General features: G+C 49.5%; 52 protein-coding genes (2 of these 52 running past the window's edge). 38 read left to right on the forward strand and 14 right to left on the reverse strand.

Annotated features, from left to right (window positions below; genetic code table 11):
* A protein-coding gene (locus ACJJIR_RS03900) for a 6-phosphofructokinase (RefSeq protein ID WP_282931458.1) crosses the window boundary here: on the reverse strand, positions 1-215 show its start. 1,048 nt of this gene lie to the left of the window's left edge; the window shows 215 of its 1,263 coding nt (coding positions 1-215); it begins with the start codon at positions 213-215; the stop codon falls past the left edge of the window.
* A 287-nt stretch (positions 216-502) separates the two neighbouring features.
* Here ACJJIR_RS03900 and mpl point away from each other — a divergent pair, with 287 nt between their 5' ends.
* The 4 genes from mpl (at position 503) to ACJJIR_RS03920 (ending at position 5,557) form a co-directional block, all read left to right on the forward strand.
* A complete protein-coding gene (gene mpl / locus ACJJIR_RS03905) occupies positions 503-1,885 on the forward strand; it encodes a UDP-N-acetylmuramate:L-alanyl-gamma-D-glutamyl-meso-diaminopimelate ligase (protein WP_444907407.1) in 1,383 nt (460 codons plus the stop codon).
* 31 nt (positions 1,886-1,916) lie between these two features.
* Positions 1,917-2,579, forward strand: coding sequence for a flavin prenyltransferase UbiX (locus ACJJIR_RS03910; protein ID WP_444891899.1), 663 nt, complete (start codon positions 1,917-1,919; stop codon positions 2,577-2,579).
* Complete coding sequence (locus ACJJIR_RS03915) at positions 2,569-2,856, forward strand: Rdx family protein (RefSeq protein ID WP_282931461.1); 288 nt, start codon at positions 2,569-2,571, stop codon at positions 2,854-2,856. The genes ACJJIR_RS03910 and ACJJIR_RS03915 overlap by 11 nt, the downstream gene beginning before the upstream one ends.
* A gap of 118 nt (positions 2,857-2,974) precedes the next feature.
* Positions 2,975-5,557: an efflux RND transporter permease subunit gene (locus ACJJIR_RS03920; protein WP_444907408.1), complete on the forward strand. Its 2,583-nt coding sequence runs from the start codon at positions 2,975-2,977 to the stop codon at positions 5,555-5,557.
* 72 nt (positions 5,558-5,629) lie between these two features.
* Here the strand turns inward: ACJJIR_RS03920 and ACJJIR_RS03925 are convergent, their stop codons facing one another.
* On the reverse strand, positions 5,630-5,911 hold the full coding sequence (locus ACJJIR_RS03925; protein ID WP_282931463.1) for a peptidylprolyl isomerase: 282 nt from the start codon (positions 5,909-5,911) through the stop codon (positions 5,630-5,632).
* A gap of 188 nt (positions 5,912-6,099) precedes the next feature.
* On the opposite strand from ACJJIR_RS03925, the gene ACJJIR_RS03930 reads away from it, so the two are divergent.
* The 14 genes from ACJJIR_RS03930 (at position 6,100) to ACJJIR_RS03995 (ending at position 21,005) form a co-directional block, all read left to right on the forward strand.
* The gene (locus ACJJIR_RS03930; protein WP_282931464.1) at positions 6,100-6,681 is read left to right on the forward strand and encodes an LON peptidase substrate-binding domain-containing protein; all 582 of its coding nucleotides are present in this window, start codon (positions 6,100-6,102) and stop codon (positions 6,679-6,681) included.
* A gap of 150 nt (positions 6,682-6,831) precedes the next feature.
* On the forward strand, positions 6,832-8,061 hold the full coding sequence (locus tag ACJJIR_RS03935) for a glutamate-5-semialdehyde dehydrogenase (protein WP_444908401.1): 1,230 nt from the start codon (positions 6,832-6,834) through the stop codon (positions 8,059-8,061).
* Between the two features lie 48 nt (positions 8,062-8,109).
* Positions 8,110-8,793, forward strand: coding sequence for a nicotinate-nucleotide adenylyltransferase (nadD, locus tag ACJJIR_RS03940; protein ID WP_444907409.1), 684 nt, complete (start codon positions 8,110-8,112; stop codon positions 8,791-8,793).
* Positions 8,790-9,167, forward strand: coding sequence for a ribosome silencing factor (gene rsfS / locus ACJJIR_RS03945; RefSeq protein ID WP_238152049.1), 378 nt, complete (start codon positions 8,790-8,792; stop codon positions 9,165-9,167). The genes nadD and rsfS overlap by 4 nt, the downstream gene beginning before the upstream one ends.
* A 5-nt stretch (positions 9,168-9,172) precedes the next feature.
* A complete protein-coding gene (gene rlmH / locus ACJJIR_RS03950) occupies positions 9,173-9,649 on the forward strand; it encodes a 23S rRNA (pseudouridine(1915)-N(3))-methyltransferase RlmH (RefSeq protein ID WP_444896240.1) in 477 nt (158 codons plus the stop codon).
* 120 nt (positions 9,650-9,769) lie between these two features.
* Positions 9,770-11,665: a penicillin-binding protein 2 gene (gene mrdA / locus ACJJIR_RS03955; RefSeq protein WP_444907410.1), complete on the forward strand. Its 1,896-nt coding sequence runs from the start codon at positions 9,770-9,772 to the stop codon at positions 11,663-11,665.
* A complete protein-coding gene (gene rodA, locus ACJJIR_RS03960; RefSeq protein ID WP_444907411.1) occupies positions 11,658-12,803 on the forward strand; it encodes a rod shape-determining protein RodA in 1,146 nt (381 codons plus the stop codon). The genes mrdA and rodA overlap by 8 nt, the downstream gene beginning before the upstream one ends.
* Positions 12,804-12,845: 42 nt before the next feature.
* On the forward strand, positions 12,846-13,856 hold the full coding sequence (gene mltB, locus ACJJIR_RS03965; protein ID WP_413663142.1) for a lytic murein transglycosylase B: 1,011 nt from the start codon (positions 12,846-12,848) through the stop codon (positions 13,854-13,856).
* Between the two features lie 147 nt (positions 13,857-14,003).
* The gene (locus ACJJIR_RS03970; protein WP_282931471.1) at positions 14,004-14,879 is read left to right on the forward strand and encodes a septal ring lytic transglycosylase RlpA family protein; all 876 of its coding nucleotides are present in this window, start codon (positions 14,004-14,006) and stop codon (positions 14,877-14,879) included.
* A 249-nt stretch (positions 14,880-15,128) separates the two neighbouring features.
* Positions 15,129-16,274, forward strand: a complete 1,146-nt coding sequence (locus tag ACJJIR_RS03975; RefSeq protein ID WP_282931472.1) for a D-alanyl-D-alanine carboxypeptidase family protein — start codon at positions 15,129-15,131, stop codon at positions 16,272-16,274.
* Positions 16,275-16,441: 167 nt separating this feature from the next.
* Positions 16,442-16,723, forward strand: a complete 282-nt coding sequence (locus ACJJIR_RS03980; RefSeq protein WP_282931473.1) for an HP0495 family protein — start codon at positions 16,442-16,444, stop codon at positions 16,721-16,723.
* Entirely contained in the window at positions 16,723-17,424 is a 702-nt protein-coding gene (gene lipB / locus ACJJIR_RS03985) for a lipoyl(octanoyl) transferase LipB (protein ID WP_282931474.1), read from the forward strand. Before ACJJIR_RS03980 ends, lipB begins: the two co-directional genes overlap by 1 nt.
* Entirely contained in the window at positions 17,417-18,400 is a 984-nt protein-coding gene (gene lipA / locus ACJJIR_RS03990; protein WP_108734311.1) for a lipoyl synthase, read from the forward strand. The genes lipB and lipA overlap by 8 nt, the downstream gene beginning before the upstream one ends.
* A gap of 889 nt (positions 18,401-19,289) precedes the next feature.
* Positions 19,290-21,005 carry an AMP-binding protein gene (locus tag ACJJIR_RS03995; protein WP_444907412.1) on the forward strand — a complete coding sequence of 572 codons (1,716 nt, stop codon included), beginning with the start codon at positions 19,290-19,292 and terminating at the stop codon, positions 21,003-21,005.
* Positions 21,006-21,076: 71 nt separating this feature from the next.
* Here the strand turns inward: ACJJIR_RS03995 and ACJJIR_RS04000 are convergent, their stop codons facing one another.
* The 3 genes from ACJJIR_RS04000 to ACJJIR_RS04010 all read right to left on the reverse strand — a co-directional run bounded on the left by ACJJIR_RS04000 (position 21,077) and on the right by ACJJIR_RS04010 (position 24,543).
* Complete coding sequence (locus ACJJIR_RS04000; protein ID WP_413663139.1) at positions 21,077-21,367, reverse strand: DUF1540 domain-containing protein; 291 nt, start codon at positions 21,365-21,367, stop codon at positions 21,077-21,079.
* A gap of 147 nt (positions 21,368-21,514) precedes the next feature.
* Positions 21,515-22,045, reverse strand: coding sequence for a GNAT family N-acetyltransferase (locus tag ACJJIR_RS04005; RefSeq protein ID WP_444907413.1), 531 nt, complete (start codon positions 22,043-22,045; stop codon positions 21,515-21,517).
* A 119-nt stretch (positions 22,046-22,164) separates the two neighbouring features.
* Positions 22,165-24,543 carry an autotransporter domain-containing protein gene (locus ACJJIR_RS04010; RefSeq protein WP_413663137.1) on the reverse strand — a complete coding sequence of 793 codons (2,379 nt, stop codon included), beginning with the start codon at positions 24,541-24,543 and terminating at the stop codon, positions 22,165-22,167.
* Positions 24,544-25,018: 475 nt separating this feature from the next.
* On the opposite strand from ACJJIR_RS04010, the gene arfB reads away from it, so the two are divergent.
* Positions 25,019-25,390, forward strand: coding sequence for an alternative ribosome rescue aminoacyl-tRNA hydrolase ArfB (gene arfB, locus ACJJIR_RS04015; protein WP_444907414.1), 372 nt, complete (start codon positions 25,019-25,021; stop codon positions 25,388-25,390).
* Between the two features lie 288 nt (positions 25,391-25,678).
* Here the strand turns inward: arfB and ACJJIR_RS04020 are convergent, their stop codons facing one another.
* Positions 25,679-26,239, reverse strand: a complete 561-nt coding sequence (locus tag ACJJIR_RS04020) for a DUF2799 domain-containing protein (protein ID WP_444907415.1) — start codon at positions 26,237-26,239, stop codon at positions 25,679-25,681.
* 248 nt (positions 26,240-26,487) lie between these two features.
* On the opposite strand from ACJJIR_RS04020, the gene ACJJIR_RS04025 reads away from it, so the two are divergent.
* The 3 genes from ACJJIR_RS04025 to ACJJIR_RS04035 all read left to right on the forward strand — a co-directional run bounded on the left by ACJJIR_RS04025 (position 26,488) and on the right by ACJJIR_RS04035 (position 32,932).
* Complete coding sequence (locus ACJJIR_RS04025; RefSeq protein WP_444907416.1) at positions 26,488-27,909, forward strand: amidase; 1,422 nt, start codon at positions 26,488-26,490, stop codon at positions 27,907-27,909.
* A gap of 472 nt (positions 27,910-28,381) precedes the next feature.
* The gene (locus tag ACJJIR_RS04030) at positions 28,382-29,947 is read left to right on the forward strand and encodes a M28 family peptidase (RefSeq protein ID WP_444907417.1); all 1,566 of its coding nucleotides are present in this window, start codon (positions 28,382-28,384) and stop codon (positions 29,945-29,947) included.
* A 357-nt stretch (positions 29,948-30,304) separates the two neighbouring features.
* Positions 30,305-32,932, forward strand: coding sequence for a TonB-dependent receptor plug domain-containing protein (locus tag ACJJIR_RS04035; RefSeq protein WP_444907418.1), 2,628 nt, complete (start codon positions 30,305-30,307; stop codon positions 32,930-32,932).
* A gap of 126 nt (positions 32,933-33,058) precedes the next feature.
* Here the strand turns inward: ACJJIR_RS04035 and ACJJIR_RS04040 are convergent, their stop codons facing one another.
* From ACJJIR_RS04040 to can, 4 genes are all read right to left on the reverse strand, one after another.
* On the reverse strand, positions 33,059-33,790 hold the full coding sequence (locus tag ACJJIR_RS04040) for a glycerophosphodiester phosphodiesterase (protein ID WP_413663131.1): 732 nt from the start codon (positions 33,788-33,790) through the stop codon (positions 33,059-33,061).
* 159 nt (positions 33,791-33,949) lie between these two features.
* On the reverse strand, positions 33,950-34,462 hold the full coding sequence (locus tag ACJJIR_RS04045) for a flavin reductase family protein (RefSeq protein ID WP_413663130.1): 513 nt from the start codon (positions 34,460-34,462) through the stop codon (positions 33,950-33,952).
* Between the two features lie 103 nt (positions 34,463-34,565).
* Positions 34,566-36,182: an FAD-dependent oxidoreductase gene (locus ACJJIR_RS04050; RefSeq protein WP_444907419.1), complete on the reverse strand. Its 1,617-nt coding sequence runs from the start codon at positions 36,180-36,182 to the stop codon at positions 34,566-34,568.
* A 94-nt stretch (positions 36,183-36,276) separates the two neighbouring features.
* Positions 36,277-36,933: a carbonate dehydratase gene (gene can, locus ACJJIR_RS04055; RefSeq protein ID WP_413663129.1), complete on the reverse strand. Its 657-nt coding sequence runs from the start codon at positions 36,931-36,933 to the stop codon at positions 36,277-36,279.
* Positions 36,934-37,069: 136 nt separating this feature from the next.
* Here can and ACJJIR_RS04060 point away from each other — a divergent pair, with 136 nt between their 5' ends.
* From ACJJIR_RS04060 to ACJJIR_RS04090, 7 genes are all read left to right on the forward strand, one after another.
* The gene (locus ACJJIR_RS04060) at positions 37,070-37,273 is read left to right on the forward strand and encodes a hypothetical protein (protein WP_413663128.1); all 204 of its coding nucleotides are present in this window, start codon (positions 37,070-37,072) and stop codon (positions 37,271-37,273) included.
* 136 nt (positions 37,274-37,409) lie between these two features.
* The gene (locus tag ACJJIR_RS04065) at positions 37,410-37,919 is read left to right on the forward strand and encodes a GNAT family N-acetyltransferase (RefSeq protein ID WP_444907420.1); all 510 of its coding nucleotides are present in this window, start codon (positions 37,410-37,412) and stop codon (positions 37,917-37,919) included.
* Between the two features lie 1,189 nt (positions 37,920-39,108).
* Positions 39,109-39,828: a hypothetical protein gene (locus tag ACJJIR_RS04070; RefSeq protein ID WP_444907421.1), complete on the forward strand. Its 720-nt coding sequence runs from the start codon at positions 39,109-39,111 to the stop codon at positions 39,826-39,828.
* A 236-nt stretch (positions 39,829-40,064) separates the two neighbouring features.
* A complete protein-coding gene (locus ACJJIR_RS04075) occupies positions 40,065-41,177 on the forward strand; it encodes a phospholipase A (protein WP_413663125.1) in 1,113 nt (370 codons plus the stop codon).
* Positions 41,178-41,257: 80 nt separating this feature from the next.
* Complete coding sequence (locus ACJJIR_RS04080) at positions 41,258-41,662, forward strand: NUDIX hydrolase (RefSeq protein WP_444907422.1); 405 nt, start codon at positions 41,258-41,260, stop codon at positions 41,660-41,662.
* 247 nt (positions 41,663-41,909) lie between these two features.
* Complete coding sequence (locus ACJJIR_RS04085) at positions 41,910-43,958, forward strand: aminotransferase class I/II-fold pyridoxal phosphate-dependent enzyme (RefSeq protein ID WP_444907423.1); 2,049 nt, start codon at positions 41,910-41,912, stop codon at positions 43,956-43,958.
* 31 nt (positions 43,959-43,989) lie between these two features.
* The gene (locus ACJJIR_RS04090) at positions 43,990-44,730 is read left to right on the forward strand and encodes an SDR family NAD(P)-dependent oxidoreductase (RefSeq protein ID WP_444907424.1); all 741 of its coding nucleotides are present in this window, start codon (positions 43,990-43,992) and stop codon (positions 44,728-44,730) included.
* Between the two features lie 42 nt (positions 44,731-44,772).
* On the opposite strand, the gene ACJJIR_RS04095 is transcribed toward ACJJIR_RS04090, so the two are convergent.
* Positions 44,773-46,431 carry an acyl-CoA dehydrogenase family protein gene (locus tag ACJJIR_RS04095; protein WP_444907425.1) on the reverse strand — a complete coding sequence of 553 codons (1,659 nt, stop codon included), beginning with the start codon at positions 46,429-46,431 and terminating at the stop codon, positions 44,773-44,775.
* Positions 46,432-47,122: 691 nt separating this feature from the next.
* Here ACJJIR_RS04095 and ACJJIR_RS04100 point away from each other — a divergent pair.
* The 6 genes from ACJJIR_RS04100 (at position 47,123) to ACJJIR_RS04125 (ending at position 51,551) form a co-directional block, all read left to right on the forward strand.
* On the forward strand, positions 47,123-47,806 hold the full coding sequence (locus tag ACJJIR_RS04100) for a helix-turn-helix transcriptional regulator (RefSeq protein ID WP_444907426.1): 684 nt from the start codon (positions 47,123-47,125) through the stop codon (positions 47,804-47,806).
* Between the two features lie 4 nt (positions 47,807-47,810).
* Positions 47,811-48,239: a CsgE family curli-type amyloid fiber assembly protein gene (locus tag ACJJIR_RS04105; RefSeq protein WP_444907427.1), complete on the forward strand. Its 429-nt coding sequence runs from the start codon at positions 47,811-47,813 to the stop codon at positions 48,237-48,239.
* Entirely contained in the window at positions 48,239-48,640 is a 402-nt protein-coding gene (locus ACJJIR_RS04110; protein ID WP_444907428.1) for a curli assembly protein CsgF, read from the forward strand. The genes ACJJIR_RS04105 and ACJJIR_RS04110 overlap by 1 nt, the downstream gene beginning before the upstream one ends.
* A 41-nt stretch (positions 48,641-48,681) precedes the next feature.
* Positions 48,682-49,527 (forward strand): CsgG/HfaB family protein, encoded by an 846-nt coding sequence (locus ACJJIR_RS04115; RefSeq protein ID WP_413663117.1) that lies wholly within the window; start codon positions 48,682-48,684, stop codon positions 49,525-49,527.
* Positions 49,528-49,832: 305 nt separating this feature from the next.
* Positions 49,833-50,318 (forward strand): hypothetical protein, encoded by a 486-nt coding sequence (locus ACJJIR_RS04120; protein ID WP_413665886.1) that lies wholly within the window; start codon positions 49,833-49,835, stop codon positions 50,316-50,318.
* A gap of 54 nt (positions 50,319-50,372) precedes the next feature.
* On the forward strand, positions 50,373-51,551 hold the full coding sequence (locus tag ACJJIR_RS04125; protein ID WP_444907429.1) for a hypothetical protein: 1,179 nt from the start codon (positions 50,373-50,375) through the stop codon (positions 51,549-51,551).
* A gap of 91 nt (positions 51,552-51,642) precedes the next feature.
* On the opposite strand, the gene holA is transcribed toward ACJJIR_RS04125, so the two are convergent.
* From holA to leuS, 3 genes are all read right to left on the reverse strand, one after another.
* Complete coding sequence (gene holA, locus ACJJIR_RS04130) at positions 51,643-52,647, reverse strand: DNA polymerase III subunit delta (protein ID WP_444907430.1); 1,005 nt, start codon at positions 52,645-52,647, stop codon at positions 51,643-51,645.
* Between the two features lie 13 nt (positions 52,648-52,660).
* Positions 52,661-53,185: an LPS-assembly lipoprotein LptE gene (locus tag ACJJIR_RS04135; RefSeq protein WP_444907431.1), complete on the reverse strand. Its 525-nt coding sequence runs from the start codon at positions 53,183-53,185 to the stop codon at positions 52,661-52,663.
* A gap of 85 nt (positions 53,186-53,270) precedes the next feature.
* On the reverse strand, positions 53,271-55,868 hold the full coding sequence (leuS, locus tag ACJJIR_RS04140) for a leucine--tRNA ligase (protein WP_444907432.1): 2,598 nt from the start codon (positions 55,866-55,868) through the stop codon (positions 53,271-53,273).
* 161 nt (positions 55,869-56,029) lie between these two features.
* On the opposite strand from leuS, the gene ACJJIR_RS04145 reads away from it, so the two are divergent.
* From ACJJIR_RS04145 to ACJJIR_RS04155, 3 genes are all read left to right on the forward strand, one after another.
* Positions 56,030-56,479: a zinc ribbon-containing protein gene (locus ACJJIR_RS04145; protein WP_444907433.1), complete on the forward strand. Its 450-nt coding sequence runs from the start codon at positions 56,030-56,032 to the stop codon at positions 56,477-56,479.
* A gap of 197 nt (positions 56,480-56,676) precedes the next feature.
* On the forward strand, positions 56,677-57,258 hold the full coding sequence (locus ACJJIR_RS04150; RefSeq protein WP_282931508.1) for a YdcF family protein: 582 nt from the start codon (positions 56,677-56,679) through the stop codon (positions 57,256-57,258).
* 172 nt (positions 57,259-57,430) lie between these two features.
* Positions 57,431-57,671, forward strand: the 5' portion of a protein-coding gene (locus ACJJIR_RS04155; RefSeq protein ID WP_413663111.1) for a hypothetical protein. 173 nt of this gene lie beyond the right edge of the window; only the first 241 of its 414 coding nucleotides appear in the window; it begins with the start codon at positions 57,431-57,433; the stop codon falls past the right edge of the window.

Genomic DNA, 57,671 nt, shown 5'->3' on the forward strand with positions numbered 1-57,671 from the left:
GGGGTGTGGCGCAGTGCAGCAATATCCTCTGCGCTCTCTTGGCTCACGTCGATCAGCTCCTCGCGCAGCGCGCCGAGAATACCGTTTAGCCCTGCGTAGACATTGCCAATCTGGTCCGGGTTTTCACGCGCAGCTTCAATTACGCCGCAGGCGGATGCGTTGATCACGGCGGTAACGCCACCGGACTGCGCATAAAAGGCGTTCTTTTTCGACATGGTTATCCTGTGCTTATAGAGATATAGAGAAGTATCCCGATCCGGTAGTCCGCCTCGCATCTAGTTTTAAACATTTGTGCCAGTGGGGATAACCGGGAGCTCGTATCGGGTGTCGACCCTTTCGGGAAAATTCCTACCACCGTACCAGGGATGAGGCCGACCAATGCGGGGGCGGAGTCTAATGGAATAGCGAGTAAATTGCATGGTAACTGGGGTATTTGGCAATTACTGGCCCGAATTGCCGTGTTAAGCTTGCGCCGCAACCCGTAGGAGTACATTTTTCCGCTATGCATATTCATATTCTAGGTATTTGCGGCACATTTATGGGCAGTTTGGCCCAACTGGCGGTGGCGGAAGGGCACCGCGTAACCGGCAGTGACGCCAATGTTTATCCACCTATGAGCACCCAGTTGCAACAGGCGGGTATCCAAATTACCGAGGGCTATGATCCCGCACAGCTGGAGCCCGTCCCGGACCTGGTGATTATTGGTAATGCCATGTCCCGGGGAAATCCGGCGGTAGAGGCGGTGTTGGAAAAAGGGTTGGCTTACACCTCTGGCGCCCAGTGGTTGTGCGATCATTTCCTGGGTGGCCGCTGGGTATTGGCGGTTTCCGGAACCCACGGTAAAACCACCACCGCCAGTATGCTGGCCTGGATTTTGGAAGCGGCAGATATGCAGCCCGGCTTCCTGATTGGTGGAGTTCCGGCTAATTTTGGTGTCTCTGCTCGTTTGGGAGAGTCTCCCTTCTTTATTGTCGAGGCGGATGAGTATGACACTGCCTTTTTCGACAAGCGTTCCAAGTTTGTGCACTACCGCCCGCGCACGGTGATTATCAACAATCTCGAATTTGACCACGCAGATATCTTTGAGGACCTGGCGGCAATCCAGAAACAATTCCATCACCTGGTACGAACTGTGCCTGCTAGCGGCCTGATAGTGGCCTCTGCCGAAGAGAATGTAGAGCAGGTGCTTGATAAAGGCTGCTGGAGTGAAGTGCAGCGGGTTGGCAGCGAGTCTGCCGAAGGTGTGCGAGTGGGTGATTGGTGCGCAGTGGATATTGCCGCCGATGGCAGCAGTTTTACGGTTCAGTTCAAAGGCGAAGCTGTGGCGCGGGTCGAGTGGGACCTGACCGGGCAGCACAATGTGCAAAATGGCCTCGCGGCTATGGCTGCGGCGCGGCATGTGGGTGTCACCCCAGATTTGAGTGCGGCAGCTCTGGCACGCTTCCAGGGGGTTAAACGCCGTATGGAGTGCCTGGGAGAAGTGGCCGGCATCCGTGTTTACGATGATTTTGCCCATCACCCTACCGCGATTGAATCCACCCTCAATGGTCTGCGGGCGAAGGTAGGGGAGGATAAAATCATTGCCCTGATTGAACCGCGTTCCAATACCATGCGTATGGGAGTGCACCAGGGCAAGCTGGCCGACTCCTGCTCCGGAGCCGATATGGTGCTCTGGTATCAGCCTGAGGGAGTTAACTGGTCCCTGGAAGACGTCGCCCACCACTCATCGGTGCCGGCCAAAACTTTTGATTCGATTGAAGATGGTGTGGAATCTGTGTTGCAGCTAGCCGATTCCGGTAGCCATATCGTAGTGATGAGCAACGGCGGCTTTGGCGGTATCCACCAGCGCCTTATCGGTGCCCTGGAACAGAAATACGATCTCTAAGTCAGAAGACTAATGTTTCCTGCGCAGTCCTATGCTCGCAGGGCTTAATAAGGTATCGACTTTGCATCAATCCTCTTTCGAAAAGACCGTGACCCTGGCTATGACCGGGGCCTCCGGCGCTCAGTATGGTTTGCGCCTGTTGCAATGCCTGCTGGCATCGAATGTGCGCGTGTGGTTGCTGTTGTCTGAGGCGGCTCAGGTGGTCATCAACACCGAAACTGATATGCAGTTGCCGGAGGGCGATGAGCGCGAGTTGCAGAATTTCCTCGCCGATCGTTTTGCCGCGCAGGAAGGCCAGCTGACCCTTTTCAGCAAGCGCGATTGGTTTTCCCCGGTGGCTTCTGGAACCGGGGCGCCAGCCAGTATGGTGATCTGCCCGGCAAGTGGTGGCACCTTGTCTGCGGTGGCCTGTGGAGCATCGAACAACCTGATTGAGCGGGCTGCGGATGTAGCCCTGAAAGAGCGCCGCCAGCTCATTCTGGTTCCCCGCGAGGCGCCTTACTCCGAGATTCACCTGGAAAATATGCTGAAACTCACCCGCATGGGGGCCATGATCCTGCCGGCTAGCCCTGGCTTTTACCAGAGGCCCAGTTCGGTGGAAGATATTGTGGACTTCGTGGTGGCGCGGTTGCTCGACCAGTTGGGCATCGAGCAGAAGCTGTTGCCCAGCTGGGGAGAGCAGGATGGGCAATGAGATAAAACCGAGTATTACGATTCACTACTGTGTGCAGTGCAACTGGATGTTGCGAGCCACCTGGATGGCCCAGGAATTGCTGCACACTTTCGCCGATGACCTCAATCAGGTTGCATTGCAACCGGGTACTGGGGGAGTATTCGAGATTCGGATTGGCGAAATTTTGATCTGGGAGCGCAAGCGTGACGGCGGCTTTCCCGGTGCTAAGGAGCTCAAACGTCGCGTCAGGGATACCCTGTTTCCCGAACGCGACCTGGGGCATATCGACAATCCCTGAAAAAAGTTCCAATAAAACGGTGCGGTGGCAAATTTTAGGTTTGCTAATTCATCGCATAGGCGAACAATATGCGCGCCGCAATGCGGCCAGTTTTTAGTTTGGAAAGAAGCGGAAATTTATGCTGTCAGCTTTACAGAAGTCTTATGAATACTTGGTGACCAAGCGGCCCGCTGTGGTGTTGGTGGTTATCGGCCTGTTAACCCTGCTGGCAGCCCTCGGATTGTCCCGCCTGAAGATCGACGCCTCTGCCGATTCCCTCACTCTGGAAGCTGATAAATCCCTGGATTATTTCCGCGAGATTTCCGAGCGCTATGCCAGTGGCGACTTCCTGGTTGTCACTTACCGCTCCAAGACTGGGGACCTGTTCAGTGATGAGTCCCTGGAAACCCTGGGCAAGTTGCGGGATGAATTGGCCAAGGTAGATGGTGTGTCCAGTGTGCAGAGCATTCTCGATGTCCCACTGCTGTACAGCCCCAAGCTGGTTCTCACCGATATCAGCGATGAGGTGCGCACGCTCGCCAGGCCCGATGTCGATCGGGATATGGCCCGGCAAGAGTTCCTCTCAAGCCCGATTTATCGGGAGTTGATCCTGAGCCCGGACGGGCAGACGACCGCCATTCTGGCGAACCTGAAACTGGATAGCCGCGGCATCGAGATGGTGCGCGAGCGGGATGCTTTGCGCAGCAAGCGCAATACAGAGGGACTGACTCCAGAAGAGGCCGTTCGCCTGGAGGAGATCAGCGCGGTCTATCTGGCCCATCGTACTGAGCAAGAGAAAATTGCCCACCAGCGAGTCGATACCGTGCGTGCAATTCTGGCTGGCTACAACGGCGAAGCGGAGCTGTTCCTCGGTGGTGTCACCATGATTACCGCCGATATGATCTCGTTTATTAAAAGCGACCTGCTGGTATTCGGTGTGGGGATCCTCGCTTTTATCGTGATTACCCTGTTGCTGATTTTCCGCCAGCCGCGCTGGGTGCTGTTGCCGCTGATGACTTGTGTTACCACTGCGGTGGTGATGCTGGGGCTACTCGGCTGGCTGGATTGGCGACTGACAGTGATCTCGGCCAACTTTGTCGCACTGCTGTTAATTATTACCTTGGCAATTACCATCCACCTGGCGGTGCGCTACCGGGAATATATTGCCCAGAACCCGGATTGGAATCTTGAAAAGCTGGTATTGCAGACAGTGCGCTTTATGGCCAAGCCCTGCCTGTATACCGCACTGACCACCATCGTGGCTTTTGTGTCCCTGGTGGTGAGCGGCATTCGCCCGGTTATCGATTTTGGCTGGATGATGACGATGGGTGTGACTGTGGCTCTGCTGCTGTCGTTCCTTATTATTCCCAGTTTCCTGATGGTGCTGCCGAAGCGTGTGGGCAGTGTGAGTGCAGATAACTCCCACGCATTTACCCTGCAGTTTTCCCACTTTGCTGAGCGCCACAAGTTTGTGGTGCTAGGTATTTCACTGCTGGCAGCCGTCGTGAGTGTGGTGGGTATATCCCAGCTGAAAGTGGAAAACCGCTTTATCGATTACTTCGATGATTCCACGGAAATTTATCAGGGCATGCTGGTGATTGACCGCCGCTTGGGTGGCACTGTGACCTTGGATATTATTCTGGATCAGCCCGAGGAGCAGGAGGCAGCTTTCGAGGGAGAAGAAGATCCGTTTGCGATGGAAGCAGAGGAAGATCCCTTCGCTGTAGAAGAGGACCCCTTTGCCTCCGATGATCCATTTGGCGGTGAAGAGGAGTCAGTGGAGCAGAGCTACTGGTTTACGGTTGCCGGTTTGGCAAAGCTGGAGCAGCTGCATGATTACCTGGAGGAGCAGCCGGAGATAGGCAAGGTTCAATCTCTGGCGACCCTGTATAAAGTTGCCGTGGATCTGAATGGCGGTCCCCTCAATGACTTTGAGCTGGCGGTGGCCAATACCAGCCTGCCGGCCGAAATTCGCTCTGTTCTGGTAGACCCCTATTTATCTGTGGAGAACAACCAGGCTCGTATCACCCTGCGGGTGATGGAGACAGACCCCACCCTGCGTCGCGATGAGCTGATCCAGCGTATCTACAACTACGCTCACAATGAGATGGGCATAGCTCCAGAGAATGTTCATCAGACCGGCCTGTTGGTTCTGTACAACAATATGTTACAGAGCCTGTTTAAATCCCAGATCCTGACCCTGGGTGCCGTCTTTGTCGGAATCCTGCTGATGTTCCTGGTGCTATTCCGCTCTCTGTGGATTGCTCTGATTGCACTGGTGCCAAATATGCTGGCGGCCTGTGTGGTACTTGGTGGTATGGGGCTCGCGGGTATTCCGCTGGATATGATGACCATCACTATCGCCGCGATTACCGTGGGTATCGGGGTGGATCACGCGATTCACTACCTGTATCGCTTCCGCGCGGAGTTTGCCAAAGATGGCAATTACCTGGCGACCATGCACCGTAGCCATGCAACGATTGGCCGTGCCATGTTCTACACGGCGATCACGATTATTGTCGGTTTCTCAATTTTGGCGCTGTCGAAGTTTGTTCCGTCGATCTATTTCGGCCTCCTAACCGCGCTGGCGATGTCCGCCGCACTGTTGGGTTCCCTGACACTTCTGCCCCTGTTGCTGGTGATGTTCAAGCCGCTCGGTCGTCAAAGGCAAGCTGATAAAGTTGAGCCCGAGGCACCGATGCAGGAGGCGCCCAGCGCCTGAATCGAAGAAATTTGAAATATAAAAAAGCCGGGATAACCCCGGCTTTTTTTATGTCTGCTCAACAGTCGGGACTCAGTCCTGGCGGCTGGTAATTTCCAGCAGGTGGTAGCCAAACTGGGTTTTGACTGGGCCATGCACCTTGTGCAGCTCTTCGGAAAATACGACCTTGTCAAATTCGGGAACCATCATTCCCTTGCTGAAAGAGCCCAGGTCACCGCCGGAACGGCTAGAGGGGCACTGGGAGTACTGCTCGGCAATTTTACCGAAGTCAGCGCCGTTCTCGATTTGCTGTTTCAGGTCCTGGCACTGCTGTTCATTTTCAACCAGGATATGGCGAGCGGTTGCTGTAGGCATGAAAAATCTCCGTTTGGTCAATTTACCGCAGCAGCTTAAAGGCTGGGTGTTGGGCTTGCCAGCGACAATTACCGCAAAGTGGAAAAACTTGCTCCCAATCCAACCGGTTGGCGGTAAAAAGTCTCTTAACCTGCCGCAGAGTTCCCTAGGGCGATGTTATCTTTAGGGTACACAAAAAATAATGAGTGATGACTTTGCAACAGATACCCCTTTTTCCCCTGAGTGTCCCTCTATACCCCGGCGTGACTTTGCCCCTGCGGATTTTTGAGCAGCGCTATATTCACCTTGTCAGTGAGTCCATGAAAACCAATAGCGGCTTCGGCATTGTTTTGATTCGCTCCGGGGGCGAAGTGGGGCGCGCTTCAGTATGGCCTCTCGGTGTTTATGTCGACATCGTGGATTGGGGGCAGGGTGAGGGAGGGCTGCTAAATGTGGAGGTTAAAGGTCGGCGTCGCTTTCGCATTGTCCACACCCGTCGCGCAGAAGATGACCTGCTTCTGGGGGACGTGGAATGGATACCAGATGAAGATGAAAAGCCGATTCCGGCGGATTGCGATGGTCTTCTGTCGGTATTGGAGGAGTTGAAGGAGCGGGCACAGACGCTATCACTTAAATTTGAGCCGGTGGAGTCTGCGGACTCACTTTCCTGGCAATTGGCTCAGCTTCTGCCATTGGAGGATAAGGTTCGCACCGATCTGCTGGCGGTAGAAGATCCTCTTATGCGACTTGCTACTATCGCCGAGAACCTGGACCGTTGGACGCGGGAATAGCTAGATACAAAGCTGTGCGGCCCGGTAATCGGCACTTTAAACCGGGTCTCGCTGGGTTATACTGCGCGGCCGACCGGATTTTGCACGGAGAGCCAAGTGACCGCCACAGACACCGCTGATCAGCAATCCACTCGCGCCAAGCTCGAACAAATGGGGCGCGCCGCCCGTACCGCCGCCAAACAGATAGCTGCCGCGGATACCTCCACCAAGAATAATGCTCTCAAAGCCATCGCTGCCCAACTGGAGACTCAGCGGGTGTCTTTGCTGAAGGCCAATGCATTGGATATGCAGGCGGGTCGCGAGCGCGGCCTGGATGCGGCTCTTCTGGATCGTCTGGAGCTTAACGATGCCCGCATCGATGGCATGATCGAGGGCTTGGTGCAGGTGGCAGAGCTGCCCGACCCGGTGGGAGAAGTTGAAGATTTACGCTATCGCCCCAGCGGTATTCAAGTGGGCAAAATGCGTGTGCCCCTAGGGGTGGTGGGCATTATTTATGAGTCCAGGCCCAATGTGACCATTGATGCAGCGAGCCTGTGCTTAAAATCCGGCAATGCCACAATTTTGCGTGGAGGCAGTGAAGCACTGCACTCGAACAAGGCAATTGCCACCTGTATTACCGCTGGCTTGCGAGAAGCGGGTTTACCGGAAACGGCGGTGCAGGTTGTCGATACCACCGATCGAGCAGCGGTGGGTGCCCTGATTACTATGCCGGAATATGTGGATGTGATTGTACCCAGGGGTGGAACCGGCCTGATTGAAAGGGTCAGTCGCGAAGCCCGGGTGCCGGTGATCAAACACCTACACGGTGTTTGTCATGTGTATATCGATGATCGGGCTGACCTGGACAAAGCTTTCGATATCGCCCTCAATGCCAAGACCCATCGCTATGGTGTTTGTAACGCCATGGAAACACTTTTAGTTGCCGAGATGGTTGCGGCGGATATACTGCCGCGCTTGGCTGGTGCCTACGAAGACAAAGGGGTTGAATTGCGCGGTTGTGACCGGACCCGTGAAATCATTGCTCACTGTGTAGCGGCGACAGAAGATGACTGGAGTGAGGAATACCTTGCCCCGGTTCTCGCTGTGCGTGTTGTTGCGGATATGGAAGCGGCTATGGACCATATTGCCTGTTACGGATCCGGCCACACCGAGGCAATTGTCACCCAGGATTACAGTCGCAGCCGCCGTTTTATGAGTGCTGTGGATGCCAGCTCAGTGATGATTAATGCCTCAACCCGCTTTGCTGACGGTTTCGAGTACGGCTTGGGGGCGGAAATTGGTATCAGTACTGATAAAATCCACGCCCGCGGCCCGGTTGGCCTGGAAGGGCTCACTTCGCAAAAATGGATTGTGTTCGGAGATGGCCATATCCGGCAATAAGCACTTTTCCCTTTGGGGCAGCGAGTGCGGGGGGTACGAGAAATAATTGTGGCGAGCAAAAGGCATAAGTTGGCCCTGTTTGGCGGAACCTTTGATCCGATTCATCTCGGTCATTTGCGCATGGCGCTGGAGCTGCGCCAGGTGCTCGAATTTGATGAAATGCGCCTGCTACCCAGCCACCAGCCTGCCCACCGGCAGACGCCAGGTGTATCGTCCCGCCAGCGTAGCGAAATGCTGGCTCTGGCGCTTGAGGGGTGTGATGAGCTCACCCTGGATGAGCGAGAACTCCATCGTGGCGGAGCTACTTATACGGTAGATACCCTGGAGGAGCTGCGCAGTGAACTGGGAGGTGAAACCTCCATCAGTTTCTGCATGGGATTGGACTCCCTATTGAGTCTGCACCGCTGGCACCGCTGGGAGCGCCTCTTGGAGCTGGCACATCTGGTGGTAGTAACACGGCCGGGCTGGCACCTGCCAGATCGCGATAGCGAAGAACATGGCCCTCTGGCAGAACTGCTGGGGAATCATCGGGGCACGGTTGCAGACTTGCATACACGAGCATGTGGTTGCCTGCTGTTGCGGGAGCAGACTATGTTGCCGATTTCCGCGACGCAAATTCGCGAATTAATTAAAAGTGGCCAGTCGCCACGCTATTTGCTGCCCGCAACTGTGTTGCAGTACATAGAAGATCATCGACTTTATACAGAGGTTGCTTCAGGCGACCCGCAATGAATCAAGGTGTTATGACAAATATTAAAGATATCGCTCTCAATGCGCTGGAAGATTTGAAAGGTAAGGATATTGTTTCCTTGGATGTTTCCGGGCTTTCAGATGTAATGGACAATCTGCTGATCTGTACTGGTACTTCCAGCCGCCAGGTTAAGTCCCTGGCAGAGAACGTTGTAGACGAGCTGAAAAAAGAAGGCATTCGCCCCATTGGTGTTGAAGGTGTCGAACAGGGTGAGTGGGTATTAGTCGACTACGGTGACTTGGTTGTTCACGTGATGCTCGCAGATGTTCGCGGTTTCTACGATCTGGAAAAACTCTGGTCTATGACTCCGAATACCCGTGACGATGCCGATGGCAGTGATCCGCACCAGGGTTAATTGCTGTGAAAATCCGCATTCTTGCCGCCGGTGGAAAAATGCCGGCTTGGGTGCAGGAGGGCTACGCCGAGTACGCTAAGCGCCTGCCCCGGGAAATTGCTCTGGAAATGGTGGAAATTCCACTCGGCCAACGAGGCCAAAAGAGCTCTGCAGCCCTGATTGAAAAAGCGCGAAAAAAAGAGGGCGAGGCGATGCTCGCCGCTTTGGGACCGCGGGACCACGTGGTAGCGCTCGATGTGAAAGGCAAGCCCTGGAGTACCGAGCAGTTGTCGGCGCAATTAAGTGATTGGCAAATGCTCGGGGAAAATATCAGCCTGTTAATTGGCGGGCCCGACGGTTTATCCGAAGACTGCCTCGCCCGTGCACGCCAGCGCTGGTCTCTGTCCCCACTGACCTTGCCACACCCGCTAGTGAGGGTGGTTCTGGCTGAACAAATTTATCGCGCCTGGACATTATTGGCCGGCCATCCCTACCACAAATAAAATATTTGCGATAAGTCGCGGAGAGATTTGCCGACTCGGTTCTCTCTCCTGACTCGCCCTGTGTTAATGTAGGGAATTAGATTTTTTGCACGCCAGTCAAAAACCATCGAATAAATTCTGATGCCGCACGATTACCATCTCAAGGACCCCCATACCGAGCAGCGATTGTTTCGCAATCGTATGTTGGTGGCGCTTGTGGGGGTTATCTTTTTACTGGGTGTTCTCGTAGCGCGTTTCTACAACCTCCAGGTGGTTAATTACGAAGACTACCGCACTCAATCTGATGAGAACCGCATCCAGGTGCGCCCGGTCGCGCCGACCCGCGGATTGATCTACGACCGCAACGGCATTTTGCTAGCCGATAACCGCGCCAGTTATAACTTGTCGATTGTTCGCGAGCGCGTTCGCGATATGGATGCCACGCTAGAGCTGATCGGTAACCTGGTGCGACTCGATGAAAATGATGTCACCAAATTCCAGAAACGCCTCAAGCGCCGGCGCCCCTATGAGCCAGTGCCTCTCCGGTTTCGTTTGAACGAAGATGAAATCGCACGGATCAGTGTTAATCAATTCCGTATGCCTGGGGTGTCAGTGGAGGCGGAGTTGGTGCGCTACTACTCCCTCGGGGATTTATTTGCCCACAGTGTGGGCTATGTGGGGCGAATCAGTGACCGGGACCTGAGTAACTTTACCGAGGATGATGTGCGCCGCTATCGCGGTACCCGTAGCATCGGTAAGGTTGGGTTGGAACGCTCCTACGAGGACCTCCTGCTTGGTGAGGTCGGTTATGAAAATGTTGAAATTAATGCTCGTGGCCGGGTTTTACGAGTACTGGAGCGCCAGGACCCCAAACCGGGCTCGGATCTGGTGCTCAACCTGGATACTCAACTGCAACAAGTCGCCTCTGATGCCCTGGGAGATCGTCGCGGTGCAGTAGTTGCGATCGATGTAAATAGCGGTGGCGTGTTGGCGTTTGTCAGCAAGCCGTCCTTCGACCCCAATTTGTTTGTGACCGGCATCAGCTTTGCCGACTATCGCGCCCTCAGCGATTCCCTCGATGTGCCCCTGTTTAATCGGGCGGTGCAGGGTCAGTATCCACCGGGTTCCACTTTAAAGCCGTTGATGGGGCTGGGTGGACTCCAGGCGGGCATTATTACTCGAGAGAGTACGGTCAAGGACCCCGGCTTTTACAAGCTGCCCAACGATCCGCGTATCTACCGCGACCACGTGCGCTGGGGGCACGGTGAGAAAGTGGATCTGATACAGGCCATGGCGCAGAGCTGTGACGTCTACTTTTGGGATATGGCGCACCGCTGGGATATCGATGATATGCACAGTATCGCCTCTCATTTTGGCTTGGGCAGCAAGACAGGGATTGATCTGCCCATGGAGCGCTCTGGACTATTTCCCTCCCGAGACTGGAAGCGCGGCGCCCGCGGAATGCCCTGGTTCCCCGGTGACAGTTTGAATGCGGTGCTGGGGCAGGGGTTTGTGTTGGCGACGCCACTGCAGCTTGCAGTAATGACTGCCACGATTGCCAATCGCGGTACCCACTACCGCCCGCAGATGGTCAAGTCGATCAACGGGGTGGAACAACCTCCCGAGATACTGCACAACCTCGAGGCCCGCCCTGATCACTGGGATTTGGTATTCGAGGGAATGGAGGCTGTAGTCAACCACCGTACCGGTACCGGGAAACGGGCAGGTAAAGATCTGGACTTCCGCGTGGCGGGTAAGTCCGGTACCGCTCAGGTGGTCGGTATTGCCCAGGGGGAGCGCTATGACTCAGAGGCCCTGCAAGAGCGCCACCGAGACCACGCCCTGTTTGTGGCCTTCGCGCCTGTGGATAACCCCCGTATCGCTGTTTCGGTATTAGTCGAAAATGGTGAGGGCGGCGGCAAGGTCGCTGCTCCGGTGGCAAGAGAGCTATTTGCGGAGTGGATGTCACGCCCGCAGTTGGAACCGCAGAAGACGGCGGATACCACTTATTTGAGCGAGGGGGCTGGCAATGGCTAGTCGCGATTTCTCCCACCGTTTGTCAGATGCCCACGGCAGTCTGCGCAAGCCGGTCAGTCTCTCACGCCGCCTGCATATTGATATACCGCTACTGGTACTGTTGTTGGTGTTGGCCGCTGTAGGACTTGGAGTGCTGTACAGCGCTTCTGGCGGTGATATGAACTATGTGCGGCGCCAGTCAATTTTTATGTGCGTGGCCTTTGTGGGCATGTTTATCGTTGCGCAAATCCCTCTGGATTTTTATCGGCGCTGGTCCCCCTGGGCCTATTTGGCCGGTTGTGCGCTATTGGTTGGGGTATTGTTCTTTGGCACCAAGGCGATGGGGGCACAGCGCTGGCTGGAGATAGGCGGGTTTCGCTTCCAGCCATCGGAAGTGATGAAGCTCGGTGTCCCCATGGCAGTGGCAGCTTACCTGCATCAACGCCGTTTGCCGCCATCACTGACCACAGTGATTGGAGCTTTGGCAATTGTGGCGATTCCCGCAGCTCTTATCGTACGGCAACCGGATTTGGGGACTTCGATCCTGATTGCGGCGTCCGGTCTTTTTGCCCTGTATCTAGCGGGGTTGAGTTGGAAGATGATCAGTGCGGCAGCAATGGCGCTGTTGGTTGCTGCCTATCCAATTTGGCACTGGGGGCTCCACGATTACCAGCGGCAGCGAATTTTGACCCTACTCAACCCAGATGATGACCGTTTTGGTGCTGGTTGGAATATATTTAACTCTAAAGCGGCTATCGGCTCCGGTGGTGTTTACGGCAAAGGCTACCTGCAGGGAACCCAGTCACAGCTCGATTTCCTGCCGGAGAGCCATACCGATTTTATTATCGCGGTACTGTCGGAGGAGTGGGGTATGCGCGGCGCCCTGTTGCTGCTTTTGCTATATGTACTGATTATTTCCCGCGGCATTTACATCAGCTTTATGGCCCAGCACGTATTTGGCCGACTGTTGGCGGGGAGTATTACCCTCACTTTTTTTGTCTATGTATTTGTAAACATTGGTATGGTTACAGGATTGTTGCCGGTGGTGGGGGTGCCTTTGCCAGTGATTAGTTACGGCGGGACATCCTTGATTACATTGATGGCCGGATTTGGCTTGTTGATGGCTGTTGGCACTGAGCGGCGCAGAGTTCACTTTTGAGGAGCACTGCATAGGGACAATTACCGGATTTAGAGACGCGAGATGAAGACAGGAGCGGTCGTTTTGAAGTGGACCTCGGGATTATTAATCGGGATGGGACTGGCCCTCGCCGCCTGTGCGCAGGAACCGGGTCATGGAAATAATAAACAAGCGCAAGAATTCGTAGATTATATGGTGGAAGAGCACGATTTTAATCGCGAAGAAATGCAGACTCTGATGCGTGAGGCCAAGCGCAAAGACTCCATCCTAAAGGCGATCAAACGGCCAGCCGAGAAAGCCAAGCCCTGGCATGAATATCGCAAAATGTTTCTCACCCCGCAGAGCATTGCCGGTGGGGTAGACTTTTGGGATCAAAATGCCGAGGCCCTGGCTGAGGCTGAAAAGAAATACGGTGTGCCCGCTGAAATGATCGTTGCCATTATCGGTATCGAAACCCGATACGGCGGTAATATGGGCGGCTACCGGGTTCTGGATGCACTTTCCACGCTGGCATTTAACTACCCCCGTCGCTCTGCGTTTTTTACCAAAGAGTTAGAAAACTACCTTCTGCTGACTCGTGAGCAGGATATGGACCCCTTGGCTCTCAAGGGCTCTTATGCCGGGGCTATGGGCTACGGTCAATTCATGCCTTCAAGCTACCGCTCTTATGCGGTGGACTTCAGCGACGATGGCAAGGCGGATATATGGAACAACCCTACCGATGCGATCGGCAGTGTGGCTAACTATTTCGTTAAACATGGATGGAAGCCCGGTGAACCGGTCGCGGTACTGGCCAGCCCCCGCCCGAATGCGGACATGACAATCGTCAACGATACTCTGCAGCCGCAGTGGACCGTTGGAGAATTGGCGGACAAAGGCTTTAACGCTACTAGCCAGGTGGCTCCGGAAATGCCGGCCAACGTATTCTCCCTGCAAACTGAGCAGGGTAAACAGTATTGGCTCGGTTTGAATAATTTCGCGACTATCACCCGCTATAACCGCAGTCGTCTCTACGCTATGGCCGTCAATGACCTGGCCCAAGAGATCGTTAAAGCGAGAGGCGGCAAGTCTTAAGGCGGCTTCAGTCCCGCAGCTAAATTTAACCCAAATGGAGGGAACCATTTGGGTTTTTAGCGTTCATATTTTTCTATTTTATTTAGCAGTTCCAGATAATAGCGGCTTGGAGACGGCAGCAATAAGTTGTCGCGCGCCGGGGGGATTATGTTTCAGTGCAAAGCGCGTTGGGGAGTGGCCCTGGCGGTCCTGATATTAGCGGCCTGTAGTGGCCCGCAGCCAAAACCACAGAAAACCGAAAATACCAAGCAGCCGGACTTTAATAGCATCAAGGATAGTGGCCCTGCTGCTCCGGTAAATATGCAAGCAGCCCCTGAGCCGATCCCTGTCCGCGAGCCGATCGGCGACGCCGGCAATAAATCCCCCTATAAGGTCAACGGTGTCACGTATCGTGTACGCAATGACGTCAAGGGCTATAAAGAGGTGGGGCAGGCTTCCTGGTATGGAACAAAGTTCCACGGCCGACGCACTGCAAATGGCGAGGTCTACAATATGTATGCCATGTCTGCTGCCCATAAAACGCTACCACTGCCCAGCTATGCCAAGGTCACCAATCTCGACAATGGCCGCAGTATTATCGTGCGGGTAAACGATCGGGGGCCCTTTGTGCATGGGCGCATCATCGACCTCAGTTATACTGCTGCGCAAAAGCTCGGATACATTGATAAAGGCATTGCTCGGGTTGAGGTAGAGGCTCTGGACCCGGCCGCGTTGCCGGCGGCCAATGAAGTGCTGGCCAATAGTGATGGCACCGCTGGTTTGGCGGAAGATACGACTATCAAGTTGCCCGACAATACCTATCTGCAAGTTGGTGCTTATAGCAGTTCCGCGCAGGCCCAGGAAATTCGCACCCAATTGGCAGCGGCCATTGACTATCCTGTTGCTGTTAGTTCTGTTCAGAGTGGCGGCAAGACTTATTATCGAGTTCGAATTGGCCCACTCACCCAGCAGAGAGCTTTGGCAACAGCGCGGGAAACTGTTGAGCAAAAGCAATTTGGACAGCCACAAGTAGTTTACGAATAGTGTTGTGGGCTTTTGGGTATCAATAGGGAAGGGTGATATCTGCCTTAAATGATTGTGACTGATGCTATCGGTGGCAGTCATTTGAATACCCGTTCACAAAATAGTGCGCATTGACGCGTTTTTTCTTGTATTTTGTAATTTTGTAATGATAGGCGGCGTTTGGTGACAAGCTCTAGTGCCGCTGATTAACCTTGTAGATTTCGTTGCAGGTTAAGCCAACGAAAACGAGGAATGACGAGACATATACCTATGATCACACGGATTATCGCCTGTTCTTTCCTGTTGTTATGTGCGGGCCTGGCCCAGGCGCAATCTCTTATCCCTGCACCGCCTCAATTGGCAGCAAAGTCTTACCTGCTCTTAGATGCCAATACCGGTCAGGTCCTGGTTGAGCACGAGGCGGATACTCCGGTACCGCCGGCAAGCCTAACCAAGATGATGACGGCCTATATCGTTTCTGAGGAGATCCTTAAGGGAAGCATCAAAGAAAACGATATGGTTCGTATCTCTGAAAAGGCCTGGCGCAAGGGTGGCTCCAAGATGTTTGTTAAAGTGGGTGACCAGGTGCCGGTTATCGACTTGATGCGCGGTGTGATTATTCAATCCGGTAACGATGCGAGTATCGCCCTGGCAGAACACGTCTCCGGTAGTGAGGAGGTCTTTGCCGAAGTTATGAACCAGCAGGCAGAGCTGCTGGGAATGGAAGATACTAACTTCGTCAACGCCACTGGCTGGCCTGCAGAGGGGCATGTAACGACTGCCCATGACCTGGGTGTACTGGCGCGCGCGCTGATAATGGACCACCCAGAGCATTACGATATTTATTCCGAGAAGTATTTCAGCTACTCCGGCATTAACCAGCCCAACCGCAACCGTTTGCTGTGGCGCGATTCCTCTGTAGATGGAATTAAGACCGGCCATACGGAAGAAGCAGGGTACTGCCTGGTAGCTTCTGCAATGAAGCGCGGCATGCGCCTGGTTGCTATTGTTGTCGGCACCGACAGTGATGAGAAGCGCGCCTCTGAAACCCAAAAACTGCTCGCCTACGGCTTCCGCTACTACCAAACCCACAAGGTCTATGGTCAGGGTGAAGAGTTGCAGACGGAGCGTGTCTGGGGTGGTAAAGAGCCCAGCGTGGGTATTGCCGTAGCTAAAGATGTATTCGTTACCATCCCCCGAGGCGGTGAGGAAGGCATTAAGGCCGACCTGATTGTGGATGGCGAGCTGGAAGCGCCTGTACAGAAGGGCCAGCCAGTGGGTAAAGTTGTTGTGACCCTGGATGGTGAGACTGTCGCCGATGTTAAAGCCGTTGCTGCCGAAGATGTGGAGCGTGCCGGTTTCTTCAAGCGCATGTGGGACTCCATCAAGCGCTTTGTAATGGGCTTTTTTAGCTAATTGCTGATTTAGGGATGGGAATCATTCCCATCCCTGTCCATCCCTCCCCACTCTCTGTCCACTTCCCCTTTTGCTCACTGTCCACTGCTGTTTAGCCGCTGTATAATCGCCGCCCGGCTGTGCCTAAGCTTTTCTCAATATCTAACAGCCCGGCCCCGGAGAGTGGTATGAGTCAAGATCCCAATCAAAAAGCCCCGAAAATTGAATTTCCCTGCGAAGACTACATGGTCAAGGTCGTGCGTGATGCCAATGATGAGGCGCACGAATTTGTACTGGATGTGATGCGTCGCCATGCCCCCGGCCTGGATGAAGAGCGCGTTACCTTGCGTGACAGTAGTACTGGTAAATTCACCTCAATGACTTTCTTTATCCTCGCCACTGGTGAGGAGCAGCTCAAAGCATTATTTGAAGAACTGAAACAGCACCCCGCTGTGCATATGGTGCTCTGATGACCATTGTTCGCGATCTTGCGCGGCGAGATTACAAGAGTGTCTGGCAGGCCATGTCGCGCTATACCGATAGTCGCGATGGCGAAAGTGTCGACGAGATATGGTGTGTAGAGCACGAGCCGGTTTTCACCCAGGGGCAGGCAGGCAAAGCCGAGCACCTGCTGAATACCGGTGATATACCCGTGGTTCAGGTGGATCGTGGGGGACAGGTGACTTATCACGGCCCCGGCCAGCTGGTGGTGTACCCTTTGTTGGACCTACGCAGAGCAAAAATCGGCGTGCGTGATCTGGTCACTGCCCTGGAGACTGCCACGGTGGCAATGCTGGAAACTTTTGGTGTTGCAGCGGCACCCAGGGCCGATGCGCCTGGGGTCTACCTCACTGAAGGCCCACGTGCGGGAAGTAAGATTGCCTCTATCGGATTGCGAGTTCGGCGGGGGTGCAGTTTCCACGGTATCGCCATCAATATCGATATGGATCTGGCTCCATTCCTGCGGATCAACCCCTGTGGCTATGCGGGGATGCAGATGGTGCAGATGGCAGAAATATTGGAACCAACCCCGAGTTGGAGCCAGGTCGCCGAGATTTTTGTACGCGAGCTGCTCCACACTCTTCAGTTGCCCGACGCCCAGTGGCAACCCATTGATGAAAAAGTATTTGCGCAGCTGAGCGCAGAACAGCAGGAATTAAGTAATGGCTGATAAACCCGACCTGGTGCCCGTTAAGCGCACTCGCCGCCTCCAGCAGGGGGAGAAACTTCGCGATGGCGATAAGGTAGAGCGTATCCCGGTGAAGGTAATTGCCAGCGATAACCTGCTGCGTAAGCCTGACTGGATTCGCGTAAAGGTTCCCGCTTCAAAAGAAGTGGATCGCATCAAAAGTATTCTCCGCTCACAAAAACTGTCAACGGTTTGTGAAGAAGCGAGCTGCCCTAATTTGGGAGAGTGCTTTAGTGGCGGTACCGCGACATTTATGATCATGGGTGAAATCTGTACCCGTCGCTGTCCTTTCTGCGACGTGGGCCACGGTAAGCCCAATCCACTGGACCCGGAAGAGCCTAAGAACCTGGCAGATGCCATTGCTGCAATGAGTTTGCGCTATGTGGTAATCACCTCTGTTGACCGGGATGACTTGCGCGATGGTGGCGCCGAGCATTTTGCCAATTGTATTCGTGAATCGAGAGCGCAATCCCCGAACCTGCAAGTGGAAATTCTCACTCCGGATTTCCGCGGCCGTATGGATGTAGCGCTGGACATTCTGGAGAAAGAAGCTCCGGATGTGTTTAACCATAACTTGGAAACTGTGCCACGCCTGTATAAAGAGTCTCGTCCCGGTGCCAATTACAAGTGGTCTTTAAAGCTGCTGCAGGAATACAAAAAGCGCCGCCCTGACGTACTGACCAAGTCCGGGCTGATGGTTGGCCTAGGTGAGGAGAAAGAGGAAATTTTCCAGGTAATGGACGATATGCGCGAGCATGATATCGATATGCTTACGATCGGCCAGTATCTGCAACCGAGTAAAGAACACTTGCCGGTACAACGCTACGTCCATCCGGATGAGTTTGAAGAGTATCGCCGCTACGCCGAGCAAATCGGCTTTAAGCACGCGGCCTGTGGTCCCTTGGTACGTTCTTCTTACCATGCTGATAAGCAGGCTCACGGAGAAAAGGTAGGTTAATACAATTTGTAGGAGAGGGGGGTGTTTTTCACATCCCTCTCCCCATTTCTCCCTCCTCAATCTCGCTTTTAACGCCCAGTTAAACACATCTATTTTTAAACAAAACTGACAATGCTTTCGCTGTTGCGAGCTCTGAAAGTATATTCTTGATTGAGAAATTAAAGTTATTTTCTCTGAAGTATTGAGGCGGCTGTTTTCAATATTTAAGAGCTGTTAATGCTCTTAATTAAATTAAGGTTAATGTATTAATTGCCTTAAATAGATTTTAAGTCTCCGTGGATTTTTGTCGTTTTTTTGTTTACCTGAGTGCTTGCACTTACTAAAAGAAAGCTTTTGTAGTTTTCGGGCTTTTAAGTTGGGTGTTGCTATTTGTTTTTGCTTGTTGTCTCAGGTTGTTTTTCTGTAAGCCTGATATCAAATTAGAAATTAGTGCGGATTAAATTTTTAAGAAATCAAAAGTCATTTCGAATTACATTCATGTGACACTGTGTACCACAATGCACTAGTTTTTAGTTCTATTAGTAAGTAGCGTCCTGATAAAGGGGATACTTTTGTTAGACCTGATGTCCCAATTAAGCAGCAAAGAGCCTGCTCCTTTGTGACCAGCCATTCGCATTTTATGGTTGATAACAATAATTGCACTAATAGCTGATCTTCAGTAACTTAAGGTAAAACAATAACTGTCAGAGATTCTGCCTTTTTAGGTGTTTCATCTGCCATATTCATTCGGCGGATCTAGCCAAGCCGGGTAAAAGTCGTTATTTAATGGCTTTACTGCTTAGTTATCTTGGTAACTCCGCTCAGGGTGTGCTGCATATTGGTGCAATCTGCCCGGACAAATGATACTGCTCATAATTAAAAAAAACACAATAATCAGAGAGGACTAGCGATGACCCCGGAAGAAAAGTACGAGAAGGTGAAGGGCCTGCAACCTTTAGAGCTTCTTTATCAGAGGGAGGCGCAGCAGGCTGATACGGTCTTTCTTCGCCAAATGCAGCAGCGGCAATGGAGAGACTATACCTGGGGTGAGGTAATGGATCGGGCTCGCAGGATTGCTGGCTACTTGCGCGCTCAGTACGAGCCCGGTGATCGCATCGCTATTCACGGCAAAAATTGTGCGGACTGGATTATTGCGGATGTGGGTATCATGCTGGCGGGAATGATCAGCGTGCCGCTTTACCCAGGTCAATCTGTCTCCTCGATGACTTATGTTTTACAGCACTCTGAATCGAAGATGCTTTTCTGTGGGGCCACCGACAATAATGCGGCTCTACAGGAAGTTGCTGATATGCTGCCCTCGGTTGCTATCCAACGCTGTGAGATCCGTTGTGACCAGGATCTGGAAACCCTAATCAAAGAGAGTGAGCGTTTTGAGGAAAAGCCGACCTTTGATCTGGATGATATCTTTACGATCATGTACACCTCTGGAACTACAGGTAATCCAAAAGGGGTTATGCATAGCTGGTCTTCGGTGGTTTTTGTCTCCCCAAATATGATTCGCGGTTATGGAATGGATGAGAATGACCGTGTTCTTTCTTATTTGCCCTTAGCTCATGCCGCAGAGCGGATATTGGTTGAATTCCATTGTTTGTATTCTGGTACCCCAATTCATTTCCCCGAATCTCTGGATACTTTCCTGGAAGATTTAAAGCGAACGCGTCCGACGATGTTCTTCTCGGTTCCTCGCCTTTGGACCAAGTTTAAAGAGGGAATTGATGAAAAAATCCCGCCGTCGCTGCAAGAAGTACTGCTACGTATTCCTGGAATCAATACCTGGTTAAGAAAGAAAGTTCGCAATGGTCTGGGGTTGGATGATGCAGAAATATTGGTTAGCGGTGCGTCCCCTATTTCCATTGAACTACTGCGCTGGTACCACCGTATGGGAATGAAGGTGGCCGATGGCTACGGTATGACCGAGAATTTTATTTACGGTTGCTTTGCTCCGCCGGGGGAAGATCCTGTGCCGGGGACGGTTGGTAAGCCTTACCATGGCTGTGAAGTTAAGATTTCTGAGGAAGGGGAGATACTCTTTAAGAGCGGTTCCTTGATGAAGGGATACTATCTTGAACCTGAAAAAACCGCAGAGGTAATACGGGATGGTTATTACCACACGGGTGATTCTGGATTTATTGATAAAGACGGCCTGGTACATATTACTGGGCGTATTTCAGAGACTTTCAAAACCAGTAAAGGCAAGTTTATTCAGCCCAGCCGACTCGAAGGATTTTTTGGTAATGAGACAATGCTGGCCCAGCTCTGTGTCCTGGGGCACGGTATGGATCAGCCGGTAATGCTGGTGACTATCTCCGAGTCCGCTGAAAAATTACCACGGGAGGAAGTTAATGAGCATTTGCAGAAGCTACTGACTTCGGTAAATGATAAGTTACCGCAACATGAGCGGATTAAGACCATCTTTATTACCAAGGAAGAGTGGACTCCCCTCAATGAATTCCTAACGCCGACACTAAAGATTAAGCGAAAGGTACTTGAAGCTCATTATCAGCCTTTATTTAAACAACACGTGGATACCAAGGGGATTGTATGGGAGCCTCGTACTGCGGTGAGTGAGGGCTCAAAAGAGGCTTCACTTGAACCTGTGAGTTAATCGCCCCCGATTAATAGAAAAGCCCGGTGAGTGTTGATCCGGGCTTTTTTATTGGGTTGTTGGTTGCCTAGTCAGTGAGTGTAGCTCTGGCAGTGCTGGGATTTTCCTGTCAGCCCAATTTGAATACTTTCTGCTGAGCACTCGAAGTCATCATTAAATTTACAGTCTTCCATTTTGCAGGCACCAACGCCGGCGGTACGGGAGCTGCTTGTATGACGGGAGTTGGTGAAGAAAGTATCACAGTCGGGATCGGCACCGTCGCCAATGGTAATTGCTCTGGCGTGGCAAGCATCATTGGCGTTATAAGCGCATTGGCTGGCGGCACATCGACTGACTTCTGGCATATCGGTTGCGATAATCATGGCAGTCCTCTCCTTAATAGTAAGTTGGAGACTAGACCAGCATGGTTGCATGTCAATGAAAAACCACAGGGTCTGTGTGGTATTTTTATTATCAAGGTGCAGCGACGTTGTATATCAGAATAACTTTCTTAAGAAATACTTTTTATTCTAGTTTGTTATTTCAGCTGCGTCTTTGTGCCAGGCCATTAAAGCCAGTTTCTCAGTCTCGCCTGGCAATACAATTTGCTTCTCGTGGGCTAGGCCGAGTTTTTCCAGTAATCGTATAGAGGGTTTATTTTCTGGTTGTGCAATCGCAAGGATTCGCGTTAATCCCAGTATATCCCTGGCGTACGTCATTACAGCTTTGGCAGCTTCTAAAGCAAACCCCTGGCCACGATAATCGGGTAAAAAGGCAAAACCAATATCGGCTCCATTGAGCCCCTCTCGCTTAACCAGTCCGCAGATGCCTATTGCAGTGCCATTTTTCAAGGATACTTTATACATACCAAAGCCGTGCTCACGATACATGGCAATGGGACCATTTAGGATATAGTTGCGAGCCTCACTTTTTGTGCGAACTCCGCGATCGCCAATATTCTTTAGAAAATCGGCATCATTGAGTAGTGCCAGCATTAAACCGTTATCCCGGTCTTCATTAAGCTCTTGAATAACCAGGTTGTCAGTTTCTAGTCGGAGCATTTGGACGGCCCCTATTTGTTCAGTTTCACTGATGAGGGAAGGCTCTGAGGTGAGAAGAATCGTAGTTAAATTAAATAGAAGGGGAGGCTGTGCCCCCTGGCAGGGGGCACAGTTACCACTTAGAAGCGGTAAGTCAAATTGACAGAGGCAGATTCAGTCGTTGGGCGGGAAGCGACCGTTGCGCTAACAGCGATAGCGTCAGCTGCTTGCCAGCGAATACCGGCAATCATACCCATACCACCGTTGAAGATACCTTCGTCGACACTGGCATAGCTAGGCATGGCATTCATATTGCCTTCCATGGATTTTACACCCACTTCAATAGTGTCTTCTTCAGTACCGTTGGTGTCTTCATACCAAATTTCTGCATAGGCATTAATGGTGTCCCAGCTCTTATTGGCGAAAGCACCAAAACGCATATTTCTCAGGCGGCGCTCTTGATCACCGTAGTGCATACCCAGCGGGTCGAGCTCATTGCCACTCAGGTCGGTATAGGTAAAGCCTTCGATGGCATCTTCGGTGTAGCCATCTACATCCGTAGTTACCTTGGTGAAGCTTACAAATGGACCGAACTGGAAGGTTTCGCTGTTGAGCAGGTTGGCACCGGCAGTGATACCCAAGGACAAGTTCTCGCCAGAGGTATTCCCGGTCAGGTTACCGTTATAAGTGTCGCCCAGAGAGACAGAACGGCTGACGTCATCGTAATCTACATCGGTCAGGGTCGCGTTACTTTCGACAAAGAAAATGTCGTAGTGCATGCGGCCAAAAACGCTGTAGTTGGTTGAGGTGGAATCAATAGCAAGCTGTGAATTATCCACATCAATATTGGAGCGGCTTACTGCAAAACCGATTTCCGCATTGTCGCGCACGGCGAAAGTCATGCCGAGAATATTGGAGTAGCCATCTCCCCTGACATTGGCGGTGTAATCTGTATCGTAGTCGACGTTACCCAGGGAGCTACCGGCGAAAACGCCAGTCTGAGCGGAGCGGTAACGAACACTGGCCAGGCTCTCGTCAAGGCTGTTGGTGTGGGTGCGAGTAGCCTGGATTGCGATATCTGGCAGCTGACCGGCAACCTGAGCAGCATTCACGATTGCGGTGTAGTAGTCACCGAGGATTTCCTGACCAATTTGAGTGGGGTGAACACTGTCGTTGAAGATCAGCTTGTCTGCATCGGGGTCGGTGCCGTTAATGCCGTAAACGGAATGCTCAATACAGTCGTTGCCACTGCCGTCGTAACAAAACAGTTGGTTCTCTGAGGAGGATAAACCAAAGATGGTTGGGTTATTGAGGGCGACTTTCAGGATACCTGCCTGGTCAACCATCAGAACGCCGTCGATATCCTTGGCCTTAGCTAACAGTGCTGAGTTGAAGGTTTCAGAAGTGCTACTTGCTTCGAAAAGTATCTCTTCGAAGGCGGTGGCCAGCTGGGCATCCGCATCTTCCTGGCTCACTAGTCCAGCATCAACTGCAGCTTGCAGAGCCTCTGCATTGTCGCTGGAGTAAACGGCTTCATATGCAGCAGCGTAAACGCCAGGAGTTTTGCTGACATCCGGTACATTGGATACGAGGATGTAATTGGCACCTGCATCGGATAGAGCGCCAGCTGCGCTTGCCAGCATTGTTGATGCAACGTCCAGATCCGCAGTGACTTCTTCGATGGTTGAGGTGCCAGCGACGACATCTTCGAAACCGCTGAGTAAGTCGTTACCACCGCCGTTTACCCAATAGAGAGCGTTGTGATCAGCACTTCCCAGAGTACTTTCCAGGTAGCCCATTCCCAGTGGGTGTGGGTTACCGGAAGTTCCAGTAGTGGCTATAAGATCAGCAAAGGTGCCCTCAATGGCGTCGCCCATAGCAGAAGCTTGGGTCATCAGGTCAGCATAAGTTGCGGTATCACCTTCTGCCAGGGCAGCTTCGGCTTGGGCTACTAATTGGGCTGCAGTGGCCTGTTGTACCAGCAATTGGGTCAGGAGTTCGGAGTCCGGGTAGCTGGGAGTTAAGCCTTCGTCACCAGTGGTTGGCATCAGGGCGCTTAACAGGTTATGACGGCTCGGGTCAGCCTCCAGGCCATATGCCTGCAGGTAGGCTGCATAGTTGTCGGGACCGATGATATTCATCAGAACATCAGCTGCTTTGTGCCCGCCTACGGCCCAGCCTGTACCGGCATTGCTCAAGCCAGCAGCAATCTGAGCAGTAACGGAAGCTTCAAGTTCCTCTGCACTCAGTGAGGGGTCTACGGTGGGTAGGCAAAAGGAAGATTCCATACCTGCACAAGACGGAGTTACGGCACCCAGGCCCAGATTCTGGGATAAAAGACTAATGGCTACTTCGCGATCGTCGCCCCCATTAGTGAATACATCGTAGTTGCCGACATCGGTCAGGCTGTCACCGAAGGCGATAACCTGGGAAAAGGCTGCCTCTTTGGCAAAAGCCGCAGAGCTTGTCATTGTTGCGAGTGCTATGGCCGCTGCGAGGCTACGCTTGGCGTTATGCATGGTTTTCTCCTTGTCGCGGTAATCTCACACCCGCGGAGACATCGGGAGCAGTCCAGAGGAAACTACAGGGCGCGAGTCTTTATTGTTCTTTGCTCCAGTACTTCTAGGAAGCCGGGCAATCTTAGCGGATTTGACTATGACTTGAAAATAAGTCACAAATCATTCCGCAAATCCTGGTTGGCCTTTAAGGCCCCTTTAATAGCTTTTATTCGGCTGGCGCAATATTACTTAATGAGGGTTTCCCGGTAAATGAGGTTTACCCCTAGATACGCTCATTTTATAGGAAGCATTTTTTTATAATTTGATTTCTGTCAATGGCGAATTGTATCTGTGTTGTGGGGCTGGTTAATAGCTGCACTATTTGGGCAGAATGGTCATTAGATTTTGTATTTTTAGTAAAATGATGTAACTCGGGCATTGGGTGTTTATGGTTTATGGAAAAGGGAAGGTGTCTGTCCCTCAAGAAGAAATCGAAATGAGTGCGATACGAGCACAAGGCGCCGGTGGCCAAAATGTAAATAAAGTTTCCAGTGCAATTCATCTGCGGTTTGATATTCGGGCTTCTTCACTTCCACAGTTGATTAAGGATGGTCTTTTAAAGTTAAAAGATCGTCGAATCTCCTCTGATGGCGTGGTGGTTATCAAGGCTCAGAGGTTCCGAACCCAGGAGAAAAACCGCCTGGATGCCCTGGAGCGACTGCAGGAACTGGTGGATAAAGCTGCATTTAAGCCAAAATTCCGCGTGGCCACAAAACCCAGTCGTGGTGCCAAGGAGCGTCGCCTGCAAGCAAAAAGTCGTCGCTCTCAGGTGAAGTCAATGCGGGGTAGGATAAAAGACCAGCACTGATCCAATTGCCCGAAATATAGAGAATAATTTTTCTTGAAACTGTCTTTTTACTTGGTTCTTTGGTGCAAATTTCCTGGTGGTCTATAAGTCGAATAGGGGGCAACCGCTGCAAGCCTGCCTTTTGTAGGAGGCCTACTTTTTCCATTTATCATATGGTGCCAGTTTGGTAGTGATGGAGACCGGGATTAGAAATGGTTGATTCACGACAATAGATAGAGACAGGAATTAACCTCTGCAGATTAGGGCCCGCAGAGGTAATCTTGGCTCTTATGGGATTTTAGAGCAGAGTTACAGGTAGGGGGAACGGGCCAATACTTCCTGATACTCGGCTTCTCGTTGCATTAGTTCGAACTGCAAGCCAGTAATTTCCATCCCCAGTTCTGAATGCCTGACCTTTAGGCGAGCAATATCAGCGAGCAAGGTCACCCGCTCAGAGTTGTCGACTGTCTCATCTACCAATAAAGCACCGATATCTGTCATATCATCGAGAATATGCTCTCTTGCCAGTTCCAGGTCATGAATTGCGGATACCAGTTCCTCGACAGCAGATTTGGCAAGAAAAATATCCTGGCCTGAATTGTATCCCCGCAAGAATAACCCTTCGAGGTCTGCGGGGCAGACCCCGTTATAGCTGTTGCCAGAGCGACCCTGGTCAAAGCCGCGTAGCTCGGTGCAAAAAAGCTCCAGCCCTTCAGTTCGCCCATTGCGATAAGCCGTTGTATTGACTGACACACCGTACTTTGCACAAGCCTCACGACGCCCCCCTAAATAAGAAATGTCTCGACCTGCTGCACCGTCTTCATACCCGATTGCCTGCCAGTCTGCGACATAGCATTCATCTTCGCTCATGGTGGCACATCCCGAGATCAATGAAACTAAAAGAAAGAGGAGTGCAATTTGAGAGGGAAATTTCACAGCGGTTATCCGTGTCGGTGATTTCACCAAAGCTTACTGTGAATTTCCTGACTGGAAGCTGAACTTTCTGTATTGCGTGAAATTATTCCATCGGATCTTTTTAAGAGAAGGTGGAGCAAGTAGTTAGCTACCGACGACTAGTCTGATGAAGTTAGCGGATCAGTAATTGGAAGGCTTACTCGATGGGCGATTTCGTTGGGATGACAGCTCTTGAGCTGTTGCATGGATACAGGAAGAAGTCTTTCTCACCGGTTGAGGTTACCGAGGAGTTACTCAACCAAATTGAGCGACTTAATAGGCATGTTAAGGCTTTTTGTTTGATTGACAGAAAGACAAGCCTCGCCTATGCGCGGGAAGCTGAACACCGCTATATGTCTGGTAATGCGAGGGGGTTACTTGATGGGGTGCCAGTGGCAATAAAGGATGTTTTCTATACACCGATGTGGCCAACGGTTTTCGGCTCCCAAATAATTGATCCAGAGACGACGCTGGGATGTGTGGCCCCTTGCATTGCGGCATTACAGCGCAACGGGTACACGCCAATAGGGAAAACCACGACACCGGAGTTTGGTTGGAAGGCGGTGACGGATAACGCCATAGACGGTATTACGAGAAACCCCTGGGATAGGGATAAGACATCGGGTGGTTCGAGTGGTGGGGCCGCGGTTGCAGTATCACTGGGATTGAGCCCTCTAGCTGTGGGGGCTGATGGTGGTGGATCTATCCGGATTCCAGCCAGCTTTTGCGGCACAGTTGGGTTCAAACCGAGTTTTGGACAGGTTCCCCATTGGCCATTAGGTACCTTCTCCTCCCTAGTGCATGTGGGGCCCTTAGCATCGACGGTGGAAGACTGTGCACTGATGATGAATGTAATCAGTGAACCGGATCATCGGGATATCCGCGCAATACCACGTCGGAACATTGATTTCCTTGCAGCTACAGAGGGAAGGTTGATTGAAAGAACAGGAAAGTTGCGTATTGCTTACAGCCCCAGTCTTGGTTACGTAGAACCTGATCCCATGGTGGTGAGCAACGTTTCTGCTAGTGTAATGCACTTCCAGGAATTGGGTGCTGAAGTTGTAGAGGTTGACCCAGGTATTGATGATGCTAGTGCATCTTTTGGCTGTCTATTTTGCGCGGGGATAGCGAGCATCTTTAGGGCGATGGATAGTACCAGGCGTCAACTGGCGGATCCCCAATTGTTGGAGGTCGCAGAACAAGCGGACAAATTATCCTTACCTGATTATCTCGACGCGCTGAAGTGGCGAGATAACTTTGTCGAGCGATTACAGGAATTTTTTCTGAAATATGATCTTTTAGTGACCCCAACTTTACCCATTACCGCATTTAGTGCTGGGGCCAATGTGCCGGATAATAATCCAGGCTCTCTATGGTATTCCTGGACACCTTATACCTACCCCTTCAATTTATCAGGCCATCCGGCAATATCAATCAATTGCGGTTTTTCAGGGAATGGTCTGCCAGTAGGTCTGCAAATAGTAGGCAGAAAATATGCTGATGAGACCGTTTTATGTGCAGCCGCTGCTTTACAAAACCAGCAGGGATTAAAAAGGAGGCTTCCTGGTTGGGTAGATTCTGTGTGAGTTGCAATCTTAAAATTCTTCTTGTAGATCTAATTAAAATAAAGGGCTGAAAAACCCTTTAGTTCAGAAATTATTCCTAGTTCTATTTGCTATTAATAGTGTTTTTATATTCTATGTTTTTTGTGTATTTGTGATCCACTTAAAGTTTATTGCGGCTCTTACGCTGAAAGATGCCAAATTGTTTTAGTATTTATTTGAATGTGCTAGCTTTTCCTTGCCGGATTGGTCAATCCGGTTTTGTTTGTTCTCTCTGCGCTTTTCGAAATTCGAATAATAAAAATATTTCTGGATTGTCCGCGATTGTTTATAGGTATGGCCTGTAGTTCCATCCTTATTGATTTTTGTATTATTTGAATATTATTGAGATTCAAAACTGCTGTTTGTGCAGGCTTCTTGCATGTGTGTTTATTGCCTGCCTGTGTTTTTGAAATATCAGGGATTCGCAGGGGGCTAACTTAATGTGGAGAAGATAATGAAAAAAATTATTAGTAGGTCTTTAGTTGGGGTTCTTGCACTCCCCGGCGCTGTTATGGCAGAAGAGCTGTGGATAACTATAGGTAGTGATGGTTATAAAACCTTAAAGCAAAACAGTAGCCTGGTTGCCAAGCAACCACTCGCGATTCAAGGTGAGGAACGTAACGGAGTCACTATTCTAAAAGTTAATGAAAAGAATCTTTCCGAAATATCGACTCTGATGCACATCAACCATAACCGTTGTGGCGGCTTTATGGTACATGACTCATTGGAGGAAGCAGAAGCTGCCCAGATTTCATCGCTGACGACAACAGTGAATAACGTGATCGCTTACTCTATTGATAATGCAGATGTGGTTAACGCCCTGCAAGCAGAGATCTCAGAGTCTAATATACGGTCGACTATTCAAAGTTTGTCGAATTTTACTAATCGCTATTACACCACTTCAACCGGCGTGGATGGTGCTGAGTGGATAAGGGATGAGTGGCAGGCATTAACGAATTCACGAAGTGATGCCTCTGTCGAACTTTATAGCCATAGTTGGGCGCAACCCTCCGTAATTTTGACGATTCAGGGGCAAACTGACCCGGATGAAATTATCGTGCTGGGGGCGCACCTGGATTCTACGGTCGGTTTTGGCACTGGTGAAGGTACGAGAGCGCCGGGGGCTGACGATGATGCGTCTGGCATAGCAACATTGACTGACGTCATTCATGCAATTGTCGCTACAGACTATAAGCCGGATAAAACGCTGGCTTTTATGGGGTACGCTGCTGAGGAAGTGGGGCTGCGGGGGTCAGATGATATTGCCAGCGATTACAAATCACAGAATAAAAATGTGATAGGTGCCTTGCAGTTGGATATGACCAATTACTATGGCTCAAATAGTGATATCTATATTATTGGAGATTACACCAATAGTGCCCAGAATAGCTTTCTTGAGGATCTGGCCCAGACCTACCTGAGCGGCCTCACTGTTGGAACAACTTATTGTGGTTATGCGTGTTCTGATCACGCATCTTGGTATAACCAGGGTTATCCGGTTTCCTTTCCTTTTGAGGCGACTTTTAATGGCTCAAACCCTTATATCCACACTTCAAGTGATACCCTCGCTAATAGTGGTGGAGATGCCAGTCATGCGGTGAAGTTTGGAAAGCTTGCTGCTGCCTATGTCGCTGAATTGGCCAAGGGTTATATAGGGGATGATCCGGGCCCAGACCCCGATCCGGACCCCGATCCCGATCCAGACCCCGGTGAGGAACAAACAGAAACCTTTAGTGGTGATGTGGGTCGAGGTTCGGAGGATCACTATGGACCTCTCAGTGTAACGCCCGGTACAGATTTTATCGCGGATATGACCGGTACTAATGATGCCGATCTATATGTCCGTTTTGGTGCGGCACCTACTTGGCGCTATTACGATTGCCGTCCCTATGAGGGAGATAGCTCTGAGAACTGTTCCTTAACCGTGCCAAGTGGTGAGAGTGAAGCCTATTTTATGGTGCGGGGCTACAGTCGTCTGGGATCGGATTATGAGGTTGACGTTACTTATACACCTCAATAGACGGTGCTGATTTCACCTATTTATTTTTTTAAGTGAACTCATTGCTGTCACTTTTGCTTCAGCCTTTCTAAAAGTCACGTTTGGCAGTTTTTGGCATTTGCTAAACGTGTACCTCCTCCTTTTAAAATAAATATCGCGACATTAATTTTTTGATTTGTTGGAAGTTGACATTTAATCGCGTAAAAGATCTACCCTAGGCGTGCACTAATTTCTGGCATGGATGCAATTAGACGGAACGTCAGTATGCGGCTTTTTTTGTTTAACCCCTGCACGGATCTAATTTGATTTGCATTGCTTTGATGAATTATCCGGTGATGTTCTGTTTGATGTTAATAATGAGAAGAGAGGGTGGTGAATATGAAGCGTTACTTGTTGAGACCTTTGTCATTGGCGGTGGCAGTTGCGATTTTTAACTCTGGTGGGTATGCGATTGCTGAGGAAAAGGAAGAGGGTGCCTCTAATACTGCTGATCGGGCAATGGAGGAAGTGATAACCACAGGTACACGCAAAGAGGGTGTATCTCCCACCGAGACTCTTTCTCCGGTAGATGTGGTTGGCGGAGAGGACATTGCGGATCAAGCGAGCTTTGATCTTACTGAGTCCCTGGCAAAAATTGCCCCTTCATTTAATACGCAGAGATTTCCAATTGCTGATGGTACCGCTTTTATCCGCCCGGTAACTTTACGTAATTTATCTCCAGATCAAACTTTGGTACTGGTCAATGGAACCCGCCGCCATCGCTCTGCGCTGGTTAATTTGCAGCTTGCCCCTCTGGGCACAGTTAACCAGGGTGCCCAAGCCGTCGACTTTTCGGCGCTACCCTCTATGGCTATAGAGCGAGTTGAGGTTTTGCGTGATGGCGCTTCAGCACAATATGGCTCCGATGCGATTGCCGGTGTCGTTAACATTATCCTGAAGGATGATGCAGAGGGATTTAGCTTATCAGCTCAGACAGGGGAGTATTTTGAAGGGGATGGAACCCGGATGAGTATTGCCGCTAATACGGGATTTGCGCTGGGTAATGCAGGATTTATTAATGGCACCGTTGAATTTTCCCGCGCAGATAAAACCTGGCGTAGCGAAGCGCGGCCAGATGCGCAGCAGGTAGGATCAGTTGTGGGAAATAATTTAGTACCACTGGATGGCTTGGGTCAGAGATGGGGTGATCCCGATGTTGAGTCCCTGAAGTTTTTTATTAACAGCGGCCTGGAGATCTCTGATTCGGTAGAGCTCTATGGAAACTTCGGTTATTCACAAAATGAAACAATTTCTGACTTTTTCTATCGTGGACCGGTGCTCGACCCAGAACACCAGTTTACTGCGAGAGGTACCCTGCAAGTAGACAGCCCCAATGACCCCCTTGATCCGAATAGTATCGACTACATGCCCGATCCAGCTCCCCAGTCTTTAGTGGATTCTATTTTGGCGCAAGGCCTAAACCCCTCGGATTACCTGGTAGCAGATACTTCCAGCGACAGTGGGTACGTGTTGCGGAACCCAATTTATACTCAGTTCCCCGGCGGCTACAACCCTGAATTCGGTGCAGATATTTATGATATCGCTGCTGTATTCGGGGCGCGTGGAGAGCTTGCCAATGGTCTCTCCTGGGATCTACGCGGACGTTTGGCTGAAAATGAAGTGGACTATGTCCTGAAAAATTCCATCAATCCAAGCTTGGGTATTTTGTCTCCTACTTCCTTCAAGCCGGGAACCCTCACGCAGGAAGAGTCCAGCCTCAATGCGGATTTTGTCTACCCTATTGATGTCATGGCTTTTGCTTCGCCATTGAACCTTGCATTCGGCGCTGAGTGGCGTGAAGAGACTTACTCAATTGGTAGGGGGGATGCAGCGTCCACTGAGGTAGGTCCAACTGCTGCGTATTTTGGTGTGGGTTCAGATGGTTTTCAGGGGTTCCCGATTGAAGCGCTGGGCAGTTTCAGTAGTGAGAGTATTGCAGCTTATATTGACCTTGAAGCCGACCTGACTGAGGCTCTGACTTTGGGAGCGGCTTTACGGTTAGAGGAATATGATGAGTTTGGCTCGACATCGGATTGGAAATTGTCAGCACGGTATGATGTGAATGAACAACTGGCATTTCGAGCGACGGTAAATACTGGTTTCAGGGCGCCAACACCCGGACAGGTGAATACCTTAAATGTTACTACTACGACAGACTCCAGTGGCAACCTGATACCCAATGGAACCTACCCTGTGGCTCATCCGGTGGCATCAGCGCTCGGAGCCGTTGAGCTGGAACCGGAGGAATCCACCAGTTTCACCTTGGGTGCGGTTTTTGCCCCACTGGACAATACCAGTGTGACAATAGATTACTACAACATCGACATCGAGGATCGCCTGGCTCTGCGCAACAATGCCATCGGAGATGACGAAGTGATTCTGTTGCAAAATGCCGGTATAGAAAATGCAGCACTACTCAACGGCAGCAATGCAAACTATTTCGTCAATGCTTATGACTCGGAAGTGTCAGGTATAGATCTGGCAGTTACCAGTGATTTCGAGATTTTTGAAAGTTTATTAGTGGTGGATTTACGCCACAATCACAATCGCCAGGAAGTTACCAGTGTTACGCCAAATACCATCAATGCCTCACGGGTATTTGACCTGGAAAACCAAGTTCCCAGTGATCGAACGACTTTAACTTTTGACCTCGATACGGGTGATTTATTTGCAGGGTACCTGCGTTTTAATCGCTATGGCAGTTGGGAATCAACAGGCGGGTTGTTTGGTGCTGGGGATGCCAGTGATACCTATAGTTATGGCAGTGAAATTCTCGTTGATATCGAAGCGACGTTTACGCTGTATGAAAATTATAAATTGTCGTTGGGGGGCGAGAATATCTTTGACGTAATGCCTGATGATGAGCAGGAGCCCACGTTGCGATATCTCGGGGTACGTCATGCCCTCACATCACCATTTGGCTTTAATGGTGGTTATTGGTATTTACGTGCTAGCGCAGAGTTTTAAGCTGTATAAATAGGGGAGACTATTTAGCCTCGAGTCTTTTCCTGCTTTAACTCACAGCAGTAGCCCGGTAATTGTCCCGGGTTACTGTCTGTTCTCTTAATTGGTGAAGGGGATCTTCTCCAACGTCTAAGTGCCAGTTTTTGTGAATTCAACACGGGCATTAAAATCGGATACGATTTGAGGTTCATCAGTGAAAACCCCATCAATACCTTGAGCTGCCAACAGTATCAAATCGTTGGGGTCGTTGACGGTAAATACGTAGTTCTTAAGCCCGCGCTGTTTTGCATCGGCTATTAAATCTGCATTTATAAAATCTACGTTCGTATGTAATGAATAGGCCTTTAATGGAGCAGAGCAGGCTGCAAGATCGAGGGGAACACCGGAAACCAGAACTCCCCGCCTAACCTCAGGAGCTAATTGCAGGCACTGGTACAACTGGCGGTGATCAAAAGAGGAGACGATGTATTGCTCGTAGCTCGCACCAGTATCCTGCGTAAAGGTGTGGATTTCATCCGCGAAAAGGGCTGCACAGTTAGGCCCTTTCAGCTCGATATTGAGTTGGGCACTATTTCCCACAAGTTCCAGGACTTCCCTTAATGTAGGGACCTTATTCCCGCAAGGGAGAGGCCTCTCTTTCAGGGCATCGGGATGCATTTCAGTGATGAGTTCAGAGCCCGCGATTAGGCGTCCGAGTCGCCGGTCATGCTTGACCAGAAGCTGCCCACCAATATTCCACACATCAATTTCGATACCCCCGACGTTGAGTTCCAACGCATGCCCGATTGCTTGGAGAGTGTTTTCACTGGCTCGCTGTTGATAGCCCCGGTGGGCGAAACAGAAGAGCGTAGTTGAAGTCATGGCTTATCAGTCCATTTTCATGGTTTGCTTCAGACTGCCCTTAAATTATTACGAGGTCACTAATGCAACACCAAAGTTTCTGCCAAATACTGGTTAATTGGCATTAAAAAATTATTTTTATAGCCTTTGGGTAGTGATTAGGCTCCAAAAAGTGAGCTGCTACTCTCCAGCCAATGCACGATAACAGCCTTGATGAAAGACCAGGGGTTCACCACCAAAAGCGGCAAATTCCAGCACCTCTCCAAGCAATATTGTGTGATCTCCACCATCAATGCACTGCGCGCGGCGGCAATGGAAATAGGCTGCACACTCCTCTAGGCGGGGTATACCATTGGGGCCTTCATACCAGTTGACCTGTCCAAACTTGTCTGCCCCTCGACCAGCAAATAGGTTTGAGACATGTTGTTGGTCTGCTCGCAGGATATGCACGGCAAAGTGCTCCCGGGTGGTAAATGCTTTATAGCCCATGGACTGCTTATCGATACTCCATAGAACCAGGGCGGGGTCGAGGGAAACGGAATTAAAGCTGTTAGCCGTCATGCCGGCAGGTTGGCCATTGGTATCCTGAGTGGTAATGACAGTTACACCGGTAGCAAAGTGGCCGAGGGTGTCCCGCAGTAGCCGGCTTTGCTCGGGTGACGGGGAAATCGTACGGCTTTTCTCTGTCGTCATACTAAGGCTACTTGTACCAAAACTTTGAAGGGCCGCCATTTTAAGGCAAAAGTTAACGGTTTGCGCGCTTTACCTCGAATAGCTATTAAAATAAGTACGATTATCAGTTATTTTTTGACTGGTCGTTCATAATTGGCTGGCACTCTTGGCTGAGCCTTTCCCGGAGGGCGATCGCACCACCGGTAAGGGCAAAACCGAGTAGATTGCCCTTTTCGTCGCGAAATTCGGCGCAAACCCCTGAATCTTCTTTGTTGATTTGCCAAGTCCCCTTGGTATCAGGGCTTGGTGGGCAAACGGTAGTTGGGTGCAGGGTTGTCTTTACGGCCACAGGAATAACGCCAAAGCAAACGGGAGTCAGATTTCCTGACAGAGTTTGTGCGAGACTCTTCGCACAGCTGATTAGGGGGGCGACAAAGAGTAACTGATGGCCGTCTATTTCTGCGCAATCCCCCAGGGCGTAGATATCGAGATCGCTTGTTTGCAGATATCGATCTACAGCAATACCTCTTTGCACGGCTATACCGGCCATGGAGGCTAAGCCGGTGTTAGCCTCAAGTCCAAGTGCGGCGAGAACGACATCCGCTTCTATTTGCTCTCCATTACTCAGCTGGGCCCGGAAACCGGTGCTCAATTTCTCGATACGCTTTAATGATGAGCCCCCATGGAAGCGAACGCCATAGTCTTCCAGGGCTCTCTGCAGATCGCGTCCGGCGACTTTCGGCAGCAGTGTCGCCAGTGGCCATTGCTCCATGTCAACCAGATCCACTGCGAAGCCGGTCTGTACCAGATCGTTGGCAAATTCACAGCCAATCAAACCAGCGCCCAGGAGTAGTATGCGCTTGCGCCCCACCACGGCAGTGCGAAAACGGTGGTAGTCTCTGAGATTATTTATGCGAAAGATATGTGATTGGGCATCCCCCTCATAGAGGGGAAGTTTGCGGCACTTGGCCCCGGTTGCCAGAACTAGCTTTCCATAGGGAATCTTGGATACATGCTCTGCACCATCCTGCTGAATCGTCAGAGTTTTGTTTTGGCGATCTATATGTATTACCCGCGTGTGAACCAGAATTTGTGCATTGAGTTCGCTAGCCATATCTTCGGCACTGGAAGTGCTGAGTTGCTGTGCAGTCTTGCCGTGAGAGAAAGAGGCTGACAGCAAAGGCTTGGAGTAAAAAGCTCCATCATCGGCGGTGATTAACAGGAGAGGAGACTGGGGGGTAAGCTTGCGAAACTCTCGCGCCAGATTATACCCGGCCAGCCCTGTGCCAATAATAACTAAAAGTGCTGAGGTTGTAGTGGTTGTTTTTTGGTTGGCTGAAGGGGACGGGGCGATGGGGGTTAGGCCCACGAGGACCATATCAAATTCTTGTTTACTAACGCCGCATTGAGGGCAATTCCATTCGTCGGGAATATCCTCCCACCGAGTACCAGGAGCAATGCCATCTTGTGGATATCCCTCGGCCTCATTGTATGTCCAGCCACATACCATGCACTCCCAGATCCGGAAGCCATCATTGCTAGCTAAGCTGGCTTGAGTGGTATCGGCGCCAATCTCCAGCATGGAGAAATCTTGTTTGGCTGCACCACACTCCGGGCAGTACCAGTCTTCAGGTATATCTTCCCAGCGAGTACCGGGAAGAATTCCATCCTCGGGCCAACCTTTGGACTCATCGTATATCCAGCCGCAGTTCTGGCACTGCCACTTTCTGTATGCCGACATGTTTCTCCACCAAGCAGGGTCGAGCCCGATAAATAAATACCGGGGCTTTACCATTTATAGTGGTAAAAACGAAAGGAGTTGTGGTTGGGCGGTATTATTCCGTGCTGCGCTGGGCGATTTTGCTGAGAGCACTTTGATAAATATCAGCAATTTCCCCCGGGTGCTTGATTGAAATACCCAAATCGTGCACCAGGCCATCCTTGAGTCCATATACCCACCCATTGACGGTCAGTTCCTGGCCCCTACGCCAGGCATCGCGGACAATGGTGGTCTGGCAAACGTGTATTACCTGTTCCAGAACATTGAGTTCGCACAGTAAGTCTGTGCGTTGCTGTTGCTGGAAAAGATCTATCAAGGTGTGATGCTTATCCCTGACATCCTGAATGTGTCTCAGCCAGTTATCGATCAGGCCAAGCTGCTCGTTATTAAGTGCAGCCTGGACACCGCCGCAGCCGTAATGACCACAGACAATAATATGTTTTACTTTTAGGATTTCTACAGCGTACTGCAGTACTGAAAGGCAGTTCAGGTCTGAGTGGACTACTACATTGGCAACATTTCTGTGGACAAAAAGCTCCCCGGGTAATAGGCCGACAATTTCATTCGCGGGAACGCGACTATCAGCGCAGCCAATCCAGAGGTATTCAGGGCTCTGCTGCTCAGACAGTTTAAGGAAAAAGTCAGGCTTATCTTCGCGAGTTGCCTCTGACCAATGTTGGTTGTTCTCTATTAAATGATTAAGCGGGTGCAATGAATCTATCCTGATGTGACCGTTTGGACAATTAGTCAGCAGGATAGCGACTTTGTTCGTGCGCGCCAAGTGTATCTGGTCTAATCTAAAAAGATGACTATTGCCTAAAACCTGGTCTAAAAAGGAATCTAAGATCATGGGAAGAAAGAAAAGCGCCATTCCCAGAAGGCGGCAGAGGGTTTCCAGGCACTCGAATTCAGTGGGGCGGCATCGCTTGAGAGTGCGTCAATTGCTTGCAAGACGGACGCGTTTGCGTAGCTATTTACAGCATTTCCCAATGGATGAAAAAGCCAATATCGAGGCGGTACCGGAAAAGAAGGGTGCTGAAGTTACGGAGTAAATCCGATATTGTACCCTCTGTTGTCCACGCTGTATCAGAGATCTATAAGTGTGGTGAATAAGTTGGCTGTATAAGTGGTTATTAAATTACATTCAATAAAACCGTTGAGCTAATGGAAAAGTAAAAAGAGAATCATATGGTGTTGTCAGGTTGTAATGTAGATATTGATTTAAAAATTAGTTTGGCGAATTATGATGACTTGCATGATGCAAAAAGCATAATTGCTTTAATGGAAGAGTATGCACTTCATCCATTTGGTGGTGGTGAAGCTCTTTCTGATCATTGTCGAACAGGGTTGGTGCCGGCACTAAATGAATTTCCTGGAGCTTTTAGTATTTTAGCATACCGAGATAGTAGAGCTGTTGGTCTTATTAATTGTTTTACTGGTTTTTCCACTTTTTTATGTAAGCCTCTTATTAATATTCACGATGTTGTTGTTAGTGAATCTGCACGAGGTTTGGGCGTTTGTACGGCTATGCTGGGTTTTCTTGAGAAAGAAGCAAAAGATAGGGGATGTTGTAAGTTGACCTTGGAAGTTCTACAAAAAAATTACACTGCGCAGGCTGCTTACCGTAAGACTGGTTTTAAACCGTACGCCATGGATGAGGAGTTCGGTCAAGCCGAATTTTGGCAGCGATATCTTTAATGTTCACCTTTTCAAATTTGTAGTCATTGTATGGAGCTATCTTCCAATAAGCTGTGGCTGTGGCTGTGGCTGTGGCTGTGGCTGTGGCTGTGGCTGTGATCTGAAAGCTACGGCTGGCCAATACTGTTAGATATTTTATTGGTAGCTCCTGAAGTGCGATGTGCCCCAATTATTAGTTCCATTGATTGAGTCTGTAACCCTGAGACTTTACTGATTGATAATATTAAAAATAATGTCCATACAAACGGTGGTAGCAGTAGATACGCAGAAGCTTTTTGGAAGGGAATGTTTCTTGGGGTTTTGGGTGTTTTAAGAATCCTAAATACCAATATCATATTTCTTGACTTTGGTGACGCTAGTGCGTGAAAGCTGATAGGAGAAAGCGATATTTATAGGGATCTAATGGTTGTATTCCAGCAACATCATGGATAGCTAAAGATATTGTCTCCGTAGCTCTTCTAAGAGCATTAGTAGTTGAATTAGCGATCCTCTATTCAAACAAATTTCTGACATGCTGTTGCGTCGAATTTTACTCGCCATGAAAGCCATTCACTTTGCTGTACCAGCAAGTTACTGGTTTCGATGAGTGATATGGATAATGATAAAATTCGAGAGTTTACTCTTTGGTCATGCTCAAGAATTAAAGGCTACCAAATATATTTGGCTCATTCCCCCGGAAATCCTGTGCTGATAGCTGGAGTTTTGTGCTTATGTGACGTGGGAAAAATTATTTGATGTTTATTGCGTCAGCTTGACGTTATTCTGCTTAAATAGCTTAAGTTTCTTTTGGGTGAATGAGAATAAAAGAAGAGGCTTTAAGTACTTTTGAAGATATAGGTTTTCCAATGATTGATAGTTGGTTCTAGGTCAGGAGTTACCTGGAATTTTTGATGAGCCTATTTTGGGGATACCTTAAATAAACCTCACTAGAGCTTTATATAAAACGTTTACTCTTTTGGTGCATCCAGCTGGAAAATTCTTCAACTACTTCAGGTTAAGTCATTCACTTTGGGGGTATTTCAGCTGTTTCATAGTTTTCTCCTATTTTTAAATCCTTGTGTTAGCCACGGTCTCCATAGTGTTTGGCTAAAGGAGGCGTAAAAAACGAGGTTAGCCTCCCTCCATGTGCAATACTTTTTGGGTACTGGACCGCCGGTCTGATGTACAGCGAGCAAGGAGGGAACCTGCGATGCGTTTAAATTCAACTTTGGCTCAGGGTCGCTATCACTACAGTTGTGATGGCAGGGAAATGCCTGTGCAAGATAGTTGGCAGCTAGGGAATGATGAGCAGGGGCGACGCTCGCTTGTCAGTCGGCGCTTAGTCGGGGACCAGGGGCTTGGTATCGAAGTATTTGCTCTTTTGGAAGGGGGGCTAGTGAGTGAGTGTGTTGTGCATTGGCGAGATGAAGTTGATGAGGTGAGCGCCCACTACAAGTTAATTCCAGAAGAGGGAAAGAGTCCTGCGATAGGTGATGATATTCAAGCCAGCTGGACAGGCCCCAATGGCCCTCAGCAACTCAATATCGAAGGGGAAGAGCGGCTATTGTTTCCACTGATGCGGGTTTTTATGGGGCCTGTCTTGTCGAGGTTGGTACAACATGAAAATGGCCTGGAAGTTGTATCCCCTGATATCGTCGATCCATCTCAGCGGGGTAAGTTGCTCTCTCCTAGGGTGAGCCATCGCACGGCAAGATCAATGGCGGGGGATGTTTCGAGCCAGAAGGCTCAGGAACTGGGTTCTGATATTATTGCTTACATTTACCAGGGTGATGAAGCTGAAAGAGATGCCCATTGCTATGTTGATAGTCGGAGCCTGTTGGTGGGGTATGATTGGCCATCTAGTACTGGTCGCCTGTGGCAGGTTCGGCTGAGGGACTTGGAGTGGTCGTCGAGCTTAAAAGGACTTTAGCCTAGCTTGAGGAAACTTAATAACCACTATTGGTCACACAAATAGGCTTAAATGGAGAATGCTGTTTCTGCATCTGTCACTATTTAGTTTTCTGTTCTATCTAAGCTGAAATTAGAGCTTCTCTAGCCTGATTGGCTGTCTTGTCACGATAATCGCAAAATTATGTAGTGGGACTTGTAATCCTCTCCAGTGTAAGCTTGCATCACGATTGCAATAAATGACTGGGGGAAAGCGTTTTGTCCTACTATCGAAGAAGGGTTTTTGCCGGGCTCACATTACTTTCTTCTGTTGGGTTAGTTGCACAGTTGCCAACAGCTTTAGCTGAAGAGGCGCCAGAATCAACTTTTTCTATGGATGCGGGAGAAAACCTGCAGACCCACCATAAGCGCTGCTTGAACGAGCAAATTCTTGTTTCGGATGCCGATGTCACGATAAGGGAAATCCGACGTATCTGCGCTGAAAGAGTTAGAGCTGAACTGACTCTTGAAGAGGATCCGGTGATAGCGGACTTTATTGTCGACGAGTATGAGGAAGACCTTCCTACAGATGAAGTATTGCTAGGGGGGAGGGCTCAGGCTATCAGGGATGCTGCCAATAACCCTTTTACTTTAGCTTCCCATAAAACTAACTACGTGCTGCCAATGGTCTACAATCCAGCCCCTGAAGAGGGAGGGCTGGCAGACATTGAAGGCCTAGCTGAGGCAGAAGAGTTGGATAACGTCGAAGTTCAATTCCAGCTTTCTGTGCAGGTGCCTATTTGGCGGGGTTTTTTGGGGCAGGCTTCTGTACTGAGTGTCGCCTATACAAATCGCAGCTTTTGGCAGGCGTACAACTCCGATGACTCCGCTCCCTTTCGTGAGACAAATCACGAGCCGGAATTGATTCTGAGTTGGCTCAATGACTGGAGCCTATTTGGTTGGAATAATGTGGCTAACCAGGTAGCGATTAACCACCAGTCAAATGGGCGCAGTGAACCCTATTCCCGTAGCTGGAATAGAATATATGCGAATTTCATTTTTGAGCGGGATAATTATTCAATCAGCCTAAAGCCCTGGTACAGGGTTCCTGAAGATAAGGATGATGATGATAATCCGGATATTGAGCACTACCTGGGGCATTTTGAACTAGGTGGGCGATACCGCGATGGAGATCACACGGTTTCACTGATGTTACGTAACAATTTGCGCTCAGATAATCGTGGTGCAGTGGAGCTGACCTGGGGCTTCCCTCTCGGGAAACGCGTCGATGGATATATCCGCTATTTCAATGGTTACGGCGAGAGCCTCCTTGATTATGATGAATCAGTGCAAACTTTAGGATTTGGATTTGTATTAGCCCAGGGGTTTTAACCTTAACGACGAGGGCGTATTCGCAATGAATAGGCTCTCGTTTTTCCCTTCTTAACCTGACTTGTTATCAGGGTTTGTTCATGGCCTTTGATGATAGTTACCGCTTGAGTGCCCATGCAGTAATCACGAATACTGGCGGAAAAGTACTGCAGCTGAAAGCGACTTATGCTGAGCGTAGCTGGGGCTTGCCTGGCGGAGCATTAGACCCGGGTGAAACTGCCCATGAGGCATTGGTGCGAGAGTGCCATGAGGAACTTGGACGAGACGTTCGAATAGAGTATCTCAGTGGCATCTACTACCACAACGCTTTCAATTCACATGTTTTTATTTTTCGAGCCCATTTCATTAAAGAGGGTGACTATATTCTCTCTGATGAACATTCCCAATGGGCTTACTTTCCGCTTCACCAATTATCCCAGGTACAACGTCACAGGGTCGAGGATTGCCTCACGTTTGATGGTATTGTGCGTAGCGCAAAGTTCTAACTTTATTATCTTCCTTGGCAATAGATCTGGTATGCCTGGGTACATTTGGCGAAAATCGCCAAATGCAATGTAGTCGCAGAATTCCCCTCCCTCCTACATTAGTATTTGCCCCCTGGTGTTTATTGCCCTGGAATTCCAGAGCCACCGCAACTCGCGGGGGCCTTATAAAAGTTAATAAAATCAAATAGTTGAATAATTGATACAGCAAGTTGTACTCACCTACAAGCTATGCTGATGGATAAGAATTATGGGTTTGGAATTGAAGATGCCTGAGTTGGGCAACCTAAACGAAAATAGCCTTGAATTAGAGTGTCGGGTCGCTCTGGTCAGTTCTGATAGCAAATTGGCCAATGAGTGGATTACCGCTCTCAATAATACGGCAGCAGTACACGACAATCCTTTTGGTCTTCATTTTGAAGCCGTAATGCCCGCAGATGCTGAGAGGTTGGCAAAAGAAGAGGATTCCCTGCAAGCGGTCATTGTCGATGGTGGCAGTGATGGGCAGAGGCTGGATGCTGCAGATGAACTCGCTGACCGAATTCACGCTTTGCGTTCCCAGCTTAACATCTTCCTCGTAGCCCACAGTGGTTTTGCTGGAACAACTTCCAAGCCGGGCAAATCCGGTTCAAAATCCCTGTCAAATTTGCGTCGCCGCTTCGATGAGTTGTTCGACCGCCGTGAGGGCAATTTCAACCATATGTTCCGCTTGGTGCAGGCGTTTATTGCTCGAAGAGCTTCGACTCCTTTTGCCGACACTCTGAAAGAATACGTATTCTCAGCTCGGGATGCGTGGCATACACCCGGCCATTCTGGTGGTGACAGTCTGCGCAATAGTCCCTGGGTGGGGGATTTTTATCGCTTTATGGGTGAACATATCTTCAATACAGACTTGTCTGTATCTGTTCAAGTTTTAGATAGTTTACTCGAGCCCCACTCGGTTATTCAGGAGGCGCAGGATCTAGCGGCTCAGGCTTTTGGAGCTCGCCATACCTTTTTCCTGACCAACGGCACCTCTACCGCGAATAAAGTGGTTATTCAGCAAATTCTTGGTGGTGGCGGAAAAATTATCGTTGACCAAGCGTGTCACAAATCAGTTCACCATGCGATTGTGATGAATCGCTGTGAGCCGGTTTACCTGAAGTCTGTACTGCATCCAGAATTTGGAATTTACGGGCCGGTAAAGCGTTCGGATATTGAAGCTGCCCTGGATGAGCACAGTGATGCGCGCCTATTGGTAATTACCTCCTGCACCTATGATGGATTGCGTTACGACCTTAAGCCAATTATCGACTACGCCCATGAGCGTGGAGTGAAAGTGCTGGTGGATGAAGCCTGGTTTGCCCATGGTTTCTTCCATCCCGAGTTGCGGCCTACAGCACTGGAGTGTGGGGCAGATTATGTGACCCAAAGCACCCACAAAATGCTGTCGGCCTTTTCCCAGGCCAGTATGATCCACGTGCAAGACCCGGACTTTGATGAATTCCGTTTTCGCGAAAACCTGAATATGCACGCCTCTACCAGTCCTCAGTACGCAATGATTGCGAGCCTAGATGTGGCGCGGAAACAAATGGCGATGGAGGGGTATGGTCGTTTGAAGCAATGTCTAAAGATGGTGGAAATTTTACGTAATGCCGTTAATGAGACAGGTGTGTTCCGCGCGCTAACACGTGATGACTTGATTGCTGACCCACTTGCCAGTGATAACATTCGCCTTGATCCCACCAAGGTGACTATTGATATTTCCAAGAGTGGTTACTCTGGCAATGAAATGCAGATTAAATTGTTTGATCAGTATGGCATCCAGGTGGAAAAGACCACCTACAATACCATTACTGTGCTTGTAACCCTCGGTAGTACAGAGAGCAAATTACTTCGCTTGATTCATGCTCTTAAGCAATTGGCAGGAAATACTCACAAGCGTATTCATATCGGGTCGCCGAGGCGTTTGCCAGAATTTACCCGTTTTACATGTTTACCGGCAGATGCTTATTTTTCGGAAGCAGAAGAATTGCCGCTGATGGACAACGGCACAGAAGCTATTGAGAACCTGGTTGGCCGGACCAGTGCAGATGAAATTGTTCCTTATCCGCCAGGTATTCCGGTCCTTGTGCCGGGACAGGAAATTTCAGCCCAAATAGTACAGTTTTTACAGCAGCTACTTCAGGGGCAGAATACGACAGAAATTCACGGTCTTATTTTCCGCTCTGATGAGCCGATGCTAAGGGTCGTTAAGGAAGCCTCCAAGGGCAAAGCTGAGAAAGTGCAGTCTTCTGGAGAGAAAAAGAAAGGAAAATAGTAAAACTCCATAATCCGGCATGGAGGCCGGTATGCTCAAAAGTCCACAATCTGTGTTGATAGCCGGTGCTTCCGGTGGCATAGCGCAGGCCATTGGCGCCGAAATTATTCGGCGCTATCCTCAAGTTACATTATTGACCTTGAGTCGAATCACAGTTGATATGATTCCTGGCCATGTCGGTGAGCGACACCATTTATCCGTTTGTTTAGAGCAAGCCGAGTCCATCGATATTGTTGAAAATTTTTTGGCCGAACACTCTGAGCCTCCAGGTTGGATAATCAACTGCTGTGGCATTTTACATGATGAGTTCCATGGACCGGAGAAGTCTCTATCGCAATGTGATGATCACTGGTTATTGCAGTCGATTCAGGTCAACGTACTTTCCCATTTACATTTAGCGCGCGCACTGGATGGATTCTTGAAGCGCAGACGCCCTTTGTTGTGGGCGTCGCTTTCGGCAAAGGTGGGAAGTATCACGGATAACCAGCTCGGTGGCTGGTACAGCTACCGGTGTAGTAAGGCCGCATTAAATATGCTGGTTAAGAACCTGTCTATTGAGTGGGCGCGGAAACTGGAGGAAAGTTGTGTGGTGGCGATTCACCCAGGTACGACAGATACTTCACTATCCAAGCCTTTCCAGTCTAATTTGCCCCCAGATAAACTCTACACCCCTGAATTAAGTGCGAATCGTATTGTAGATGTCTTGAGTCAACTGGCATCGTCAGATACCGGAAAATTACTATCATGGGATGGAAGTCTTATACCCTGGTAGCGATCAGCGTGAAATAGGCGCGATAGTAGCTGTTATCGTATCTTAAGTTATAAGAGGGTCTCCCCGCTCCAGAATAGTGGCGATGTCAATCCCGGTGGGTAGGCTTCCAGTATTGTGTGTGCCGTTAATCCCTATTCTTGATTTGATAAAGGCATCAGTTACACAAGGGCTACTCCCCTGTAGCAGAAGGTGCGCCTGCATGGTCAGGGCCATTTGATCAATAATATGACGTGCACGGTATTCAAATTGATTTAGGTCGGAAAGGTCGTTTCTTAACTTGTCGACTGCCGTATCAAATTGTGTGTTTATGCCTCGACTAATGTTTAATTCATCAAACCAGTGGCTAATTACTGCAGGGGTTTTAGTGATGGCACGTAACACGTCCATCGCTTGAATATTCCCTGAGCCCTCCCAGATTGCATTTATCGGAGCATCTCGGTACAGCCGTGCCGTAATAAAATTTTCAATAGCTCCATTACCTCCCAGACACTCCATAGCCTCATAGGCGTGATGAGGACTGCGTTTGCATATCCAGTATTTTCCCACCGCGGCCCCGAGTCTGAGTAGCATCTTTTCGTGTTCGTTGCCCTCTTGATCCATTGCTCTGGCTATGCGCATGGTAAAGGCAATTGAGCCTTCCACCTCCAATTGCAGGTCGGCAAGCACATTTTGCATCAGTGGTTGATCAATCAGCTTTTTGCCAAATGCTTTACGCTCACTAGCATTGTATATTGCCTGGATAACAGCTTGCCGCTGCCCTGCAGATGAGCCCATCATGCAATCAAACCGTGTAATCGCTACCATCTTGATGATGGCGCTGACCCCACGCCCTTCTTCGCCGATTAGCCAGCCCAATGCGCCGCGTATTTCAACTTCTGAAGAAGCATTGGAAACATTGCCACACTTTGTCTTCAGGCGTTGAATCTCCAGCTGGTTCTTCGATCCATCCGGCCTCCATCTTGGAACCAAGAAGCAGGATAAGCCGCCGGGCGCCTGGGCAAGAATTAAAAAGGCATCGCACATAGGGGCGGACATAAACCATTTGTGCCCTAATAATTCATAGGTTCCATCGGCGAGGGGAATTGCAGCTGTGGTATTTGCCCTGACATCTGAGCCCCCTTGTTTTTCGGTCATGCCCATACCGATCGTCAATGAGTTTTTCTCAAAATATGGGCGATTACTTCCATCGTAAGTGCGGCTGGTTATTTTGGGTATCCATTCAGTGGCGATTTCAGGGTTTAGCTCGATAGTGGGTACTGAGGCGAAGGTCATAGTGATAGGACACCCATGACCGGCTTCAAGCTGAGTGTGCAAGTAATTTTTTGCAGCTCTGGCCACATGGGCAGCAGCCCGTGGGTCGGTCCAGGGAGAGCTGTGTAAACCTTCTGAAAGTGCCAGCTGCATTAGCTGGTGATAAGAGGGGTGGTATCGAACCAAATCAATGCGGTGGCCGGAACGATCGTGACTTTCGAAGATAGGTTTAAATTCATTGGCAGCATAGCCCCGCTCAATCATTTCTGGCCTGCCACACACCTCCCCATACCGCTCCAGGTCATCTTCAGCCCAATGGGCCCCATTAATATGTACGGCTTCCTTTAACGCCTGATCAGCAATATAGAGGTTATGACCAGAAAGCGGGCAGGGCTGGTTGGCAACCTGATAATTGGTTTTGCAATCTGATGTGTGGATCTCACTGTTCATAACTTCACCCTGGAGGATGTAGATTTCTATTTGATGCTGTAATTTAACTTGTACGGTTTTGCCAATTCCCCTAGGGGGAATAATTCAGGCATAGCCGAATATGAGCATAAAACAAGCTTTTCCTGATTACTATTTAAGCTGTTTAATTTTAAGTCGTGATTTTGCCGTTTTTATTTGCAGGGCCTGATCCTATGAATTCTCAGGTGATTTTACTCGATCAAATATGGCTTAAAAGTAATGAGGTGAAATTTATATTTTATTGCTATCGAATACCATTTTGTCAGTCTGTCTCCGATGAGGCTCGAATCATCTTGTGTTTGTCGTCTTATTGTTGGTAGCAATTTTTTTTACCTTAAATTATTCAAAATAAATTTATTAATAATGTGGACCAGTACAAAAAAATTGATATTTATAGAGCTCTATTGCCGATAGGAAATCTATACCAAAGCATGTTGATTTTTCTTTTTAGTTTACTAATCCATGATACCTTTGTATTACAAAATGGTATTAGAGAACCAAGTTGGCACACTTAAGATTGAATTTTTGATATCTAGATCACTACCGGTTGCAGTTAATGAGTTGATCGAATAGATTTAGCTCACAGCGTAAGATGAGCGCGGAAAATTGATAAAAAATAGTTAGGCTGGTAACAGGCTGAAACATAAAAGGACTGCACATTGGGGGAACCCAGATGAATTTGCATAAGGATTATGCACCGCTAAAGGTTGTTAGCCCTAAGTTAGAAAAAACAGGGGTTACAGTTGCCTTTTTAACCGCATGCATCAATCTTCAATCCTCAATATTTGCAGGGCGAATTGAAGATGAGTTTAAGACTACCTGCGCTATCCTTCAGCGCTCGACACTTTCATCCCTAAGTGGTATTAAGGCCGAATACCTTCTTCTTGATTGTGCCGATGTATCCTCTTCAGATCTCGAGAATCTTTTGAGGGAGATACACTCCCTGCCCACACCTCCCAACTTAGTATTAATCAATGTCGATCAGAAGGCCGATATTGATTTTGTTCTGCATTGGGAAAAAGTTCTGGGGTTAATACCCTCCGAGTGCGAAGCAAAAGTCATTATGGAGAGGTTGGGTAGGATATTCTCGGGAGAATACTGGTTTCCAAGAGATGTTCTCCATAATTTTCTCAGGCAACACAGAAAGCCTAAAAAGTGGTGCGATAAGGCTTCAAACCTCACGCAGCGAGAACGGCAAATTTTACAGTTGATCTGTGACTGTAATACCAATGCAAATATAGCCGAAACCTTATGTGTTAGTGAGCACACCGTTAAAAGTCATTTATATAAGATCTATAGAAAAATAGGCTGTAAGAATCGGTTAGAAGCAAGCAGTTGGGCCAGTCAAAACTTGTAATATTATGAAATCACTATTTTTGTGCGCAACTGTGTTAACAGTTGCGCTTTCGTGTATCGTTCACAAAAGTTACGCTCAAGAAACAAGTGATCAAAGCTCTGAGGAATCCCTGCTTACTGGATTGGTAATTGATAATACGGTAAGCGGTATAGGTCATGAGTTTGCTAGATCGCTATCAATTTATATAACAACTAATTTGACAGGATTCGACTACAACCTGACCGTGCATGAAAGGCCTTCGGCAAGGTGGGGCAGTGTTGTTTGGGTAACCTTTGAGAGCAAGCAAGTCTTTAAGACTGTCATTTATCCTGGGCGGAGAAAGTTTGGTGCAATTGTCGAGCAGGCTGCTTCGCAAATAAATAATAATGTGAGGCAGCAGAGGTTGCAGGATCTTTTGTCTCAAAATGTTGATTTGGCGGGGGATGAAATATAATGAGATTTTTATTTACAACGGCTTTTTTATTATTTTCTGGCTCGGTGTTTGCAACAGAGCTGGTGTACACACCTGTGAATCCATCGTTTGGAGGTAATCCTCTTAATGGTAATTATTTGCTGAATAATGCTAGTGCACAGAACAGTAAAAAAGATCCTGATGCTAAGGATTCGCCGTACTCTGATTCATCTTCCTTGGATAGATTTACTGACACACTAGAATCTCGTCTGCTCTCACAGCTGCTGACAGATGTGGGAAATGGTAATGATGGTACTTTGGTAACTGATGACTATATCGTAAATATTGTTGATATTGATGGTGAATTGACGATAACCATCACCGACGCTGTTACGGGTGAAATATCTGAAATTGTAGTTGTAGGTCTCAATCCAAGCAACTAATAAAATTATATTTGCAAGCTTAGGTTTTGTGGGGTGGTGCGATGTTATCGAGAATATTTATTCTAATTATTGTTTTTAGTATTAGTGGGTGTAGTTCTGTTAAGGAGGCGTTGTTCGGCCCTGGACAACAAAAGGCAACTTTAACGGATAGAATGAGCACTTATTCTGACTTAGTCAGTTTGCCTGCCCCTAGAGGGAAAATAGTTGCAGCAGTGTACGGTTTTAGTGATCAAACTGGACAATATCGGCCAGCGCCCTCCAGCTCATTCTCGACCGCAGTGACTCAAGGGGCTGCAGCTATGCTGGTTCAGGTTCTGAATGAATCTGGGTGGTTTGTGACTCTTGAGCGGGAGGGTTTACAAAACCTCTTAACCGAAAGGAAAATAATTAGAGCTGCACTGAAAGAACAGGACAATCCTGCCAGTCCTGTATTCGATCTGCCTTCTCTTATGTCAGCCAATATTATGTTAGAGGGTGGAATAGTCGGTTACGATACAAACATCAAAACAGGGGGTGCGGGGGCACGTTACTTCGGTATCGGTATTTCTGAACAATATCGTGTAGATGAGGTTACTGTAAACCTGCGTGCGGTAGATGTCCGAAGTGGACGAGTTCTAAGTAGTGTTTTAACGAGCAAGAAAATCTTGTCGAGGCAAGTTCAAGGTGATGTTTACACTTTTGTGGAATATAAACGCTTACTTGAAATAGAGGCTGGGATGACCACTAACGATCCAGCTCAATTATGTGTTCTTTCTGCGATAGAGTCGGCGGTAATTCATCTTATATCCCAGGGGGTTAATGCTAATTTGTGGGCATTGGAAGATAATAGCCAATACCCTATGTCTGTCCTCAGTGAATATTCTGCGACACCAGTAAAAATATTATAAATCTTTAGCGGATATATAAATTTATTGGTATGTTTATTTAGGGTATATGTAATTTAGTGAAATGGAATTTTATTAAATTATATCTATGTGTTTTCATGCTTGTGTGTGTAATTTGATGGAATTGAACTGTTTTATTTTTTGTGTGTTTTGATTTAAATCACCACCTTAATACAAAAGTTTTACATTCTTCTTATTCTTTCCGGTTAAATGTAATCTTTCTTCTGATTTAAGATATATTTTTTTTTACCTATAGTGTCCATGTTGTTTCTTATAGTTGTTAACCGTTCTTATTGGAGAGGTGGTTGGTGATTGCTACAGCTAAACGAGTAACGGCAATTTTATTTCTGTTTCTGGTTTTACCGCTTTCGGTGTGCTGGGCTTCTGATTTAGATGACCACAATGAATTGTCTGCTGGGCAGGGTGCTCTGGATCTTCTTTTGTTAAGAAAAGATTCAATTACGGGTAACTTGGCCCAGGTTTCACAAGTAGGTGATTACAACCTTGCTGAAGTTACCCAGTCTGGTCTTTACAACCAGGCTGTCCTGATCCAGGAGGGTGGCTCCAATGCAGCGTTGGTGCAACAAACAGGCGATTCTAATTATGCTGCGATATCGCAGTCAGGAGCCTACAACCAAGCTACAGCGATACAGAATGGCGTAGATAATGTGGCTTTAATTAGCCAGGTTGGTTACGGAAATTCTGCAAACATTATTCAAAATGGTGATGGATTGTTTGGTTATGTCGCGCAGTTCGGTGACGACCATGCGGTGCAACTGGTGCAGTACGATTAAGGCATTGCACTATTTTACTTGTATTTATAATTTTATTCTGAGGGAGATTGATAAATGAAAAAGATTACACTTGCTGCTGCTATTGCTTTGATTGCTGGCGCAGGTCAGGCTGTAGCTGATAATAACTACGGTGATCAGGTTCAGCTCGGCGAAAATAACTCTGCAAATGTATCCCAAGTATATGAGGCTAACAATAATGCTGCCTATCAGTGGCAGGAGGGTAATGATAACGTAGCTGTTGCAGCTCAGGATTATGCTGATGATAACTACATTGATCAGACCCAACTCGGTGACCGTAATGCTGCTTACACCAGTCAGTCCAGCCAAATGGGCAGTGAAGCTTTGACCTACCAGGATGGGGAAGGTAACAATGGAACTATCCACCAGTGGACCGGTTCCTACAATAGTGCCTACGCTGCGCAGTTTGGTAGTGAAAATATGATTCATTTGGATCAGTATACCGACTCTAACTTTAACTATGCCGACATGTATCAAGACGGCAGCGACAACATGGGCGTTCTGCAACAGGAAGGTGACGGTAACTACTTCGTCAGCACCCAGGTTGGAGACAATAACGGTGTTTGGAACAGCACCTGGTACTCCTCATTTGATGGTTTTGTTGGTGGTCAGGTAGGTGACTTCAACGTAGGTACTGTTTTTCAGTCAGGTGCTGAGAACACTGCAAACCTGATGCAGAGTGGTGATATTAACCTGCTCGACCTGTCTCAATCCGGCCTCAGCAACACTGCGACTATCCTGCAGCAAGGTGATGCTAACGCTGCTTTCGGTTACCAATCCGGTGTTAACAACGTTGCCAATATCACCCAGAATGAGACCAATAACTTTGGTGCTATGGCTCAATTTGGCAATGACAATACCGCTAACCTTGTACAAACCGGTGACATGAATAGTGCTGACTTTGGTCAGTATGGCGATGCTAACCTGGCAAATATTGATCAGACAGGCAACAGCAACTACGCCTATGGTTACAGTGCTGGTGTTGCAAATATCGTAGATATTGATCAAGCGGGTGAGTTGAACCTGGCAGAAGTTCACCAAGACTTTGGCGGCGATAACCTGATTACTGTGGCCCAAACTGGCTACGAGCATTCCGCTCACGTTGGACAGGGTGGCTATGAAAATGTTGCCACTGTTAGCCAGAACAGTGCATATAATATGGCTAGCATTGAGCAGGTTGGTGCAAGCAACGTTGCCACCATCACTCAGAACTGATTCTGAAGAGTTTCAGGTATGAAGAAACCGCCCTATTGGGCGGTTTTTTTATATAAAGGTAGAAGCTAATCCTTATCTAAGAGCAGATTGACTAAATGGTTCTCTGCCCGCAAAAATTGAGAGTCAGCTCTAATAGCCCTGTCCATGGAGATTGCTGCCCACTACCACCTTTAATAGAGCTATCTATAGCTCGAGCGCGAATTAATAAGCTTTCCAGTTGCTTCTTATTAAGTCTGTGTAGGGCTCCTTGGACCAATGGCTGTCGCTTTTGCAGCCGAACCAATCTCGCTAGAGGTTGGCCTTGATCCAGTTTTTCCATAATGTCGAGAAGAGTGCGAATTTCTCTTGCTATTGCCCAAAGTACAATGGGTGGTTCAATACCTTCGACCCTCAATCCGTCGAGTGTTTTGACTGCTTTGGCTGAGTTGCCAGAGAGTGCTGTGTCAATTAGGTCAAAAACACTGTAACGGGCGGAGCTGGTGACACTATGCTCCATCATTTCCCGGGTGATTTCTTGCCGGGGGCTGGAAAGCTTAAGTTTTTCTATCTCCTGGCTTGCGGCAAGCAAGTTACCCTCTACTCTTTCTGCCAGGATTTGTACTGCTTCTGGTTCGGCTGAGAGGCCTGCAGATGCAAGGCGCTGGTTGATCCAGCGGGGCATTTCCTGAATCGTCACAGGCCATACCTGAACCAGTACTCCTGATTGTTCTAGGACTTTGACCCATTTGCTGTTGAGTTGCGATTTATCAAGTTTCGGTAATACCAGTAAAAGCAAAAGATCTTCACTCGCCATTGAAGCAAACTCTTGCAGGGCTTTACTGCCCTTATCCCCGGGTTTACCTCCGGGTAAACGCAGCTCGACAAGTTTTTTTTCTGCGAAAAGAGACATATTTCCGGCTGAAGCAACCAGCGTGTTCCAGTCAAAATTATGCTCTGCGTGAATAAGTTCTCGCTCGGTGAAACCGTGCTTTTTCGCTGTTGAGCGGACTAAATCGCAGCACTCTTGTACTATTAAGGGCTCATCACCAGTGATAATAAAAATTGGCGATAGGCCCTTTTTTAGATTTTGCGATAATTGATGGGGGTTAACGCGCATTAATAAAACTAACCTAGTAGCTCTTTTCTTCTAATGAAGCATTCACATCGATACGCCGTAAGCGATCGATAATGCGCCCAATAAGCTCCCGCTGCATCTCCGCGCGCAAGGTATTTTCCTCTTCACTTTTACTGACAATTTCATCGACATCCCACTCCAAGGTGCGGTAAACATCTGCCTGTGCTTTATTTAGGAGGACTTGGCCTGAAGCTGTGCGTACGCTATAGATTGCACTGGTAATTAATTCGTATTCAGATGCTCGCCCTTCAGAGTCTACAGCTACGGTTAGTTTTCTCTCGGTTTCCTGGTGAATGATGAGTGTATAGTCAGCTTCTGCAGGTGATTCCGCCATAGGCACACCCGCATTATTGAGCAGTCGAGTTAATTGATCTGCGATATCACTGCGAGGGTCTACTGTGGATATATAGAGTGTACTACCGGGAGGAAAATTCTTAGGGGCGCCTCTTAGATGCCAGCCGCAACCGGCAATAGTGATAGCGAGAAGAAAAATAAAGGCTCGATTTGCGATTGTTTTCATAAACTACTTGCCATGGTCTTGTCGGCTACAGCGAGCTGACTTAAGTGAGCCGGGAGTGAAACTCCCGGCATCATATTGCGGGTCTTTACTTGGCGACAATATTAACCAGCTTGCCAGGTACGACAATTACTTTGCGCACCGTAGCTTCACCGATAAATTTCTGAACGTTCTCATCGGCGAGGGCGAGTTTTTCCAGGCTCTCTTTGTCTGCATCAGCAGGCGCATCCAGTTTTGCGCGTACCTTGCCATTGACCTGGACGACCAAAGTAATCGAGGTGCGCACCAGTGCTTTTTCATCTGCCATTGGCCAAGGAGAATCGATTAGGGCACTGGTATTCCCCAGCACCTGCCACAGTTGGTGACAGATATGAGGAGTAACCGGAGCCAACAGCAAGACGGCGGTCTGTAGGGCTTCTCTCTCTACAGCCAGTCCTTGATCACTGTTGCGATCTGCCAGCTTGCCGACTTCATTGAGCAATTCCATTACTGCTGCGATAGCGGTATTAAAGGTCTGGCGGCGGCCATAGTCATCCCCCACTTTTTGGATGGTCTCGTGGGTCTTGCGGCGCAGCTGCTGTTGCTTGTCATTGAGGGACTGCTGGTCGATCTGTGCTTCACTGGAGCCCGCTGCAATATGGGCGTGAACGGTCTTCCAGAGTTTGCGCAGGAAGCGGCTGGCACCTTCCACACCGGCATCGTGCCACTCCAGAGTCTGCTCCGGAGGGGCGGCAAACATGGTGAACAGGCGAACGGTATCGGCACCGTACTCCTCAACCGCAGCGTGAGGGTCTATGCCATTGTTCTTGGACTTGGACATCTTTACCACGCCGCCGGCAATAATCTCTTCGCCGGTGGCTCGCTCAATCGCTTTGGTCGGCTTGCCCTTGTCATCGCGCTCGACGTCCACATCGGCGGGGTTGATCCAGGTCTTGTGGCCGTGTTCTTCCTTGTAGAAGGATTCGGCTAACACCATGCCCTGACACAGCAGCTGCTTGAAGGGTTCATCGCTATTGACCAGGCCCTCATCCCGCATCAGCTTGTGGAAGAAGCGCGCGTAGAGAAGGTGCAAGATGGCATGTTCAATACCGCCGACATACTGGTCCACTGGCAGCCAGTAGTTGGCGCGGTCCGGGTCCAGCATGCCCTCTTCAAAATCGGGACAGGTATAACGGGCGTAGTACCAGCTGGACTCCATAAAGGTGTCGAAGGTATCGGTTTCACGTTCTACGGGAGTGCCGTTGAGTTCGTCTTTACGCCATTCGGGGTCGGCTTTAATAGGTGATTGAACGCCGTCGAGCTCGACATCTTCCGGCAACAGGATCGGCAGCTTGTCTGCGGGTACTGGTATTTCTCCGCCGTCGGCCAGGTTGAACATGGGGATGGGCGCACCCCAGTAGCGCTGGCGGGAGACACCCCAGTCGCGCAGGCGATAGTTGGTCTTAACCCGACCCTTACCTGCAGCAATCAGCGCTTCGGAGATCGCAGTAAAGGCGCCATCAAAATCCAGGCCGTCAAAACTGCCAGAATTCACCAGTTTGCCTTTCTCTGTATATGCCTCTTGTTCCAGGTCGATAGACTCGCCGTCGGCAGCCTCGATAACCTGGATAACAGGCAGCTGGTATTTTTGTGCAAACTCCCAATCGCGCTGGTCGTGTGCCGGTACTGCCATCACCGCGCCTGAGCCGTAATCCATCAGAACATAGTTGGCCACCCATACGGAGACTTCTTCACCGCTGATGGGGTGAATTGCCTTGAGCCCGGTATCCATGCCTTTCTTGTCCATCGTGGCCATATCGGCTTCGGATAGGGACTGCTTTTTGCACTCGGCGATAAAAGTTTTGAGTTCGGGGTTGGACTCGGCAAGTTCCAGAGCGATGGGGTGCTCGGCGGCGAGGGAAACATAGGTAACGCCCATCAGTGTATCCGGACGGGTGGTATACACATCGAAGTGGTCCATGCCCGCAATAGGCTTGGGCAGGGCAAAGCTCAGCTCTACTCCCCGGCTCTTGCCGATCCAGTTGCGCTGCATGGTGCGCACCTGCTCGGGCCACTCGGGCAGTTTGTCCAGGTCTTCGAGCAGCTCTTCCGCATAATCGGTGATCTTGATAAACCACTGGGCCAGCTCGCGGCGCTCAACGGTAGTGCCACAGCGCCAGCAGGCGCCATCTTCGACCTGCTCATTGGCCAGTACGGTCTGGTCGTGGGGGCACCAGTTCACTGCAGAGTTTTTCTTGTAGACCAGGCCTTTTTCGTAGAGGCGGGTGAAGAACCACTGCTCCCAGCGATAGTAGGAGGGTTGGCAGGTGGCCAGTTCGCGGGACCAGTCAAAGCCAAAACCCAGGGCCTTGAGCTGGCCTTTCATGTACTCGATATTTGCATAGGTCCATTTGGCTGGAGCGGTCTTGTTCTGGATGGCCGCATTCTCTGCCGGCAGACCGAAAGCATCCCAGCCCATCGGGTGCAACACGTTTTTGCCCTGCATGCGCTGATAGCGAGTAATTACATCGGTAATGGTGTAATTGCGCACATGCCCCATGTGTAGCTTGCCGCTGGGGTAGGGGAACATGGATAGGCAGTAGAACTTTTCCCTGCCGGCGTCTTCCTTTACTTCAAAGCTCTTCTCGGCCTCCCAGAATTCCTGGGCGGAAGCTTCGACTACGGAGGGGTTGTACTGCTCTTCCATCGATTCGGGACCTATACTCTGTGATCAAAATTTGCGGGAAACTGTTCAGTGTTTATTGGGGGATGTGAACGCTTGTCAATCGGTAAAGATTGATCGCGATCAAGTTTCGCTCCCAGTGCATCTTTTACGATGCGTAAACGCGGGATTATAGGAGGGATACCGTGACGAAGGAACCAAAGTTGCCGCCGAAGGACGATCTGATTAATGAGTTTCGCGAAGACTTTGAAGATTTGGTCGAAGGTGAGCTGGCTGTTGAGAATCTCACCGCCAATAAGATGGCATTTTTGCGCGCTTGGCTGAAAGATGACCTGCATCGGGCTGCTGACTATATCCGGGGACTAGGTGGGGAATTGAAGACCCTGGAGGAGCGCAGCGGTGATTGGCTGCTGGATGCGGCGGACCCCACAGAAACCGCCTGGCCAAACTTAATGCGATGCATCAAAGATGGCAAGCCCTGGGCTTTGGCCGGCGAGTTTGTAGGGCCGGATGAGGAGTTGCAGTGTTTGGGCTGTGGATACCGAGCTATGCCGCCGGCAAATACCCAGATTACCCCCTGCCACCGGTGTGGTTATGGATGCTTTCGTCAGATTGAGGGTGGTCTCGAGTATTGAATGGGCTCTATACGGCGGCGGCCACGCTTCTGATGCCTCCAGCAGCCCCATTGTTGGGGCTGCTGGTTGCATTCCTTTTGCGATTCTCTTCATCCGGGTCCCTGCTTGAGAGATGCTCTCTACCCTTGGCTATGATTTCCTTTTGTGTGCTTTGGTTAGGGGCGACCCCGGCATTCTCATCCTGGCTTGGGGATCGATTGGGCAAGGTACCTTATCAACCCCATATAAGGCCTGAGGCCGTTGTGATCCTTGGTGCAGGGCGTTATCGCGATAGGTATTCGAATAGGGAGAGACTCTCTGCGGCGAGTCTCGAAAGAGTTGCCGGTGCTGTCGAGCAAGCACCAGAAGACTTACCGATTCTGGTATCTGGCGGTCGGGTTCACAGCGGAGAGCGGCTGGCAGAGTCTGATTTAATGGCTGCGTTGTTGGAGGAGGAGTTTTCCACTCCGGTCACTTGGCGTGAAGATTGCAGTCGTACTACTGCAGAGAATGCAGTAAATAGTGCTGATATTTTGCACAGTGCTAACGTGAGGTCGGTTTTTTTGGCCACTCACTGGTGGCATATGCCTCGCGCAGCGGAAATTTTTTCCCGCGCTGGCTTAGAGGTACAGCCCCTGCCGGTTGGGAGTGCCGGAGAGTTGATGCCCCGCGCTCAAACAGGTGTGGGGCGCTGGCTGCCCAATGCTGTCTCCCTGCTAAGGACCCAGGTCTACTGGCGGGAAATACTGGCACGGATCTGGTATCGGTGGAGTTCGCTACCGTCCATCAGAAAATGTTGAGGATGGATAAGGAACTTTTTGATAAATGTAATCTCAGAGGCCTACAGGATTTGAGGGATCAGGCGTCGAGCCCAAATGTTTGAGAGCTCTTGATTGCTAGTTGTACCGGGCTTAGGATGACTGGCGCCACAGGACATACCCATTGATTATCTTTTTATATGGAGTAGCGGCTGTGGATAAGAAACATAACAATAATCGAGATAACCTTATGATGAAGGGCATCCCACTTTCTTTCTCTCCGATACAGTTACATAACCGGTTAAACCGGGCTGTTTGGATTGGCTTCAAGCGGGTTGAGCAAGATGGCCGCACACTGGTTTTTCTGTGTGCTGGTGGCGATAGCGGCGCCCAACTCAGTAAAAATTTTGAGACCTTTGCCGGGCAGATTGTTCGGGAGTTCGGTTTTGCTCCCG

Source organism: Microbulbifer maximicatervae (SeqCode), from assembly GCF_052467385.1.

Coding starts and splice junctions, on each gene's coding strand:
- mpl (WP_444907407.1), top strand. CDS start 503: ATGCATATTCATATTCTAGGTATTTGCGGCACATTTATGGGCAGTTTG.
- ACJJIR_RS03910 (WP_444891899.1), top strand. CDS start 1,917: ATGCTCGCAGGGCTTAATAAGGTATCGACTTTGCATCAATCCTCTTTC.
- ACJJIR_RS03915 (WP_282931461.1), top strand. CDS start 2,569: ATGGGCAATGAGATAAAACCGAGTATTACGATTCACTACTGTGTGCAG.
- ACJJIR_RS03920 (WP_444907408.1), top strand. CDS start 2,975: ATGCTGTCAGCTTTACAGAAGTCTTATGAATACTTGGTGACCAAGCGG.
- ACJJIR_RS03925 (WP_282931463.1), bottom strand. CDS start 5,911: ATGCCTACAGCAACCGCTCGCCATATCCTGGTTGAAAATGAACAGCAG.
- ACJJIR_RS03930 (WP_282931464.1), top strand. CDS start 6,100: ATGACTTTGCAACAGATACCCCTTTTTCCCCTGAGTGTCCCTCTATAC.
- ACJJIR_RS03935 (WP_444908401.1), top strand. CDS start 6,832: ATGGGGCGCGCCGCCCGTACCGCCGCCAAACAGATAGCTGCCGCGGAT.
- rsfS (WP_238152049.1), top strand. CDS start 8,790: ATGAATCAAGGTGTTATGACAAATATTAAAGATATCGCTCTCAATGCG.
- mrdA (WP_444907410.1), top strand. CDS start 9,770: ATGCCGCACGATTACCATCTCAAGGACCCCCATACCGAGCAGCGATTG.
- rodA (WP_444907411.1), top strand. CDS start 11,658: ATGGCTAGTCGCGATTTCTCCCACCGTTTGTCAGATGCCCACGGCAGT.
- mltB (WP_413663142.1), top strand. CDS start 12,846: ATGAAGACAGGAGCGGTCGTTTTGAAGTGGACCTCGGGATTATTAATC.
- ACJJIR_RS03970 (WP_282931471.1), top strand. CDS start 14,004: ATGTTTCAGTGCAAAGCGCGTTGGGGAGTGGCCCTGGCGGTCCTGATA.
- ACJJIR_RS03975 (WP_282931472.1), top strand. CDS start 15,129: ATGATCACACGGATTATCGCCTGTTCTTTCCTGTTGTTATGTGCGGGC.
- ACJJIR_RS03980 (WP_282931473.1), top strand. CDS start 16,442: ATGAGTCAAGATCCCAATCAAAAAGCCCCGAAAATTGAATTTCCCTGC.
- lipB (WP_282931474.1), top strand. CDS start 16,723: ATGACCATTGTTCGCGATCTTGCGCGGCGAGATTACAAGAGTGTCTGG.
- lipA (WP_108734311.1), top strand. CDS start 17,417: ATGGCTGATAAACCCGACCTGGTGCCCGTTAAGCGCACTCGCCGCCTC.
- ACJJIR_RS03995 (WP_444907412.1), top strand. CDS start 19,290: ATGACCCCGGAAGAAAAGTACGAGAAGGTGAAGGGCCTGCAACCTTTA.
- ACJJIR_RS04000 (WP_413663139.1), bottom strand. CDS start 21,367: ATGATTATCGCAACCGATATGCCAGAAGTCAGTCGATGTGCCGCCAGC.
- ACJJIR_RS04005 (WP_444907413.1), bottom strand. CDS start 22,045: ATGCTCCGACTAGAAACTGACAACCTGGTTATTCAAGAGCTTAATGAA.
- ACJJIR_RS04010 (WP_413663137.1), bottom strand. CDS start 24,543: ATGCATAACGCCAAGCGTAGCCTCGCAGCGGCCATAGCACTCGCAACA.
- arfB (WP_444907414.1), top strand. CDS start 25,019: ATGAGTGCGATACGAGCACAAGGCGCCGGTGGCCAAAATGTAAATAAA.
- ACJJIR_RS04020 (WP_444907415.1), bottom strand. CDS start 26,239: ATGAGCGAAGATGAATGCTATGTCGCAGACTGGCAGGCAATCGGGTAT.
- ACJJIR_RS04025 (WP_444907416.1), top strand. CDS start 26,488: ATGGGCGATTTCGTTGGGATGACAGCTCTTGAGCTGTTGCATGGATAC.
- ACJJIR_RS04030 (WP_444907417.1), top strand. CDS start 28,382: ATGAAAAAAATTATTAGTAGGTCTTTAGTTGGGGTTCTTGCACTCCCC.
- ACJJIR_RS04035 (WP_444907418.1), top strand. CDS start 30,305: ATGAAGCGTTACTTGTTGAGACCTTTGTCATTGGCGGTGGCAGTTGCG.
- ACJJIR_RS04040 (WP_413663131.1), bottom strand. CDS start 33,790: ATGACTTCAACTACGCTCTTCTGTTTCGCCCACCGGGGCTATCAACAG.
- ACJJIR_RS04045 (WP_413663130.1), bottom strand. CDS start 34,462: ATGACGACAGAGAAAAGCCGTACGATTTCCCCGTCACCCGAGCAAAGC.
- ACJJIR_RS04050 (WP_444907419.1), bottom strand. CDS start 36,182: ATGTCGGCATACAGAAAGTGGCAGTGCCAGAACTGCGGCTGGATATAC.
- ACJJIR_RS04060 (WP_413663128.1), top strand. CDS start 37,070: ATGGGAAGAAAGAAAAGCGCCATTCCCAGAAGGCGGCAGAGGGTTTCC.
- ACJJIR_RS04065 (WP_444907420.1), top strand. CDS start 37,410: ATGGTGTTGTCAGGTTGTAATGTAGATATTGATTTAAAAATTAGTTTG.
- ACJJIR_RS04070 (WP_444907421.1), top strand. CDS start 39,109: ATGCGTTTAAATTCAACTTTGGCTCAGGGTCGCTATCACTACAGTTGT.
- ACJJIR_RS04080 (WP_444907422.1), top strand. CDS start 41,258: ATGGCCTTTGATGATAGTTACCGCTTGAGTGCCCATGCAGTAATCACG.
- ACJJIR_RS04085 (WP_444907423.1), top strand. CDS start 41,910: ATGGGTTTGGAATTGAAGATGCCTGAGTTGGGCAACCTAAACGAAAAT.
- ACJJIR_RS04090 (WP_444907424.1), top strand. CDS start 43,990: ATGCTCAAAAGTCCACAATCTGTGTTGATAGCCGGTGCTTCCGGTGGC.
- ACJJIR_RS04095 (WP_444907425.1), bottom strand. CDS start 46,431: ATGAACAGTGAGATCCACACATCAGATTGCAAAACCAATTATCAGGTT.
- ACJJIR_RS04100 (WP_444907426.1), top strand. CDS start 47,123: ATGAATTTGCATAAGGATTATGCACCGCTAAAGGTTGTTAGCCCTAAG.
- ACJJIR_RS04105 (WP_444907427.1), top strand. CDS start 47,811: ATGAAATCACTATTTTTGTGCGCAACTGTGTTAACAGTTGCGCTTTCG.
- ACJJIR_RS04110 (WP_444907428.1), top strand. CDS start 48,239: ATGAGATTTTTATTTACAACGGCTTTTTTATTATTTTCTGGCTCGGTG.
- ACJJIR_RS04115 (WP_413663117.1), top strand. CDS start 48,682: ATGTTATCGAGAATATTTATTCTAATTATTGTTTTTAGTATTAGTGGG.
- ACJJIR_RS04125 (WP_444907429.1), top strand. CDS start 50,373: ATGAAAAAGATTACACTTGCTGCTGCTATTGCTTTGATTGCTGGCGCA.
- holA (WP_444907430.1), bottom strand. CDS start 52,647: ATGCGCGTTAACCCCCATCAATTATCGCAAAATCTAAAAAAGGGCCTA.
- ACJJIR_RS04135 (WP_444907431.1), bottom strand. CDS start 53,185: ATGAAAACAATCGCAAATCGAGCCTTTATTTTTCTTCTCGCTATCACT.
- leuS (WP_444907432.1), bottom strand. CDS start 55,868: ATGGAAGAGCAGTACAACCCCTCCGTAGTCGAAGCTTCCGCCCAGGAA.